Annotated in this window: 48 protein-coding genes, 1 tRNA gene and 1 riboswitch (1 of these 50 running past the window's edge); of the genes, 25 read left to right on the top strand and 24 right to left on the bottom strand. The window is 69.2% G+C overall.

The window, feature by feature from the left end; genetic code table 11:
* Both MFF40_RS21580 and carA read right to left on the bottom strand, forming a co-directional pair.
* Positions 1–344, bottom strand: the 5' portion of a protein-coding gene (locus MFF40_RS21580; protein WP_147854241.1) for a hypothetical protein. Its footprint begins 34 nt before the window's first position; the window shows 344 of its 378 coding nt (coding positions 1–344); it begins with the start codon at positions 342–344; its stop codon lies beyond the left edge, outside the window.
* A gap of 121 nt (positions 345–465) precedes the next feature.
* Positions 466–1,698 carry a glutamine-hydrolyzing carbamoyl-phosphate synthase small subunit gene (carA, locus tag MFF40_RS21575; protein ID WP_147854240.1) on the bottom strand — a complete coding sequence of 411 codons (1,233 nt, stop codon included), beginning with the start codon at positions 1,696–1,698 and terminating at the stop codon, positions 466–468.
* 192 nt (positions 1,699–1,890) lie between these two features.
* Here carA and MFF40_RS21570 point away from each other — a divergent pair, with 192 nt between their 5' ends.
* Positions 1,891–2,352 (top strand): GatB/YqeY domain-containing protein, encoded by a 462-nt coding sequence (locus tag MFF40_RS21570; RefSeq protein ID WP_147854239.1) that lies wholly within the window; start codon positions 1,891–1,893, stop codon positions 2,350–2,352.
* 3 nt (positions 2,353–2,355) lie between these two features.
* Here MFF40_RS21570 and MFF40_RS21565 read toward each other — a convergent pair whose 3' ends face one another.
* On the bottom strand, positions 2,356–2,670 hold the full coding sequence (locus MFF40_RS21565; RefSeq protein ID WP_238262157.1) for a BrnA antitoxin family protein: 315 nt from the start codon (positions 2,668–2,670) through the stop codon (positions 2,356–2,358).
* The gene (locus tag MFF40_RS21560) at positions 2,654–2,911 is read right to left on the bottom strand and encodes a BrnT family toxin (protein WP_238262155.1); all 258 of its coding nucleotides are present in this window, start codon (positions 2,909–2,911) and stop codon (positions 2,654–2,656) included. Before MFF40_RS21560 ends, MFF40_RS21565 begins: the two co-directional genes overlap by 17 nt.
* Before the next feature lie 209 nt (positions 2,912–3,120).
* Between MFF40_RS21560 and dnaG the strand changes: the two genes are divergently transcribed.
* From dnaG to MFF40_RS21545, 3 genes are all read left to right on the top strand, one after another.
* Positions 3,121–5,019, top strand: coding sequence for a DNA primase (gene dnaG, locus MFF40_RS21555; protein WP_238262153.1), 1,899 nt, complete (start codon positions 3,121–3,123; stop codon positions 5,017–5,019).
* 200 nt (positions 5,020–5,219) lie between these two features.
* On the top strand, positions 5,220–7,220 hold the full coding sequence (gene rpoD, locus MFF40_RS21550) for an RNA polymerase sigma factor RpoD (protein WP_147855245.1): 2,001 nt from the start codon (positions 5,220–5,222) through the stop codon (positions 7,218–7,220).
* A gap of 77 nt (positions 7,221–7,297) precedes the next feature.
* On the top strand, positions 7,298–8,557 hold the full coding sequence (locus MFF40_RS21545; RefSeq protein ID WP_147855244.1) for an adenylate/guanylate cyclase domain-containing protein: 1,260 nt from the start codon (positions 7,298–7,300) through the stop codon (positions 8,555–8,557).
* Between the two features lie 164 nt (positions 8,558–8,721).
* Here MFF40_RS21545 and MFF40_RS21540 read toward each other — a convergent pair whose 3' ends face one another.
* Positions 8,722–9,840 carry a glycosyltransferase gene (locus tag MFF40_RS21540; RefSeq protein ID WP_238262151.1) on the bottom strand — a complete coding sequence of 373 codons (1,119 nt, stop codon included), beginning with the start codon at positions 9,838–9,840 and terminating at the stop codon, positions 8,722–8,724.
* Positions 9,841–10,297: 457 nt separating this feature from the next.
* Positions 10,298–10,426: riboswitch (TPP riboswitch) on the top strand.
* Between the two features lie 64 nt (positions 10,427–10,490).
* On the opposite strand from MFF40_RS21540, the gene thiO reads away from it, so the two are divergent.
* The 5 genes from thiO (at position 10,491) to MFF40_RS21515 (ending at position 15,244) form a co-directional block, all read left to right on the top strand.
* Positions 10,491–11,714, top strand: coding sequence for a glycine oxidase ThiO (gene thiO / locus MFF40_RS21535; protein ID WP_238262149.1), 1,224 nt, complete (start codon positions 10,491–10,493; stop codon positions 11,712–11,714).
* Positions 11,711–11,923 (top strand): sulfur carrier protein ThiS, encoded by a 213-nt coding sequence (gene thiS / locus MFF40_RS21530; RefSeq protein WP_147855242.1) that lies wholly within the window; start codon positions 11,711–11,713, stop codon positions 11,921–11,923. Before thiO ends, thiS begins: the two co-directional genes overlap by 4 nt.
* Before the next feature lie 2 nt (positions 11,924–11,925).
* On the top strand, positions 11,926–12,729 hold the full coding sequence (locus tag MFF40_RS21525; protein ID WP_147855241.1) for a thiazole synthase: 804 nt from the start codon (positions 11,926–11,928) through the stop codon (positions 12,727–12,729).
* Positions 12,726–13,361 (top strand): thiamine phosphate synthase, encoded by a 636-nt coding sequence (locus MFF40_RS21520; protein ID WP_147896855.1) that lies wholly within the window; start codon positions 12,726–12,728, stop codon positions 13,359–13,361. The genes MFF40_RS21525 and MFF40_RS21520 overlap by 4 nt, the downstream gene beginning before the upstream one ends.
* A gap of 185 nt (positions 13,362–13,546) precedes the next feature.
* Positions 13,547–15,244, top strand: coding sequence for a peptidase domain-containing ABC transporter (locus MFF40_RS21515; RefSeq protein WP_238262147.1), 1,698 nt, complete (start codon positions 13,547–13,549; stop codon positions 15,242–15,244).
* Between the two features lie 16 nt (positions 15,245–15,260).
* On the opposite strand, the gene MFF40_RS21510 is transcribed toward MFF40_RS21515, so the two are convergent.
* The 6 genes from MFF40_RS21510 to map form a co-directional block, all read right to left on the bottom strand.
* Entirely contained in the window at positions 15,261–16,010 is a 750-nt protein-coding gene (locus MFF40_RS21510; RefSeq protein ID WP_147855650.1) for a proteasome-type protease, read from the bottom strand.
* A 78-nt stretch (positions 16,011–16,088) separates the two neighbouring features.
* Positions 16,089–16,916, bottom strand: coding sequence for a transglutaminase family protein (locus MFF40_RS21505; RefSeq protein WP_147855651.1), 828 nt, complete (start codon positions 16,914–16,916; stop codon positions 16,089–16,091).
* Positions 16,917–17,040: 124 nt separating this feature from the next.
* Complete coding sequence (locus MFF40_RS21500; protein WP_147855652.1) at positions 17,041–17,988, bottom strand: alpha-E domain-containing protein; 948 nt, start codon at positions 17,986–17,988, stop codon at positions 17,041–17,043.
* A 64-nt stretch (positions 17,989–18,052) separates the two neighbouring features.
* The gene (locus tag MFF40_RS21495; RefSeq protein WP_147855653.1) at positions 18,053–19,492 is read right to left on the bottom strand and encodes a circularly permuted type 2 ATP-grasp protein; all 1,440 of its coding nucleotides are present in this window, start codon (positions 19,490–19,492) and stop codon (positions 18,053–18,055) included.
* A gap of 95 nt (positions 19,493–19,587) precedes the next feature.
* Positions 19,588–20,331 (bottom strand): RadC family protein, encoded by a 744-nt coding sequence (gene radC, locus MFF40_RS21490; protein ID WP_147855654.1) that lies wholly within the window; start codon positions 20,329–20,331, stop codon positions 19,588–19,590.
* A gap of 6 nt (positions 20,332–20,337) precedes the next feature.
* Positions 20,338–21,165: a type I methionyl aminopeptidase gene (gene map / locus MFF40_RS21485; protein ID WP_147855655.1), complete on the bottom strand. Its 828-nt coding sequence runs from the start codon at positions 21,163–21,165 to the stop codon at positions 20,338–20,340.
* Positions 21,166–21,379: 214 nt separating this feature from the next.
* Here map and MFF40_RS21480 point away from each other — a divergent pair, with 214 nt between their 5' ends.
* From MFF40_RS21480 to MFF40_RS21445, 8 genes are all read left to right on the top strand, one after another.
* Positions 21,380–21,637, top strand: coding sequence for a zinc-finger domain-containing protein (locus MFF40_RS21480; protein ID WP_147855656.1), 258 nt, complete (start codon positions 21,380–21,382; stop codon positions 21,635–21,637).
* Positions 21,638–21,648: 11 nt separating this feature from the next.
* Positions 21,649–22,848, top strand: a complete 1,200-nt coding sequence (locus tag MFF40_RS21475; protein WP_238262145.1) for an FAD-dependent monooxygenase — start codon at positions 21,649–21,651, stop codon at positions 22,846–22,848.
* A gap of 34 nt (positions 22,849–22,882) precedes the next feature.
* Positions 22,883–22,969: transfer RNA gene (locus MFF40_RS21470), tRNA-Leu, on the top strand.
* 613 nt (positions 22,970–23,582) lie between these two features.
* A complete protein-coding gene (gene rpoN / locus MFF40_RS21465; protein ID WP_147896850.1) occupies positions 23,583–25,154 on the top strand; it encodes an RNA polymerase factor sigma-54 in 1,572 nt (523 codons plus the stop codon).
* A 78-nt stretch (positions 25,155–25,232) separates the two neighbouring features.
* A complete protein-coding gene (gene glmU, locus MFF40_RS21460) occupies positions 25,233–26,609 on the top strand; it encodes a bifunctional UDP-N-acetylglucosamine diphosphorylase/glucosamine-1-phosphate N-acetyltransferase GlmU (protein ID WP_238262143.1) in 1,377 nt (458 codons plus the stop codon).
* Positions 26,610–27,026: 417 nt separating this feature from the next.
* The gene (locus tag MFF40_RS21455) at positions 27,027–27,464 is read left to right on the top strand and encodes a hypothetical protein (RefSeq protein ID WP_238262141.1); all 438 of its coding nucleotides are present in this window, start codon (positions 27,027–27,029) and stop codon (positions 27,462–27,464) included.
* 151 nt (positions 27,465–27,615) lie between these two features.
* Entirely contained in the window at positions 27,616–29,442 is a 1,827-nt protein-coding gene (gene glmS / locus MFF40_RS21450; RefSeq protein WP_147854271.1) for a glutamine--fructose-6-phosphate transaminase (isomerizing), read from the top strand.
* A 24-nt stretch (positions 29,443–29,466) separates the two neighbouring features.
* Positions 29,467–30,618, top strand: a complete 1,152-nt coding sequence (locus MFF40_RS21445) for a M20 family metallopeptidase (RefSeq protein WP_147854270.1) — start codon at positions 29,467–29,469, stop codon at positions 30,616–30,618.
* A gap of 281 nt (positions 30,619–30,899) precedes the next feature.
* Here the strand turns inward: MFF40_RS21445 and MFF40_RS21440 are convergent, their stop codons facing one another.
* Positions 30,900–31,895: an aldo/keto reductase gene (locus MFF40_RS21440; protein ID WP_238262139.1), complete on the bottom strand. Its 996-nt coding sequence runs from the start codon at positions 31,893–31,895 to the stop codon at positions 30,900–30,902.
* A 119-nt stretch (positions 31,896–32,014) separates the two neighbouring features.
* On the opposite strand from MFF40_RS21440, the gene MFF40_RS21435 reads away from it, so the two are divergent.
* Together MFF40_RS21435 and MFF40_RS21430 are read left to right on the top strand one after the other, a co-directional pair.
* Positions 32,015–32,938 carry a LysR family transcriptional regulator gene (locus MFF40_RS21435; protein ID WP_238262137.1) on the top strand — a complete coding sequence of 308 codons (924 nt, stop codon included), beginning with the start codon at positions 32,015–32,017 and terminating at the stop codon, positions 32,936–32,938.
* A gap of 23 nt (positions 32,939–32,961) precedes the next feature.
* Positions 32,962–33,405, top strand: coding sequence for a lasso peptide biosynthesis protein (locus tag MFF40_RS21430; RefSeq protein WP_238262135.1), 444 nt, complete (start codon positions 32,962–32,964; stop codon positions 33,403–33,405).
* A gap of 18 nt (positions 33,406–33,423) precedes the next feature.
* Here the strand turns inward: MFF40_RS21430 and MFF40_RS21425 are convergent, their stop codons facing one another.
* Together MFF40_RS21425 and MFF40_RS21420 are read right to left on the bottom strand one after the other, a co-directional pair.
* The gene (locus tag MFF40_RS21425; protein ID WP_238262133.1) at positions 33,424–34,554 is read right to left on the bottom strand and encodes a serine hydrolase domain-containing protein; all 1,131 of its coding nucleotides are present in this window, start codon (positions 34,552–34,554) and stop codon (positions 33,424–33,426) included.
* Positions 34,555–34,658: 104 nt separating this feature from the next.
* Complete coding sequence (locus MFF40_RS21420; protein ID WP_147896845.1) at positions 34,659–35,447, bottom strand: SDR family NAD(P)-dependent oxidoreductase; 789 nt, start codon at positions 35,445–35,447, stop codon at positions 34,659–34,661.
* A gap of 424 nt (positions 35,448–35,871) precedes the next feature.
* On the opposite strand from MFF40_RS21420, the gene MFF40_RS21415 reads away from it, so the two are divergent.
* Positions 35,872–36,531 (top strand): response regulator, encoded by a 660-nt coding sequence (locus MFF40_RS21415; RefSeq protein WP_147896844.1) that lies wholly within the window; start codon positions 35,872–35,874, stop codon positions 36,529–36,531.
* Positions 36,532–36,652: 121 nt separating this feature from the next.
* On the opposite strand, the gene MFF40_RS21410 is transcribed toward MFF40_RS21415, so the two are convergent.
* Complete coding sequence (locus MFF40_RS21410; RefSeq protein ID WP_147896843.1) at positions 36,653–37,198, bottom strand: TetR/AcrR family transcriptional regulator; 546 nt, start codon at positions 37,196–37,198, stop codon at positions 36,653–36,655.
* Between the two features lie 136 nt (positions 37,199–37,334).
* Between MFF40_RS21410 and MFF40_RS21405 the strand changes: the two genes are divergently transcribed.
* Positions 37,335–37,922 carry a sugar O-acetyltransferase gene (locus MFF40_RS21405; RefSeq protein WP_147896842.1) on the top strand — a complete coding sequence of 196 codons (588 nt, stop codon included), beginning with the start codon at positions 37,335–37,337 and terminating at the stop codon, positions 37,920–37,922.
* 85 nt (positions 37,923–38,007) lie between these two features.
* On the opposite strand, the gene MFF40_RS21400 is transcribed toward MFF40_RS21405, so the two are convergent.
* The 6 genes from MFF40_RS21400 to MFF40_RS21375 form a co-directional block, all read right to left on the bottom strand.
* A complete protein-coding gene (locus MFF40_RS21400; protein ID WP_147896841.1) occupies positions 38,008–39,480 on the bottom strand; it encodes an NAD-dependent succinate-semialdehyde dehydrogenase in 1,473 nt (490 codons plus the stop codon).
* Positions 39,473–41,485 carry an acyl CoA:acetate/3-ketoacid CoA transferase gene (locus tag MFF40_RS21395; protein WP_147855563.1) on the bottom strand — a complete coding sequence of 671 codons (2,013 nt, stop codon included), beginning with the start codon at positions 41,483–41,485 and terminating at the stop codon, positions 39,473–39,475. The genes MFF40_RS21400 and MFF40_RS21395 overlap by 8 nt, the downstream gene beginning before the upstream one ends.
* 699 nt (positions 41,486–42,184) lie before the next feature.
* Positions 42,185–43,255, bottom strand: coding sequence for a class III poly(R)-hydroxyalkanoic acid synthase subunit PhaC (gene phaC / locus MFF40_RS21390; protein WP_147855567.1), 1,071 nt, complete (start codon positions 43,253–43,255; stop codon positions 42,185–42,187).
* Positions 43,256–43,367: 112 nt separating this feature from the next.
* Entirely contained in the window at positions 43,368–44,195 is an 828-nt protein-coding gene (locus MFF40_RS21385) for a poly(R)-hydroxyalkanoic acid synthase subunit PhaE (protein ID WP_147855565.1), read from the bottom strand.
* Between the two features lie 57 nt (positions 44,196–44,252).
* Positions 44,253–45,428, bottom strand: a complete 1,176-nt coding sequence (locus MFF40_RS21380) for an iron-containing alcohol dehydrogenase (protein ID WP_147855566.1) — start codon at positions 45,426–45,428, stop codon at positions 44,253–44,255.
* Positions 45,429–45,471: 43 nt separating this feature from the next.
* The gene (locus MFF40_RS21375) at positions 45,472–47,124 is read right to left on the bottom strand and encodes an acetolactate synthase large subunit (protein WP_238262131.1); all 1,653 of its coding nucleotides are present in this window, start codon (positions 47,122–47,124) and stop codon (positions 45,472–45,474) included.
* Positions 47,125–47,405: 281 nt separating this feature from the next.
* Here MFF40_RS21375 and MFF40_RS21370 point away from each other — a divergent pair, with 281 nt between their 5' ends.
* Positions 47,406–48,896: a DUF2252 domain-containing protein gene (locus tag MFF40_RS21370; RefSeq protein WP_147855957.1), complete on the top strand. Its 1,491-nt coding sequence runs from the start codon at positions 47,406–47,408 to the stop codon at positions 48,894–48,896.
* A 208-nt stretch (positions 48,897–49,104) separates the two neighbouring features.
* Here the strand turns inward: MFF40_RS21370 and MFF40_RS21365 are convergent, their stop codons facing one another.
* Both MFF40_RS21365 and MFF40_RS21360 read right to left on the bottom strand, forming a co-directional pair.
* Positions 49,105–50,043 (bottom strand): LysR family transcriptional regulator, encoded by a 939-nt coding sequence (locus MFF40_RS21365; RefSeq protein ID WP_147896836.1) that lies wholly within the window; start codon positions 50,041–50,043, stop codon positions 49,105–49,107.
* A 52-nt stretch (positions 50,044–50,095) separates the two neighbouring features.
* Positions 50,096–51,739: a GMC oxidoreductase gene (locus MFF40_RS21360; protein ID WP_147855959.1), complete on the bottom strand. Its 1,644-nt coding sequence runs from the start codon at positions 51,737–51,739 to the stop codon at positions 50,096–50,098.
* A gap of 191 nt (positions 51,740–51,930) precedes the next feature.
* On the opposite strand from MFF40_RS21360, the gene MFF40_RS21355 reads away from it, so the two are divergent.
* Genes MFF40_RS21355 through gluQRS form a run of 3 tightly spaced genes read left to right on the top strand, consistent with a single transcriptional unit; the run spans position 51,931 to position 55,162 of the window.
* Positions 51,931–53,967, top strand: coding sequence for an ATP-binding protein (locus tag MFF40_RS21355; RefSeq protein ID WP_238262129.1), 2,037 nt, complete (start codon positions 51,931–51,933; stop codon positions 53,965–53,967).
* Between the two features lie 53 nt (positions 53,968–54,020).
* Complete coding sequence (locus tag MFF40_RS21350) at positions 54,021–54,302, top strand: hypothetical protein (protein WP_147896834.1); 282 nt, start codon at positions 54,021–54,023, stop codon at positions 54,300–54,302.
* Complete coding sequence (gene gluQRS / locus MFF40_RS21345) at positions 54,299–55,162, top strand: tRNA glutamyl-Q(34) synthetase GluQRS (RefSeq protein WP_238262127.1); 864 nt, start codon at positions 54,299–54,301, stop codon at positions 55,160–55,162. The genes MFF40_RS21350 and gluQRS overlap by 4 nt, the downstream gene beginning before the upstream one ends.
* 16 nt (positions 55,163–55,178) lie before the next feature.
* On the opposite strand, the gene MFF40_RS21340 is transcribed toward gluQRS, so the two are convergent.
* Positions 55,179–57,209 (bottom strand): M23 family metallopeptidase, encoded by a 2,031-nt coding sequence (locus tag MFF40_RS21340; protein WP_238262125.1) that lies wholly within the window; start codon positions 57,207–57,209, stop codon positions 55,179–55,181.
* Positions 57,210–57,671: the final 462 nt, after the last annotated feature.

Here is a 57,671-nt window from a genome sequence, read left to right as displayed (position 1 = left end):
TCGATGGACAGATAAAAAATCCCGAAGGCGACCAGGGCGGCGGCGGCGAATTCGAGCGCGACGTTCGAGAGCGTCTGCGCCCGGCGCAGCATCTCGCGGCCGAAATACAAGGACACCCAGGCGAAGGCGAGGACGGCCGGCATCGCGAACAGGTAGGAGACCGTGCTCTCGACCCGGTCGAGGCCGGCGGCCGGATCGATCAGGGCGCGGATGTTGCGCACCCAGGGGGCGTAGAGGGCGGCGTAGAGCGCGGTCGCCCAGGCGAGGCCGGCCGCGACACCGAGATGGAACGTGAACGTCCGGTGCAGGCGGGAGAAGTCGTCGCGCGCCTCGTCGATGGTCATCCGGCAATCCCCCTGACGGAACCGCCATGTGCGGCCCGTCGATGGGTTCTATAGGCCGCCGGAATTCGCGGATTTTGTGACCCCGGCGCGGCCTGAATGGGACCGCGCCGGCGCCGATCGGTCAGGCGTCCTTCGCCGTCTCCGGTGCGCCCGAGCGCATGAGCGCGACGAAGCGCTCGAACAGGTAGTGGCTGTCGCGCGGGCCCGGCGAGGCCTCCGGGTGGTGCTGCACCGAGAAGGCCGGCCGGTCGGTGAGGGTGAGCCCGCAATTCGAGCCGTCGAACAGCGAGACGTGGGTCTCGACCGCGCTGGCCGGCAGGCTCGCGGGATCCACCGCGAAGCCGTGGTTCATCGAGACGATCTCGACGCGGCCGGTGGTCTTGTCCTTGACCGGGTGATTCGCCCCATGATGGCCCTGGCCCATCTTCAGCGTCCGGCCGCCGAGCGCGAGGCCCATGAGCTGGTGGCCCAGGCAGATGCCGAAGGTCGGCACCTTCTCGTCCAGCAGCTTGCGGATCACCGGCACGGCGTAGGCGCCGGTCGCCGCCGGATCGCCGGGGCCGTTGGACAGGAACACACCGTCCGGCTTCAGCGCCAGAATCTCCTCGGCGCTGGTGGTGGCCGGCACCACGGTGACGTCGCAGCCGGCCTGGGCCAGCAGCCGCAGGATGTTGCGCTTCACGCCGTAATCGATCGCCACCACCTTCAGGCCCTCGCCGGGCGCGCGCTTGCCGTAGCCGTCGCCGAGCGCCCAGATGGTCTCCGACCATTCCGAGTTCGCGCGGCTGGTCACCGGCGGCACGAGGTCCAAGCCCTCCATCGGCGCCAGCGCCGCGGCGCGCGCCTTCAGGGCCTCCCGGTCGAACCGGCCTTCGGGATCGTTGGCGATCACGGCGTTGGGCATGCCATGGTCGCGGATGCGGGCGGTGAGCGCCCGGGTGTCGATTCCGGTGATGCCGACGATGCCGCGGGCGTCGAGCCAGCCGTCGAGATGCGACGACGACCGCCAGCTCGACGGCTTGGTCACCGCCGAGGCGATCACGGTGCCGCGCACGCCCGAGGCCGGGGCCGCCTCGAGGCTTTCCAGATCCTCGTCGTTGGTGCCGACATTGCCGATATGCGGGAACGTGAAGGTGACGATCTGCCCGGCATAGGACGGGTCGGTCAGGATCTCCTGGTACCCGGTCATCGCCGTGTTGAAGCAGACCTCGCCGTCGGCGATTCCCGTCCGGCCGATGCCGAAGCCCTCCAGGATGGTCCCGTCCGCCAGCACCAGCAGGGCCGTGGCGACGGGCTCCGCCCAGGGCTCGGGTGCGGCGGGTTTGGAGGCCTGCGCGGCGGCGTCTTGCAGCATCGGGTCGGTCTCGCTTATGTCCGGCCGAAGGCAGGCACCGCGATGCGGTACGCTCGGCTGGCGGCATGATCGTGTGCGGCGCTCTTAGCGAGCGGCCCGCGATGGGGTCAATGTGGCCGTGCGGCCGACGAGGCTCAACACCCGCAAAGTGCAGGCCAGCCCCCCGTTTCTCCCGTCAAAAGGTTCATCGAGATGCTGCGCGCCCGCCTCACCACCGAGATGAAGGAGGCCATGAAGGCCGGCGACAAGGACAAGCTCGCCACCGTGCGGATGATCCAGGCCGCCCTCAAGGACAAGGACATCGAGGCCCGCGGCCTCGGCAAGGAGCCCGCCTCCGACGAGGAGATCCTGTCGCTGCTCCAGAAGATGATCAAGCAGCGCACCGAATCGGCTACGGTCTACGAGCAGGGCGGACGTCCGGAACTCGCCGCCAACGAGCGCTCCGAGATCGCGATCATCGAGGCGTTCCTGCCCAAGCAGATGGACGAGGCCGAGATGAAGGCGGCGGTCGACGCCGCGATCCTCGAGACCGGCGCTGCCGGCCAGAAGGACATGGGTCGGGTCATCGCCGCCCTGAAGGGCACCTTCGCGGGCCGGATGGATTTCGGCAAGGCGAGCGGGCTGGTGAAGGCCGCGCTGGCAGCGAAGGGCTGAGGCTCAGTCGTCGCTCCCTCGGGCGATCCGTGCGGCCATGTAGCTGCGCAGCACCGCGTTGATCCGGCTCTGGTAGCCGGCACCCTCGTGCTTGAAGTAATCGAGCACGTCGGTGTCCAGCCGGATCGAGACGGGAACCTTGCGCGGCGGCATCACGACCTCGGCGCGCGACCAGTCGATGTCGAGAGGCGCAGCATCGGGATCATCCGCCACGGCGGCAGCGATCTCGGCGTCGCCGAGGGTAGCGATTCGGTCCCAGTCCGTCTGGCCGGCCGAGCGATCAGTGTCCGAAGCGCGCCGTTTAGGCTTGTCTCTCATGTCGCCTCGCAGCTCTTGCCGAGATGAACCGCACAACGCCCGCCCGATCGGTCCAAACCACCGCGATGACCGAGTGAGCGACTCGACCCAGGCTCACCTTCCGCGTTTCGCCGTTCCGGATCGTTTCGACCGTCAGATGCGGACCGTCGAAAATGCCGGCGGCATCGCGGAAATCGATGCCGTGCTTTTCGAAGTTCACGACTCGCTTGCGCTCGTCCCGAGCGAACCCGGCGTTCGGCATCATCGTAGCCCAGAATCGAACCGTCGTCGATACGATTGTATATACGTTGCCGCCAGAGGGAAGCGATCCCACTGAGGCAGATCGGTATGATCGAGCGGCGACATTTCTCCCCACAATCCCCGCCCGGCCGAACTGCCGAATGACCGGGCGGGACTCGGACCGCCCCCGCGCGCTATACTCGGCGGTCAGGCAGTCGATCCGCAGGCCCCGTGCGCTATCCGCCCCACATCCTGGAAGAGATCCGCGCCCGGCTGCCGGCCTCCGCCGTTGTCGGGCGGCGGGTGCAGTTGAAGAAGGCCGGCCGCGAGTGGCGCGGCCTGTCGCCGTTCAACGCCGAGAAGACGCCGTCCTTCTACGTCAACGATCAGAAGCAGTTCTATCATTGCTTCTCGTCGTCCAAGCACGGCGACATCTTCACGTTCCTGATGGAAACGGAGGGCTTGAGCTTTCCCGAGGCCGTGGAGCGGCTGGCGAGCGAGGCCGGCGTGAGCCTGCCGGCGCCCACGGAAGATACCCGCGTCGCCGAGAAGCAGCGCGCCGGGGCGATCGAGGTCATGGAGATGGCCGCGCGGTGGTTCGAGGACCGCCTGCGGGCCGGGCCGGGCAGCGAGGCGCGGGCCTATCTCGAACGCCGGGGGCTCAAGGACGAGACGCAGCGAGCCTTCCGGCTCGGCTACGCGCCGAACGAACGCTACGCCCTCCGCGACCACCTGGCCGGGCAGGGGGTCGACAAGGCGCTGATGGTCGAGTTGGGCCTGCTCGCCGGCGGCGAGGATGTCTCGGTCCCGTACGATTATTTCCGCGACCGGGTGATGTTCCCGATCACCGATACCCGCGGCCGGGTGGTCGCCTTCGGGGGGCGGGCACTCTCCAAGGAGGTGCGCGCCAAATACCTGAACTCGCCCGAGACGCCGCTCTTCCACAAGGGCCGGACGCTCTACAACCTCCACGGTGCCCGCAAGGCGGCGCACGAGCGCAGCTCGATCATCGCGGTCGAGGGCTATGTCGACGTCATCGCCATGACGCTGGCCGGCCATCCCGAGACCGTGGCGCCGCTGGGCACCGCGCTCACCGAGGAGCAGCTGGCCCTGCTGTGGCGCCACGCCGACGAGCCGATCCTGTGCTTCGACGGCGACAAGGCCGGGCAGCGGGCGGCGTTCCGGGCGCTCGACATCGCCCTGCCGGCCCTGGAACCCGGCCGTTCGCTGCGGATCGCCCTGCTGCCGGGCGGTCAGGATCCCGACGACCTGCTGCGCTCGGGCGGTCCCGGGGCGATCGACCAGGTGCTGCAGGCCGCGCTGCCGCTGTCCGAGCTGCTCTGGCGCCGCGCGCTCGAATCGGGGCCGGCCGATACGCCCGAGCGCCGGGCCGGGCTGACGCAGACGCTGCGGGCCACCGTCGCCACGATCCGCGACGAGACCGTCAAGCGCTACTACCGCGACGACATCGAGGAGCGGCTGCGCAGCCTGTCGCCCCGGAACGCGCGTTCCGGCGGGCCCGGGCCAGGCCCGAAGGGGCAGGGCCGCCGCTTCGTCCGGCCGGGCGAGCCGGTCTCGCCGCGGATCACCGGCAGCCCCAGCGCCTCGATGACCGCCTCGGCGGGCTTCTCCGGGGCGGCGCCGGTGCGCGAGGCGGTGATCGCCGGCACGCTGCTGGTCCACCCCGAGATGCTCGGCGAGTTCGGCGACGAGGTCTCGGAACTCGACTTCGAGCACCCCGACGCCCGGGCGCTCCTGTCGGTCCTGGTCGCCTGTGCCGCAGAGGATGGACAAACGAACGCGGACCTGTTGCAAAGCCGCATCACACGGGCCGGCCTCGGAGAGGCGGCGGAGCGGATTCTGGCGCTGGCCCGCTCCCGGGACCGGATTACGCTGTCCCCGCACGCCGATCCGCAGCAGCGCGCGGACGCTCTCAGACAGGCGATGATCTTGCACCGGCAGGCTGGCGCGCTACATAGCGAACTTCGCGAAGCACGGCAGGCGTTTGAGGACGATCCGACCGATGCCGGGTGGGCATGGCTCTGCGAAGTCAAGGCGAGGCTGGAGACCGTCATCGCCGCCGAGGCTGAAGCCGACAAGCCGGTGTCGAACGACTCGACCGCCGCATGACGGCCGTGCGATGGCGGTGGCGACGGGCCGAACCCCGCGTTAGTTAACAATCGGTCAAGCCTCGGGCTTGCATACGGAACCCGACGACTCAAGGCGTCCGGAGCAATCCGGGGCCACTCGCAAGTATCGCGGCGCCGACGGCGTGGAGCGGCCTTAGTCAGGCCCCCGCAGCGCACCGCACCCGAAACAATAGGCTGATCATGGCGACGAAGGCAACGGAACGGGACGAGACGGACGCTGCCCCCGAGCAGCAGACCGACGGGCCGCTCCTCGACCTGACGGATGCTTCGGTCAAGCGGATGGTCAAGCTCGCCAAGAAGCGCGGCTACGTGACCTACGAAGAGGTCAACGAGGTCCTGCCCGAGGGCCAGTCCGATCCTGACCAGCTCGAGGACGTGCTCTCGCAGCTGTCCGAGATGGGCATCAACGTGGTCGAGGCCGAGGAGACCGACGAGGCCGCAACCACCGAGAAGACGGCGAACGGTGCCGACGGCGAGGAGGAGGAATCCGAGGGCGGCGAGGTGGCCGAGGTCGCGCCGACGCGCGCCGTCACCGTCGCCACGACCACCAAGGAGCCGACCGACCGCACCGACGATCCGGTGCGGATGTACCTGCGCGAGATGGGCTCGGTGGAGCTCCTGTCCCGCGAGGGCGAGATCGCGATCGCCAAGCGCATCGAGGCCGGCCGCGAGGCGATGATCGCGGGCCTCTGCGAGAGCCCGCTGACCTTCCAGGCGATCATCATCTGGCGGGACGAGCTCGTGGAGGGCAAGGTCCTCCTGCGCGACATCATCGATCTCGAGGCGACCTACGCCGGCCCGGACGGCAAGAACGCGCCGCAGATCGCCGAGGGCGAGAGCGAGGAGAGCGCCGAGGAGGCCGAGCCGCCCGCGCCCCCGGAGGGCGGCGACGACGAGGACGACCTCGAGAACAACGTCTCGCTCGCCGCCATGGAAGCGGAGATCAAGCCGCGGGTCCTCGAGACCTTCGACGCGATCGCCGCGAACTACCGCAAGTTGCGCAAGTTCCAGACCGAGGGCGCCGACCGCAAGGCCGCCGGCGAGAAGAACAGCCCGGCCCAGAACCAGAAGCAGATCGAGCTGAAGGACAGCGTCGTCGCCGACGTGAAGTCGCTGTCGCTCAACAACAACCGCATCGAGGCCCTGGTCGGCCAGCTCTACTCGATCAACAAGCAGCTGATCGGCCACGAGGGCCGGCTGATGCGCTACGCCGAGAGCCACGGCGTCGCCCGGGACGAGTTCCTGCGCCACTACCAGGGCTACGAGCTCGATCCGAACTGGATGGAGCGCGTCGGCACGCTGGGCGGCAAGGGCTGGAAGAACCTGGTCGAGCGCGGCTCGAAGCAGGTGACGGAGCTGCGCGCCCAGATCCTCGACCTCGCCTCCGAGACCGGCCTGGAGATCGGCGAGTACCGCCGCATCGTCAACATGGTCCAGAAGGGCGAGCGCGAGGCCCGGCAGGCCAAGAAGGAGATGATCGAGGCGAACCTGCGCCTCGTGATCTCGATCGCCAAGAAGTACACGAACCGCGGCCTGCAGTTCCTGGACCTGATCCAGGAGGGCAACATCGGCCTGATGAAGGCGGTCGACAAGTTCGAGTACCGCCGCGGCTACAAGTTCTCGACCTACGCCACCTGGTGGATCCGGCAGGCGATCACCCGCTCGATCGCCGACCAGGCCCGCACGATCCGCATCCCGGTGCACATGATCGAGACGATCAACAAGATCGTCCGGACCTCGCGCCAGATGCTGCACGAGATCGGCCGCGAGCCGACTCCGGAGGAGCTGGCCGAGAAGCTGGCGATGCCGCTGGAGAAGGTGCGGAAAGTCCTGAAGATCGCCAAGGAGCCGATCTCCCTCGAGACGCCCATTGGCGACGAGGAGGACAGCCACCTCGGCGACTTCATCGAGGACAAGAACGTCGTCCTGCCGATCGACGCGGCGATCCAGTCGAACCTGCGCGAGACCACGACCCGGGTGCTGGCGTCGTTGACCCCGCGCGAGGAGCGCGTGTTGCGCATGCGCTTCGGCATCGGCATGAACACCGACCACACCCTCGAGGAGGTCGGCCAGCAGTTCTCGGTGACCCGCGAGCGCATCCGGCAGATCGAGGCCAAGGCGCTGCGGAAGCTGAAGCACCCGTCGCGTAGCCGGAAGCTCCGGAGCTTCCTGGACAACTGAGCCCCCGTCGCGGCCTACCGCGGCGCCTCTCCTCCGACCGCGTTGCCAGGCGGCTGCGCGGTCCCCACCTTGGCGCCATGCTCGAACGCCGCCCGCCAACGCCCGGATTGCCGACGGCCTTCGCGGACGGCTCCGAAGCCGACGACGTGCCCTTCGGCGCGCTCCAGCCCTCGGTGGGCATCCGCGACTGGCTGCTGGGCGAGGGCGCGCGGCTGCAGAAGGCCGAGGACATGCTCTCCGGCCTCGCCGAGCGGCTGATCGCCATCGGCGTGCCGGTGGACCGGGCCTCCACGGCGATCGACACCCTGCACTCGGAATATGCCGGCGTCGGCCGGGTCTGGACCCGGGACGGCGGCACCAGCGTGCGGCTGTTCCCGCATGGGGGCCGGTCGCAGGAGGCCTATCTCAACAGCCCGTTCCACACGGTCCACGAGACCGGCGAGTGGCTGATCCTCGACATTGCCGAGACGCCGGACGACGCCTACGCGATCATCCCGGACCTGAAGGCCGGCGGCTACACCCACTACGTCGTGGCGCCGCTGTTCTTCACCAACGGCACCAAGAACGGCATCACCTTTGCCACGAAGGCGCCCGACGGGTTCGGCGAGGACGACATCGCGATCCTCCGCTTCGTCATGCCGGCGCTCGCGGCCGTGGCCGAGATGCGCGTCCTCAACAAGCAGCTCGACCACGTGCTGCGCCTCTATGTCGGCGACGAGCCGCACCGGGCGATCCTGGCCGGCGACATCCGCCGCGGACAGGTGACGCGGATCCGCTCGGCGATCCTGTTCGCCGACATGCGCGACTACACCCGCACCTCGGCCGACATGACCCCCGAGGAGGCGGTCGGGCTGCTCAACGTGTTCTTCGACTGCCTGGTGCCGCCGATCGAGCGCGAAGGCGGCGAGGTCCTGAAGTATCTGGGCGATGGCTTGCTGGCGATCTTCCGGGAATCCGGAGACGACCTGGGCGGCGCCGCCAAGGGGGCGCTCACTGCGGCCCAGAACGCGCTGGCGGCCCTCGACGAGGCCAACGCCCTGCATCAGTTCTCGGTGCCGGTGGCGGCGGGAATCGCGCTCCACCACGGTGAGGCCGCCTACGGCAATGTCGGCTCGGGCTCCCGGCTCGACTTCACGGTCATCGGCCGCGACGTGAACCTCGCCAGCCGGATCGCCCGGCTGAACCGCCAGCTCGGCGAGCCGCTGCTGATGTCGAAGCCGTTCGTGGACTTCCTCTGGGGCGATCCGATCCCGCTCGGCGAGCACGTTCTCGACGGCTTCCGGGAGCCGATGGCGGTGTTCCGCCCGAAGTTCTTGCGGCCGCGCGCGCCGAGCTGAGAGTTTTCGCAAAATTTCACAGGACTGATAAACTCTCCCCATACGTAATAATCACATGATCGCCGTGTAAAACCGCTGTGCTTAACCGTGTGACGCGGATATTTTTCCGACTGCCCCAGCTTTTAGGCTCTCCATAATCGAAAGATCGTGGACCCGTGCTGGAATTACCCCGATCCGGGCACCGACCCGGCCATCTTGACCAGAACTGCGTTCGCCAAGGCTGCGGTCCGGGTGAGAACCTCGTCTGGAACTCCCGGCAGGTCGAGTATTTTCAGGCATGCCGCCGCGCAGGCCTTGTGTTGCGCCGTGTGATACGCGTGAATGGAAAATTCTTCCAGCAATCCAAAATCGTAAATCCAGGGCATTATTGCGATGCCTTCTTTTGGCGCCTTGAGGGACAGTCCAGACTCCGCATACCGGTATCCCGCCGCAAACTTCTCCTTGCGCCTACAGTATTGGCTAGCGCTGTGGCGTGCCTCAGCCCGCGCCGGACAGACGGGAATCATGCGATCGTACAGCTTCAAGACTTTTTCCGCGGGCTCATCCAATTTCTCCATGAGCCAGGCAGCGTTCAATAAACTGATGTATACTTCTTCCTTCCAATACCCAAGGCTGCTTCGCTTCAGATAACAATCCAGCGCCTTGAGATCTTCGCCGACATCGCGATAGGATCGCGCAAGATAGAACGTGTATCGCGCGATCATGAATGGGTCTTTTTCAGCAGCTAAAGCTCTTTCCAGAACCGCCAAATCTCGTCGTTCCGACGACCGATCGCGATGACGTGCTCCATCGTCGCCGCGACGCATGGCAAGGGGCAGCTTGGGTGTTGGCGGGTCCTTTTGACACTCCAGAAATTCATGCACGACGCCTCGATAGCGCCAGTTTTTGTTATTTTTAACCAGTTGTATACGCCAGTATTCTGTATTTTTATCCAAAATCGTCAGCATGTACCCTGCCGCAATGAGCTTCGGCATCGAGAAATCATTGGGAATTATCAATTGATCGTCGGCATCGATGATCAAACTATAGGCGGCGTGCGGGCGCGCTAATTTTAAAGCCTCGGTGCGGTTGAAGGCGAAATCGACCCACGGTCTCTCCACAAGCGTACCGGGCATGTCTGCCATCGCTGCGCGGATGACATCCTGGGTTCCATCCGTCGAGCCGGTATCGACAATGACCCAATGGTCAATAATCGGCCTCACAGAATCAAGACACCTGCGAATAACGTGAGCCTCATTCTTGACGATCATGGAAAGGCAAATTTTTTGACCAAAACTATTCATGCCCATACACTCAAAGAAAATTCCGTTACATCGCCTCTAATCGTGCTGCGCTTTTTGATAGCGCAAACCTCCTCGTCAACCAATCTGACACCCTGCATCAAATTGATGTTTTGATTTTTATTAGGTAAATCGCATCATGAATGACGTAATAATTATGATATATTTTGAGAGATCCGATTATTATCTGTGGGAATTTCGTTGAATATTACTGGTTATAAATCGGAAAAATCAAAAATCTGGGAATCGCTGGCGCGGACATGTCGGCATGCGCGTTCGTGCTGCCGACGCCTTCAATGATCGAGCGTGGCGCATATCGCTCAATCGGCATGCGACGCGATTCAGCGGTAGGCCTTGGACCGGAGATCCGATCGGTTACTGCGCCTCCAGGAATGTTGCATCCCAGACCCCGGCTCACGGTATCGGGCTTGACCCGCGGGGCCCGCGCGACCAGATCTATCGCTGTTCCAGGGAGATCCCCGGCAAGGGGCTGAGAAACCGCTGGCACGTCCACCCGGACCTGCGGCGCGGAAATCCTTTGAACCTGATCCGGCTCATACCGGCGTAGGGATTGGACCGCGGCCGCCTCAATGGCAGGCCACCGCTTCTCACCGAAGCACACGGCCCGATCTTCGCGACGGAAATCCGCGGAGATGACTTTGGCTTTTGACCGCCCCGTTTCACCGATCGGACGCCGCCGCCTCCCGGCCAGCCTCGCCGCGCAGGCCTCGCTGCCGGCGCGTGCCGATGTCGCCATCGTCGGCGGCGGGTTGATCGGCCTGTCGATCGCCTGGCGGCTCGCACGCGCCGGCCGCTCGGTGGTCGTCGTCGAGCGCGACACGATCGGCGCAGGCGCGAGCCTGGCCGCCACCGGCATGCTGGCCCCGGCCGCCGAGCACGAGCCTGGCTCCGATCCGTTGCTGCCGCTCGCCCTCGAATCCCTCCGGCTCTGGCCGGGATTCCGCGACGCCCTCGAAGCCGAGACCGGGCTGCCGATCGATTACCGCGCGGACGGCACCGTGGTGGTCGCCATCGGCCGCGACGAGGTCGAGCGCCTGCGCTTCCGCTACGACCTGCAGCGCCGCTCGGGCCTCGATGCCGCGTGGCTGCCGGGCACCGAGGTGCGGCGGCTGGAGCCGGCCCTGCGCCCCTCCGTCACCGCAGGCGTCCATTGCCCGTCGGATCACCAGGTCGATCCCCGCCTCGTGATGGCGGCGCTGGCCGAGGCCTGCCGGCGTGCCGGCGTGACGCTGGTCGAGGGCACGGCCGTGGCTGGGCTCGACTGGTCCGGCGGCACCGTCACCGGCATCCGGGCCGGCGACGGGTCCGTGACGGCCGATACCGTCGTGCTGGCCTCCGGCGCGTGGAGCGGGGAGGGCGGCCTGCTGCCCGAAACCCTCGCCCTGCCGGTGAGGCCGCTCAAGGGCCAGTCGATGGCGCTGCGCACCACCGCGCGCACCGGTACGCTCAGCCGGATGATCTGGACCGAACAGGTCCACATGGCGCCCAAGAGCGACGGCCAGCTGATCGTCGGCGCCACCGTCGAGGATTGCGGCTTCCGGTCGGGCATCACCGCCGGCGGCCTCTACGCCCTGCTGGAGGGTGCGCGCCGGGTGTTGCCCGGCGTCGAGGAGATGGAGGTCGAGGCCGTGTGGGGCGGCTACCGCCCGACCTCGGACGACGACGCGCCGATCATCGACACGCTGGCGCCGGGCCTCGTCGTCGCCACCGGCCATCACCGCAACGGCTACTTGCTCGCCCCCGTGACCGCCGACGCGGTGGCCGAACTCGTCACACGCGGCGCACTTCCCGAGATCGCCAAGCCGTTCACCCGGGCGCGCTTCCACCGACCCGAACCCAGGAGGGCCTCGGCATGAAGCTTCTGGTGAACGGAGAGATGCGGGATCTCGCGGTCGAAACCATCGCGGCCCTGTTCCAGGCCGAAGCCGACGAGACCGGCATCGAGAGCCCCCAGGGCATCGCCATCGCGCTGAACGGCCGCGTGCTGCGCCGCCGGGACTGGGACGAGACGCCGGTCGCCGAGGGCGACCGGGTCGAGATCGTCCGCGCCATGCAGGGAGGTTGACCATGGACCACACCGTCACGCCACTGCGCCCCGAGACCGAGGCGGACCGCTTCACCATCGCAGGCGTGGAGCTGTCCTCGCGGCTGTTCATCGGCACCGCCGGCTACCCGACGCAGGCGATCATGCGCGACGCGGTCGCGGTGTCGGGGGCCGAGGTCGTCACCGCCTCGATCCGCCGGGTCTCACTCCAGGGCCACGGCTCGGACACCGTGCGGGTCCTCAAGGGCAAGCGCTTCCTGCCCAACACCGCCGGCTGCGAGACCGCCCGCGACGCGATCATGACCGCCGAGCTCGCCCGCGAGGCGCTGGACACCAACTGGATCAAGGTCGAGGTGATCGGCGACCGAGAGACCCTCTATCCCGACGTGGCCGAGCTGATCGAGGCGTGCCGCCACCTGGTGGACGAAGGATTCGTGGTCCTGCCCTATTGCAACGACGATCCGGTCGTCTGCCAGCGCCTCGAGGATCTCGGCTGCGCCGCGATCATGCCGATGGGCTCGCTGATCGGCTCCGGCATGGGGGTCGCCAACCCGGCCAATATCGAGCTGATCTGCCGCCGTGCGCGCGTACCGGTGATCGTCGATGCCGGCATCGGCACCGCCTCGGACGCGGTCATCGCCATGGAACTCGGGGCGGCGGCCTGCCTGATCAACACCGCCATCGCCAAGGCCGACGACCCGGTGCGGATGGCCCGGGCCATGGGCCGCGCGGTCGAGGCCGGGCGCGATGCCTATTGCGCCGGCCGCATCCCCCGCCGCGGCCGGGCCGATCCGTCGAGCCCGCAACTCGGCCTCGTCGGCTCGTGAGACCCCTGCCGTCGCGGCTGCTGGCTGTGACGGACCGGCACGGCCACGCCCGGCCCCTGGCCGACACCGTGCAGGCGGCGCTCGACGGCGGCGTCCGCTGGGTCTGGTTCCGCGACCGCGACCTCGACCCGGAAGCGCGCCGCAGCCTCGGCGCCGGCATCGCCGCGAGGCTCCGCGCGGCGGGCGGGTTCCTGACGGTCGGCGGCGACATCGCCCTGGCCCGGGCGCTCGGGGCGGACGGCGTGCATCTCGGCGGCGGCACCGGGCCGGACTGGGTCTCGGCGGCCCGCGCGGCCCTCGGGCCGGATGCGCTGATCGGGATCTCGGCCCACGCACCCGTGGAGGTCGAGGCGGCCGCCAGGGCCGGCGCCGACTATGTCACCCTGAGCCCCGTCTTCCCCACCGCCAGCAAGCCCGGCTACGGCCCGGCCCTCGGTCCGGAAGGCATCGCAGCGGCCCGTCGCGCCGGCCTGCCGATCGTCGCCCTCGGCGGCGTCACGCCGGAGCGCATCCCCCTCTGCCGGGATGCGGGCGCGGCCGGGGTCGCCGTGATGGGCGCGCTGATGCACGCCGCCGAGCCCGCAGCCGCCGCCCGTCGCATCCTGGCGGCCTGGGAGGGGTGCGAGCCGTAACCCCCGTCGGGCGCAGGCGGACGACACGGCGTCTCCGGGTGGACCGCCGCGGAGCGGTCGCCAGCGCCGCGAATGTATGCCTCACTCCGCGCCCGATTCGGAGCGCGGGGGTGGTGTTGCGGGCAGACCGATCGTCCTTTGGCTGGCGCTGGCTCGGCCGTTCGCTCGCGTTGCGCCGGGGGCAGGTGACCCGGCTTCTGATCGCGATCGCGGCGGGATACGGCGCCGGGCTGGTCTTTCCGGTCGCCACCCAGCGCATCGTCGATGCGATCGTGGCCGGGCAGGCCGACCTGCACCTGCTCGGGCTGGCGTTGCTCGCGCTCCTGTCGATCGCCGCCGAGGTCGGGCTCACCGCGTTCCGGGGGCGCCTGATCATCGCGCTGGCGGTCTTCCTCGACCGCCGGATCTCCCGCCGCGTCTTCGCCCACCTGCTGCGGGTGCGGATCGACGGTGCCGGCTTCAAGTCCGGCGAGGTCCTGAACCACTTCCAGCAGATCACGAAGATCCGGGACTTCGTCCTGCATCAGATCCCGAACACGGTGATCGACGCCGGCGGCGCGCTCGTCGCCTTCGGCTTGGTCCTCTACTACGACGTCGCGGTCGGGGCGGCGCTCGCGGTGGCGGCGCCGCTGATCGTCGTGATCGCCAGCAACCAGATCAGCGGCATCTGGAAATCCGCAAAGGCCTATTACCAGTCGATCAGCGTCCGTGACGGCACCCTGGCGGAGAGCGTCAACGGCCTGGCCACCGTGAAGGCGCTCGCCCTGGAAGCCGGGCGGATGCGGCGCTGGAATACGGTGACGGACAACACGCTTGCCGAACTGAGCGGCGTCATGGACTTGCAGCGGCGCTACGGGCTGCGGTCCCAGGCGGTCTCGCGGGCGATGACGCTGCTGGTCATCGGCGTGGGCTGCTGGCGGATCTATGGCGGCCACCTGACGGTCGGCGAGTTCCTGGCGATCCAGGTGGTCGCGGCCCGCATCACCGGCCCGCTTCTCGGCAGCGCCGACATCCTGCGCATGGCCCAGGAGGTGAACGTCGCGATCCGCGAGATCGGCGGCTTCCTCGGCATGCCCCGCGAGCGGGCCGGCCGCCATCCGCCGCTGCGCCGGATCGGCCCCGGCGGCATCCGCCTCGACGGCGTCTCGTTGACCTATCCGGGGGCGGCGCGGCCGGCGCTGCGGGATCTCACGGCGACCCTACCCGAGCGCGGCATCGTGGCCATCGTCGGACGCAACGGCTCGGGCAAGTCGACCCTGCTGCGCATCCTGCTCGGCCTGCAGCGCGACTATAGCGGCCGGGTCGAGATCGGCGGCGCCGATCTGCGAGACTACGATCCCCGATGGCTGCGCGGCCGGATCGGCACCGTGGATCAGGATACGATGCTGTTCTCCGGCAGCGTGCGCGAAAACCTCGCCGCGCAACGCCCGGATGCGGCGGCCTTCGACGCGGCCCTGGACTTCGCCGGGCTGCGCGGACTCGTCGAGACCCTGCCCGAGGGTCTCGAGACGTCCCTCGGCGAGGGCGGCCGGACCCTGTCGGGCGGCCAGCGCCAGCGCCTGTCGATCGCCCGTGCGGTGATCCGCAACCCGCCGGTGGCGCTCCTCGACGAGCCGACCGCCTTCCTGGACCCGGAAGCCGCCCTCGCGCTGGAGCGCAACCTCACGGCCTGGGGCCGCGAGCGGCTGCTGATCCTCGTCACCCACCATCTCGCCGCGGCGCGCAAGGCCGACCGGATCCTGGTCCTCGACGACGGCCGCCTGCTCGGCGACGGGCGGCACGACGACCTGCTGCGAACCGTGCCGCTCTACGCGGCTTTGTGGGAGGATTACACGCGCGCCGTGGTCAGGAGCGCGGACCGGGCCATCGAGCCGGCCACCTGACCTTTCCGGGCCGGCCCTATTTGGCCGTCGGGCCGTAGGGCGGGCGCGGGATCGCCCGGTGCGCGGCCCGGAGCGCGGCCGACCAGCGCTCGCGCAGGTCGTGGAAATAACCCTCACCGGCCTCGATCCGATGGTTCACCTCGAGGTCGAGGCCGTTGCGGCGGGCGACCGCGATGTCGATCGGCAGGCCGACGCCGAGGTTCGACCGCATGGTCGAATCCATCGAGACGAGGCTCACTTTCAGGGCGTCGTAGAGGTCGCTCTCGAACTTCACCGCCCGGTCGAGGATCGGCTTGCCATATTTGTGCTCGCCGATCTGGAGGAAGGGCGCGTCGGTGCTGCACTCGATGAAGTTGCCGGCCGAGTAGATCAGGAACAGCCGCATGCCCTCGCCGGCGATCTGGCCGCCGAACAGCAGCGAGATCGAGAACCGGATGCTGGCCGCCTCGAACCCGTCCCGCTCGATCGCCCGCACCCGCCGGATGGCGCGCCCGATGAGCTGCGCCGCCTGGAACATCGTGGGCGCCTCGATCAGCTTCTGCGGCGGCTCGCCGTCGTCGCTGGGCACACCCTCCTGAAGCAGGCTCAGGACCGACTGGGTGATCGACAGGTTGCCGGCCGAAGCCAGCATCATCACCCGCTCGCCCGGCACGTTGAAGTGGTGGAGCTTACGGTAGGTCGAGATGTCGTCGAGCCCCGCATTGGTGCGGGTGTCGGCGACCATCACGAGCCCCTCCTCGACGAGGACACCGACGCAATAGGTCATGGATCTCGGGCTCTCGCGGGGTGGGCTTCCGGCTCCCGTCGAGCCGGCGGCCCGTCTTCCAGGGAATCGGGCGCAGAATCAGGATTGTGCGGCGTCCCTGCCTTGCTCGACGCGGAGCTTGACGTCCAGTGTCTCGGTCCCGCCTCCGGTGCGGCTGCCGCGGATCGGCGCCGCGCCCAGGTAGTCCAGCCCGGTGGCGACCCGGATGGTGCCGTCGGACGGGGTGTCCTGGTAGCAGGCGTCGAACGCCACCCAACCCAGATCCGGCACCAACGCCTCGGCCCAGCCGTGCGGCGCCTCGACATCGGCCTGGCCGTCGCCGCGCGCGCGGTACCCCGCGACGTAGCGGGCCGGGATGCCGAGATGGCGGGCGGCGGCGATGAAGACGTGGGTCAAATCCTGGCAGATGCCCTTGCCGGCGGCGAACGCCGTGGCGGCGGGCACGCCGTTGGCGGCCGGCCCCGGCTCGTAGACCACCGTCTGAGGAACGGCGTCGCGCAGGCGGTGCAGGAGCGCGAGCGGCTTGCTGTCGCCGTCGGTGGCGACCCGCTCGGCGAAGACCTGCAGCTCCGCGCTGGTCGTGCAGAGATCCGTGTCCCGCAGGTAGAACTCGTCAGGCAGGCGCTCGACCGTGCCGCGGACCACCCCGTGGGTATCCTCCGTGTCGACCGAGCCGGTGACCCGGATGGTCAGCGCGTCGGCCGGCGCGTCCGGGGTGAACCAGTGGACGATGTTGCCGAATCCATCCTCGCGGGCGGTCAGCCGCCCGTCGATGGAGGTGTCGATCCGCCAGGTGCGGACATATTGCCCGTCATGGTCCCGCGGCGTCAGGCGCATGACCTGGACGAGGCCGCGGGCCGGGTGCTCGTAGGTGTAGATGGTCTCGTGGACCACGCGGATGCGCATGCGCCGGGCCTGTCTGTCTTTCCGATTGCATCAACCCGAACGGGTGGTGCCGGCGTTCGGGCGACGACGATGCTTCGTCATACGCTCGGCGGATCGTCCCGGATCCGACCTCCGGGACGATCCGCTACCCGACCAGATACTGCTTCGCGATGGCTTCGCCCACCTTGTTGTTCTCCGCGATGAACGCCTCGACGAACTCGTGGAGCCCGGAGTTGAACACGCGGTCGATATCCTCGCTGTCGAGCTTGGCCAGCATGTTTCCGGCCAGGCGCTGGCTCGGGCCGCGGCGACCGTAGGCGTCGGCGACGAGATCGAGATACTCGACGATCACGCCGTAGCAATTGGCGAAGGATCGCGGCATCTGCTTGTTCAGCATCAGGAGGTCCGCCACCAGCAGCGGCTTGACGCTCTCGCGATAGACCCAGTGATAGGCGTTGAAGGCCGAGACTTCGCGCAGGATCGTGGTCCACTGGAAGTAGTCGAGGCTGCCGCCGACCGTCTCGTTCTGCGGCAGGAGGATCTGGTACTTCACGTCGAGGATGCGGGCAGTGTTGTCGGCCCGCTCGATCGCCGTGCCGAGGCGGGTGAACCAGAACGCGTCGTTGCGCAGCATGGTGCGGAAGGCCGAGCCGTCGAAGGTCAGCGAGACGGTCTTCACCCAGTCGAGGAAGCGGCTGAACTCGTCGCGGCTGAGTTCCTTGCCGGCGTAGTTGCGCAGCTCCAGCCAGGCGCCGTTGATCGCGTCCCACATCTCGGTGGTGAGCGCGGTGCGCACCGAGCGGGCGTTCTCGCGGGCCGATTCGATGCAGGAGCGGATCGACGAGGGATTGTGCGGGCTGAAGGCCAGGAAGTCGCAGACCGTGTCGGCATTGACGACGCTGTAATGCGGCTTGAACAGGTCCGGGTCGCCCGCCGAGGCGAGGGCGGATTCCCACTCGTTGGTCTCGCCGCCGCCGTAGCTGCTCGGCAGCGAGGCGAGCCGGTGCGCCGCGTCGAGGATGCGCGCGACGAAGTCGGCGCGCTCCACGTAACGCGAGAGCCAGAAGAGGTTGTCGGCAGTCCTGGAGAGCATGGTGTGCGAACTCGGATCGGCTCGGCGGCAGGCGGCGCGTCTGGATGGGTGAGGCGTTGAACCTTTAAGCGTCGAGCACCCAGGTGTCCTTCGTACCACCGCCCTGGCTGGAATTGACGACCAGGGACCCCTCTTTCAGCGCGACGCGGGTCAGCCCCCCGGGCACGATGCGGATCTGGTCCGCGCCGTTGAGCACGAAGGGCCGCAGGTCGACGTGGCGCGGGGCGACTCCGGAGGCCACGAAGGTCGGGCAGGTCGAGAGCGAGAGGGTCGGCTGGGCGATGAAGCCGTCCGGGGCATGCTTGAGCTTCTTGGCGAAATCCTCGATCTCGCGCTTGCTCGCATGCGGCCCGACCAGCATGCCGTAGCCGCCCGAGCCGTTGACCTCCTTCACCACCAGCTCGGACAGGTTGTCCATCACGTAGGCGAAGGACTCCTTCTCGCGGCAGCGATAGGTCGGCACGTTGTGCAGGATCGGCTCCTCGCCGGTGAAGAACTTCACGATCTCCGGCATGTAGCTGTAGACGGCCTTGTCGTCCGAGATGCCGGTGCCGACGGCGTTGGCCAGGGTCACGGAGCCGCGCTCGTACGCGTTCATCAGGCCCGGCACGCCGAGGACCGAATCGGGACGGAACACCAGGGGATCCAGGAAGTCGTCGTCGAGGCGGCGATAGATGACGTCCACCCGGCGCGGCCCCTCGGTGGTGCGCATGTAGACCACGTCGTCCTTGGTGAAGAGGTCGGACGCCTCCACCAGCTCGACGCCGAGCTTGTCGGCCAGGAACGAGTGCTCGTAGAAGGCCGAGTTGTAGCGGCCGGGGGTCAGCAGCACCACCGTCGGGTCGCGCGTGGTGGAGCCCGGTGCGAGGCTGCGCAAGGTCGCCAGCAGGGCGTCCGGGTAGTTCTCGACCGGCGCGACCCGGTGCTTGGAGAACAGGTCTGGGAACAGCCGCAGCATCACCTCCCGGTTCTCCAGCATGTAGGACACGCCGGACGGGATCCGGGCGTTGTCCTCCAGGACGAAGAAGTCCTTCTCGCCGGTGCGGACGATGTCGATGCCGGCCACGTGGACGTACAGGTCGTGCGGTACCCGGAACGAGCGCATCTCCATCCGGTAATGGGCGTTGCGGTAGACGAGGTCGGCCGGGATGATGCCGGCCTTGATGCATTCCTGCGCGCCGTAGACGTCCTTCAGGAACAGGTTGATCGCGGTCACCCGCTGCTTCAGCCCGCGCTCGAGGAAATCCCACTCCGGCTTGGTGATCACCCGCGGGATGATATCGAACGGGATCAGCCGCTCGGTCGATTCGTTGTCGCCGTAGACCGCGAAGGTGATGCCGATCCGGCGGAACAGCAGCTCGGCCTGGCTGCGGCGGGTGTTGAAATGCTCGGGCGGCGTGGTCTCGAGCCAGGTCTTCAGCTTGCCATAGGCGTCGCGGACGGCGGCCGGGTCGGCGGCGCCGTTGCCGATCCCGTTCATCTCGTCGAAGGCCGTCAACGCCATTCCGATTCTCCCTAACGCTCCCGCTCTTGAGGCAAGAGACGCGCCACCCAGCAGGGCTATACGCGCGGGCACCAACGCTCAAGTCGGCCGGAAGATCAGAACAGCTTGAGGCCTTTCAGGCTGGCATGTCCGTTTCGACCCAGGATGATATGGTCGTGCACGACAATCTTCAGTGGTGCCAACACCGACACGATCTCGCGAGTCATCGCCACGTCGGCGTTGGACGGACTGGGATCGCCCGACGGGTGGTTGTGGGCCAGGATGATCGCGGTCGCCGAGAGTTCCAGGGCCCGGCGGGCGACCTCCCGGGGATAGACCGGCGTGTGATCGACCGTGCCGCGGCCCTGGACCTCGTCGGCGATCAAGTGGTTGCGCTTGTCGAGGAACAGGATGCGGAACTCCTCGCGCGCCGCGAACGCCATGGTGGCCCGCAGATACTCGCTCAGCGCGCTCCAGGAATTGAGCAGTTCGCGCTCGCGCAGTGCGCCGCGGGCGAGCCGCCGTCCCGCGGCCTCGATCAGCTTGAGGTCGGCCGCAACCCCGGCGCTCACGCCCTCGACCTCCATCAGACGGGCCGGCTCGGCACTCAGGACCTCGGCGAAGCTGCCGAACCGGGCGACCAGGGCCTTGGCCAGGGGCTTCACGTCCCGCCGGGGGATCGCCCGGAACAAGACAAGCTCCAGCAGCTCGTAGTCCGGCAGCGCCTCGGCCCCGGCCGCCGCGAACTTCTCCCGCAGGCGGTCGCGGTGGCCATGGAAATGCGGCGGTGGCTCCTTAGCATTGGCGACGGGCGCGGCGCTGTCGGGGAACAGCCCGGCCGCTCCGTCGCCCGCCGCCATGGCCGGTCAGGCCGCCGGGTTGACGGGCTGATGCAGCCCCTTCGGCGAGACCGTGAAGATCTCGACGCCGGTCTCGGTCACCGCCACGGTGTGCTCGAACTGGGCCGAGAGCGAGCGGTCCCGGGTCACCGCGGTCCAGCCGTCGCCCAGGACCTTCACGGCCGGGCGGCCGAGATTGATCATCGGCTCGATCGTGAAGAACTGGCCGGGCTTCAGGGGCACGTCGTAGCTGGCCTCGACGTAGTGCAGGATCGTGGGGGCGTCGTGGTAGATCCGCCCCAGCCCGTGGCCGCAGAAGTCGCGCACCACCGAGCAGCGCTCGCTCTCGGCGAACGTCTGGATCGCCCGGCCGATATCGTTGGTCGATCCGCCCGGCTTCACGGCCGCGACGCCGCGCATCAGCGCCTCGTAGGTGATCTCGCACAGACGCTGCGCCTTGCGGGGAACCTCGCCGACATAGGCCATCCGGCTTGAATCGCCGTGCCAGCCATCGAGGATCAGGCAGCAATCCAGGTTGACGATGTCGCCCTCGCGCAGGGGCTTGTCGTTCGGGATGCCGTGGCAGACCACGTGATTGATCGAGGTGCAGATCGACTTCGGATAGCCGCGATAGAGCAGCGAGGCCGGATAGGCGCCGTGATCCATGGCGAAGGTGTAGGCGAGCTTGTCGAGGTCCTCGGTGGTGACGCCGGGCTGGGTCGCCTCCATCAGGACATCCAGGGCCTCGGCCGTCAGGCGCCCGGCCCGGCGCATGCCCTCGAATCCCTCCGGGCCGTGGATCGGCGGCTCCGGCGCCCGACGCGTACCCTGCGCGGTGGCCTGTTCCTGTTGCATCGTCGAGACTTTTTGCGGCGTCGGAGGACGGGTGTCCCTCATATGTACGGCGCGGGGCGCGGCAGGCCAAGCCGCATGCGCGGAACGGCGCGCGGACGCGCGGCGGGGGAGGCTTGCGCGGGCCGCGGGGCTGGCGGCATAAGCGGGATCATGGCGCCCGGGGATGCCCGGGCAGATTCGCCCCGTGGACGGGTCTGAGGCAGGCGAGGGCCGTATGGCAGGCAAGGCGGTACCGCACTTCCACAACGAGCCGGGCGTCCCGGTGGTCGCTGTCGGGGTGAAGGAATTCATGTGCATCGGCGCGCTGCCGCCGTTCGATCACCCGCACGTGTTCCTCGACATGGGCGCCGACACCGAGATCATCTGCCAGTACTGCTCGACGCTCTATCGCTACCGCGCCGGCCTCAAGGCCGAAGAGGCGGATCCGCAGGCCTGCGTCTGGCACGACACGGCCTCGGTCGCCGCGGAGTAGCACACCCCACATTGCCCACGGACAGTCGAACGCCCTTGGAAATCGGGATCGTCGGGGCCGGGATCGGCGGTCTGACCGCCGCCCTGGCGCTGTCGGATGCCGGGCATTCCGTCACGGTGATCGAGCGCCGCACCGGCTTCAGCGAAGTCGGGGCCGGGATACAGATCTCCCCGAACGCCAGCCGGGTGCTGGCCGACCTCGGCCTCTCCGCGGCGCTGCGCAGGGCCGCGAGCGAGCCGCCGGCGGTCGAGGTCCGCGCCCTCGACAGCGGCCGGAGGATCGGCGGCGTCAGCCTCGGCGGGCCGGCGCAGCAGCGCTTCGGTGCGCCCTATTACGTGATCCACCGGGCCGACCTGCAGACGCTGCTGCTCGACGCCCTACGCAGCCGCCCGGCGATCCGCCTGATGATGGGCCGCGCCATCACCGGGCTGGCCGAGACCGATGCCGGCGCAGTCCTGACCGCCGAGAGCAGCAGCGGCGGCACGCAGGCCTTGCCGTTCGACCTCGTCATCGGCGCCGACGGCCTGCGCTCCCGCCTGCGCGGCCATCTCGACGCGGCCCCGATCCGGCCGGGCCGCGCGGCCGCATGGCGCGCCCTGATCCCGAGCGATGCGGTGCCGGAGCCGCTGCAGGGCCCGGCCACCGGCCTGTGGCTCGGCCGCGGCCGGCACGTCGTCCACTATCCGGTGCGGAGCGGACGCTTCCTCAACGTCGTGGCGGTGGTGCCCGAGGCGGTGGGCGACGAGGATTGGGGCCGCCTCGGCGAGCCCGCCGTGCTGCGCGCCCATTTCCGTGGCTGCGCCGGACCGCTGCGCGACCTTCTGGGCCTGCCCGATTCCTGGCTGGTCTGGTCACTCGCCGACCGGACCGTGGCCCGCCCGCTGGCCTCCGGCCGGGTCGCGCTGATCGGGGACGCCGCCCATCCGGTCCTGCCCTACCTGGCGCAGGGCGCGGCCCTCGCGATCGAAGACGCCGCCGTGCTGACGCGCTCGCTCACCGACCACGCGGACGTCCCGGCGGCGCTCGCGGCTTACGCCACGGACCGCACCGCCCGGGTGCGGCGGGTGCAGAAGGCCGCCCGCGCCAACGGCCGGACCTACCACGCCGGCGGCCTCGTGGGCCTCGCCCGCAACGCCGTCATGGCCCGCCTCGGCCCCGACGGCATGCGCGACCGCTACGCCTGGCTGTACAGCTGGACGCCCCCGGCTTGATCGCGTGCCCCGTCGCGGCTACCGAGGGGCCCATGCGGACGTGGCGGAACCGGTAGACGCACGAGACTTAAAATCTTGCGGCCGCAAGGCCGTGCGGGTTCGAGTCCCGCCGTCCGCACCAGATGCTTTTTGCGTCGCAACGCCCCCGACCAGCAGCCTGACAGCGCCCGTCGTCCACACCCATGGTCCCTAGCGCACGTTGCAGCCCTGCGGGCAGCCTCTTGCCGATCCACCGGCTTGCGCCGGTCGCGGGCGCGGCGGAACTCTTCCTCGGCATGCCTCGACCAGTCCAACGTTCTGCGAAGAGCAGTCAGAACGGCGTAAACCGAAAATACCGACATCTAAAATTTCGCAAATTACTTGTTAATCTAAAGCACGATCTTTTAATTAACTGCCAACGTAACCCGTTTCATTCCATAATATCGCGTTTCGGCCGGACTATATCGTCGGACAGTTCTGCGGTAGCCTGAGCGGATGCTCGTACCTGCTCCGGGGCCGCTGCAGACGTGCAGAGCTTCGTTAAAGCTTCGTCGCGAGATTGGAGACCCATCGGATGTGGCTTCGGCACCACGAGCCGGCCCCGAACAGGAACTTGCCAACACCGTTGAGCAGCCACGTACTTTGACGGGCGCTGGAGATCGGTTTAGAGGTGATCGTGCACGAGAAGCAATAACCATGCCGCTGGCAGCGTCGCCCGGCTGGTCGTTCACGCTGAAAGGGCATTGGGGCCGCTGATGAGTTTGGTGCAACGGCTGGAAGTGCGTCAGGGCCAGGCCCTGGTGATGACGCCGCAGCTCCTGCAAGCGATCAAACTCCTGCAACTGTCGCACCTCGATCTCGCCGCCTATGTCGAGACCGAGCTGGAGCGGAACCCCCTGCTGGAACGCGCCGAAGCCGATGGCCCCGCGACCGGTGACGCGGACGCGGCCGGTCCGTCGAGCGAGACCTCGGGCGAGCCGTTCGACGCATCCGACCCCGATTCGTGGCAACCGCCGGAACTCAATCCGAGTCGCGGCGAGATTGACACCGATTTCGACGCACGGCTCGACAACGTCTTCCCCGATGACGCCCCGACGCAGGTCCAGGAATCCTCCGCGGGCGACATGCTCTCGCTGACCCCGCCGCCCTACGGCAGCAGCGGGGGCAGCTTCGATTCCGAGGCGCCGGATTTCGAGGCGGCCCTGACGGCCGAGATTTCCCTGCGCGACCACCTCGTGGGCCAGCTCGAGCTGGCGACCCGGGATCCGGTCGAGCGGCTGATCGGCGGGTTCCTGATCGACGCGGTCGACGAGGCCGGATACCTGCGCGAGACGGTCGAGGGCGTGGCCCAGCGCCTCGGCGCGGACGCCGACACGGTGGCCCGGGTGCTGACCCAGGTCCAGAGCTTCGACCCACCCGGCATCGCCGCCCGGGACCTCGCCGAGTGCCTGGCGATCCAGCTGCGCGAGCGCGACCGGTACGACCCTGCGATGCAGGCCCTGGTCTCCCGCCTCGACCTCGTGGCCAAGCGCGATTTCACCGCCCTGCGCCGCCTGTGCGGCGTGGACGACGAGGATCTCGTCGAGATGCTGGGCGAGATCCGGAGGCTCGATCCGAAGCCCGGCCGCGCCTTCGGCTCCAGCGCCGTCGAGGTGCTGATCCCGGACGTGTTCGTGCGCGCCGCCCCGGACGGGTCCTGGCTGGTCGAGCTCAATGGCGAGGCGCTGCCGCGGGTGCTGGTCAACCAGAGCTACTATGCCCGGGTCGTCCGCGGCGCCTCCGCCGAGGGCGACAAGGCCTTCCTGTCCGAGGCGCTGCAGAACGCCAACTGGCTCACCCGATCGCTGGAACAGCGGGCCCGCACGATCCTGAAGGTCGCCACCGAGATCGTGCGCCAGCAGGACGGGTTCTTCGTCCACGGCGTCACGCATCTGCGCCCGCTGAACCTGAAGACCGTCGCCGAGGCGATCGGCATGCACGAATCGACCGTGTCCCGGGTCACCTCCAACAAGGCGATCGGCACGAGCCGCGGCACCCTGGAGATGAAGTACTTCTTCACCGCGGCGATCCCGGGCGCGGCCGGCATGGCGGCGCATTCCTCGGAAGCGGTGCGCCACCGGATCAAGCAGCTGGTGGACGGCGAGACGCCGGACGACGTGCTCTCCGACGACGCGCTGGTGCAGAAGCTGCGCAGCGAGGGCGTCGACATCGCCCGCCGGACCGTGGCCAAGTACCGGGAATCGCTGCGGATCCCGAGTTCGATCGAGCGCCGCCGCGAGCATTACGCCCACGGCACCGCCCATCACGGGGCGCTGGCGCTGCGCTGAGACTCTGCGGGACGGCCTTGCGCAGCGCCGCCGTCCGGCCCATCGGTCGCGCGCCGAATCACGACGCCCGGACCCGCGATGACTTCGACCGCCCAGCCCCCACGCAGCCTCACCGCCATCGTGCTCGCGGCCGGGAAGGGCACGCGGATGCGCTCGGACCTGCCGAAGGTGCTCCACCGGGTCGCCGGGCGCAGCATGCTGGGCCATGTGCTGGCCGCCGTGCAGGCAGCGGGCGCCGGCCGGATCGCCGTGGTGGCCGAGCCCGGCCGCGATGACGTCGCCGCCGTGATCGCCCGGGAGGCGCCCGGCGCGCAGGTCTTCCCGCAGGCCGAGCGCCTGGGCACCGCTCACGCGGTGCTGGCCGCCCGGGCCGTGCTCGAAGCGCCCGATGACGACGTGGTCATCGCCTTCGGCGACACGCCGCTGATCAGCGCCGAAACCTTTCTGCGCCTTCGCGCGCCCCTGGCGGAGGGTGCAGCGGTCGCCGTGCTCGCGTTCGAGAGCCCGACTCCGACCGGCTACGGCCGGGTGCTCACCGAAGGCAGCCGAGTCCTCGCGATCCGCGAGGAAAAGGATGCGAGCCCGGCCGAGCGGGCCGTGACCCTGTGCAATGCCGGTCTCATGGCCTTGGCAGGACGGCACGCGCTGGCGCTGCTCACGCGCATCGGCAACGACAACGCCGCCGGCGAATACTATCTGCCCGACGCGGTGGCGCTCGCGGCTGCCGAGGGACTCTCGGTGTCGGTCGTCCCCGTGGACGAGGCGGAGGCGCAGGGCGTCAACGACCGCATCCAGCTTGCCGTGGCCGAGGCCGCGATCCAGGTCCGGCTGCGCCGCAGCGCCATGCTGGGCGGCGCTACGCTCGTCGCCCCCGAGACGGTGTTCCTGAGCCACGACACGATCCTCGGACGCGACGTGGTGGTGGAGCCGCACGTGGTGTTCGGGCCGGGCGTCCGGGTCGGGGACGGCTGCACGGTGCGGGCCTTCGCGCACCTCACCGACACCGTCCTCGAAGGTGGCGTTCGCATCGGGCCGTTCGTGCGGCTGCGCGGCCATGCCGTCCTCGAGACGGGCGCGGAACTCGGCAACTTCGTCGAACTCAAGAACGCCCGGATGGGCGCGGGCGCCAAGGCCGCGCACCTCACCTATCTCGGCGACGCGGAGATCGGCGCGAAGGCCAATATCGGCGCCGGCACGATCACCTGCAATTACGACGGCGTTCTCAAGCACCGGACCACGATCGGCGCCGGCGCCTTCATCGGCTCGAATTCGGCGCTCGTCGCCCCGGTCACCATCGGGGAGGGCGCCTACGTGGCCTCCGGCTCGGTGATCACCGACGACGTGCCGGCGGACGCCATGGCGGTCGCCCGCGGCCGACAGACTGTGAAGCCCGGCTGGGCGGCGGAGAAGCGGGCGGCGCTGCTGGCCGAGAAGGCCCGGCGGGGCAAGGCGTGATTAAGCCCCGCTAACTCAGGCCTCGCACAGGACGTACATTTTTGTACGATTTCGGCTGCAGGATGCGTGAGCGCGTGCCATAAGAGGGTACGCAGCAGAGGAATCGCGCGTGACGCGGGATGCTCTCATTCGCGCCCTCCGCCGGTACGCACGTAAACGGGGCCTCACCCTGGAATTGGATCGGGGCAGCGGGAAAGGAAGTCATTATCGAGCTCGGCTGGGCGACGCCGTCACCACAATCCAGAGCGGCGATCTCAGTCCGTTTCACGTCGGCCGGATTTGCCGGCAGCTCGATGTCGATCCGGCCGATCTTTAGTGCCAGCTTGAGGCGCGGGAGCGAGACCGGTGATGGGACGAGGCCGGACATGGGCCGACGCGGCCAGCACGACTTGCCCCCGACGATAAGGAACGCGAACGATGCCGAGCGAGTGGGTCTATCCCGTTGAGCTTCACCGCGAAGGGGGCGAGATCCACGCCTATACGGCGTTTCTACCGGAAGCGATTGCGTCCGGCGCCACGGAATCGGAAGCGCTGACGGAGATGGGCCACGCGCTGACGGCGGCGGTTCGCGGCCGGATCAAAGACGGCATGGACCTGGAGCCTCCCGGCGCGGCGCCATCGGGAGCAGCAAGCCACGCGGTTCCCCTTCCAGCCCGGCTGGCGGCCAAGGCCGCCGTCTACGCGGCCTGGAAGCGCTCCGGCCTCAGCAAGATGGCGTTCGCCGATCGCATCGGCCGCGGGGAGAGCGAGGTACGGCGCATCCTCGATCCCGACCATGGCACGAAGCTCGACCAGATGGAGGAGGCGGCCGTCGCGCTGGGCGGACGGCTCCGCGTCACCTTCGAGGAAGCCTGAGCCACCGAGCCGGCCCAATGTCATCGGGGCTGGCCCTGCGCCATCGCGATCCGGTACAAGGCGCGCTCGGCACCGCGTTGCGCGGGGCGGCCTGGACCTTGCGCGGCGTGCCCGCGCTCAACGGCCGGGCGTTACAGCGAGAGACACGTCCATGTGCGGCATCGTCGGCATCGTCGGGCGCGACGCGGTGGCGGGGCAGGTGATCGAGGCCCTGCGGCGGCTCGAATACCGCGGCTACGATTCCGCCGGCATCGCCACCCTGGAGCACGGGCGCCTGGAGCGGCGCCGCGCCTCGGGCAAGCTGGTCAACCTGGAGGCCCGGCTCGCGCAGGAGCCGCTCACCGGCACGATCGGCATCGGCCACACCCGCTGGGCGACGCACGGCCGGCCCAACGAGACCAACGCCCACCCGCACGCCACCAAGCGTCTCGCCGTCGTCCATAACGGCATCATCGAGAACTTCCGCGAGCTGAAGGCCGAGCTGGAGGCCGACGGCGTCGTGTTCGAGAGCCAGACCGACACCGAGGTCGTGGCCCAGCTGGTCAGTCGCAACATGGACCGGCAGATGAGCCCGGTCGATGCGGTCGCCGCCGCCTTGCCGCGGCTGCGCGGCGCCTTCGCGCTGGCCTTCATCTTCTCCGGCGAAGAGAACCTGCTGATCGGCGCCCGGCACGGCGCGCCGCTCGCGGTCGGCTTCGGCCAGGGCGAGACCTATCTCGGCTCCGACGCCCTGGCGCTCGCCCCGTTCACCGACGCCATCACCTATCTCGACGAGGGCGACTGGGCGATCCTGACTCGGGACAGCGCCGAGATCCGCGACCAGTCCGGCGCCCGCGTCGAGCGCCCGCGCCAGAAGATCGCCACGCAGGCCTACCGGATCGACAAGGGCGAGTACCGCCACTTCATGGCGAAGGAGATCCACGAGCAGCCCGAGGTGGTGGGCCGCACGCTCGCCCACTACGTCGACATGGCCAACGGCCGGGTGATGCTGCCCGAGGCGCTGCCCTTCGACTTCGCCAAGCTCAGCCGCGTCTACATCACCGCCTGCGGCACGGCGTTCTATGCCGGTCTCGTGGCGCGCTACTGGTTCGAGCAGGTGGCGCGCTTACCCGTGGAGATCGACGTCGCCTCCGAGGCCCGCTACCGCGAGGCGCCGCTCGAGAAGGACGGGCTGACGCTCGTCATCTCGCAATCGGGCGAGACTGCCGACACCCTGGCCTCGCTGCGCTACGCCAAGAGCCAGGGCCAGCACACGCTCTGCGTCGTCAACGTGCCGACCTCGACCATCGCGCGGGAATCCTCCGTGGTCATGCCGACGCTCGCCGGCCCCGAGATCGGCGTCGCCTCGACCAAGGCGTTCTCGTGCCAGCTCACCGTGCTGCTGTGCCTGGCCATCGCGGCCGGCCGGGCGCGGGGCACGCTGGACGAGGCCGGGGAGCGCCGGCTGGTGGACGCTCTGATCAAGGCCCCGGGCCTGATGGCCGAGGCGCTGACCCGCGAATCGGAGATCGAGCTTCTGGCCCGGGACGTCGCGAAGGCGCGGGACGTGCTCTATCTCGGCCGCGGCACCAGCTACCCGATGGCGCTGGAGGGCGCGCTGAAGCTGAAGGAGATCAGCTACATCCACGCCGAGGGCTATGCGGCGGGCGAGCTGAAGCACGGGCCGATCGCGCTGATCGACGAGAGCGTGCCGGTGATCGTGATCGCGCCCCACGACGCGGTGTTCGAGAAGACGGTGTCGAACATGCAGGAGGTCGCCGCCCGGGGCGGCCGCATCGTGCTGATCGGCGACGCCAAGGGCGCGGCCGAGCACGGGCTCGACACGATGGCCACCGTGACCATGCCGGACCTCGACGCCACGGTGGCACCGATCGTGTACGCGGTGCCGATCCAGCTGGTGGCCTATCACACCGCGGTGTTCATGGGGAAAGACGTCGACCAGCCCCGGAACCTCGCCAAGTCAGTCACCGTGGAATAGCCGCACCGCCGAGCGAGGACTCCGATGACCGAGAGAGACGCCGCCGCGATCCGCTGGCTCGAAGGGCAGGAGGGCGCCATGCTGGCCCTGCTCGAAGAGCTGGTGAACATCGATTCCGGCTCCTACGACAAGGCCGGGGTCGACGCGGTGGGCGCCCGCATCGCGTTCTTCCTGGCCGAGCACGGCGTCTCGGTCACCACCATCCCAATGGAGGATTACGGCGACGCGCTGAGGGCGCAGGTCGCCGGGTCCGGGGGCGCCAACCGGCCGATCGTGCTGATGGGCCACCGCGACACCGTCTTCCCAAAGGGCGAGGTCGCCCACCGGCCGTTCCGGATCGCGGAGGGCCGCGCCTACGGGCCGGGCGTCGCCGACATGAAGGCCGGGCTGGTGATGAACGCCTTCGTGCTGGCCGCCTTCCACCGGGCCGGCGGCGCACCGGTGCCGCTGGTCGGCCTGTTCACCAGCGACGAGGAGATCGGCTCGCCGGCCTGCCGGCCGATCATCGAGGAAACCGCCCGCGGCGCCCGCGCGGTGCTGAACGCGGAGCCCGGCCGACCGACCGGGAACGTCGTCACCGGCCGCAAGGGCGGCGTGTTCATGCACCTTGAGGTCCACGGCCGGGCTGCCCATTCCGGCGGCAACTACGCCGACGGGCGCAGCGCCATCGGCGAACTCGCCCACAAGATCACCGCGCTCCACGCGATCACCGATCTCGACCGCGGCATCACGGTGAATGTCGGGCTGGTCTCGGGCGGCCAGTCGGTGAACACCGTGGCGCCCCGGGCGACCTGCGAGATCGACCTGCGCTACGTCACCCCGGCGGACCGCGACGCGGCCATGGGCCGGATCGCCGCGATCGTGGCGGGTGCGACCGTGCCGGATACCCGCGCGCAGCTGACCATCAAGGGCGAGTTCCTGCCCCTGGTGCAGGACGAGGCTTCGCGTGCGCTGTTCGAGACCTACGCGCAGGTCAGCGCGCAGCACGGCGTCCGGATCGAGGGCGAGTTCGCCGGCGGCTGCGCCGATTCCGGCTTCACCGCGAGCGTCGGCTGCCCCACGCTGTGTGCGGTCGGGCCAGTCGGCGGCAAGGCGCATTCGCCCGAGGAATATCTGGAGGTGGCGAGCCTCGTCCCGCGGGCGCGGGCCATCGCCGAAACCATCGCGGCGGCTTGAATAGGTATTCGAACGCGTGATCTCGGTCACAGTACGTTGACGAACAACGAGAATCCAAATCTCCTCCTCGTCCTGAGGTGCCGGGCGAGCGCAGATCGCCCGGCCTCGAAAGAGCCCTCCAGCCAGCCAAGCGCCTTCTGGAGGGCTCCTTCGAGGCCCGCTGACGCGGGCTCCTCAGGATGAGGTCGAGGATGGGATTGCCGTCGTCAGTCTCGCTTCGAGCCGTGCCCCTCGTTGTCGGGCTCGGGGCAGCGGTGCGTCATCGCTCTTCCGGCCCGCACTCAGCCCTCGACCAAAGCCAGCGCGGCCTCGGTGTAGCGATTGCCGCTGACCGCCTCCGGGGGCATCGCCGCGTCGATGGCGGCGAGGTCGTCGGCACTGAGCACGATCGCCGCGGCGGCGGCGTTCTCTTCGAGATGGCGGATCTTGCGGGCGCCCGGAATCGGCACGATGCCGTCGCCCCGGTGGAGCACCCAGGCCAGGGCGAGCTGGGCCGGCGTGACGCCCTTGGCGGCCGCCATGGCGGCCAGCGCGTCGATCAGCTTCTCGTTGGCCGCCAGGTTCTCCGCCTCGAAGCGCGGCAGGGTGCGGCGGAAATCGTCGGCTCCGAGGCTGCCCAGGTCCCGGATCGCCCCGGTGAGCAGGCCGCGGCCGAGGGGGCTGTAGGGCACGAAGCCGATGCCCAGCTCGGCGCAGGTCGGCAGCACTGCGGCCTCCGGCTCACGGCTCCACAGGGAATACTCGCTCTGCACTGCGGCGATCGGATGGACCGCGTGGGCGCGCCGGATCGTGGCTGCGCCGGCCTCGGACAGGCCCAGCGCGCGCACCTTACCGGCGCGCACGAGGTCCGCCATCGCGCCGACCGTGTCCTCGATCGGAACGGCGGGATCGACCCGGTGCTGGTAGAACAGGTCGATCACCTCGACGCCGAGGCGCTGCAGCGACGCGTCGCAGACCGCGCGGACATGCTCGGGGCGGCTGTCGACGCCGACGATCCGGTCCCGGCCCTCTCCAGTCTCGGCAATCTTGAAGCCGAACTTGGTGGCGATGACCACCTGGTCGCGCACCGGCGCCAGGGCCTTGCCGACCAGCTTCTCGTTCTCGAACGGCCCGTACATCTCGGCGGTATCGAAGAAGGTGACGCCGAGATCGACCGCCCGGCGCAGCGTGACGACGGCCTCAGCCTCCGGCTGGCCGCCATAGCCGAAGCTCATGCCCATGCAGCCGAGGCCGAGGGCGGAGACGACGAGTTCTGAACCGAGTCGACGCTGTTGCATGGGATTCCCTGTGGGTTCTCTCGTGAGTCGCTTGGCCGAAGCCGTCCCGACTGTGCATCGGTGGCCAAGCCTAGGATAATTCGTGTTCTGCAGCGCAGCCTGTCCTATCCGGCTCAACAGTGAAACGCACCGATCTCCCAGCCCTCGCGATCTTCGCCGCCGTCGCGGCGCGCCGCAGCTTCCGCGGGGCGGCCCGCGACCTCGGGCTCTCCGTCTCGGCGGTGAGCCACGCGATCAACGGGCTCGAGGCCAGCCTTGGGATCCAGATTTTGGCCCGGACCACCCGCAGCGTCGCCCCGACGGAAGCCGGACGACGCCTGCTCGACGGACTCGGACCGGCGCTGGCGGCGATCACCGAGGCGGTCGAGGCCGCCACCGCCTCGCAGCAGCGGCTCTCGGGAACGCTGCGCTTCTCGGTGCCGCACTCGGCCGCCGAGATGCTGCTGCTCCCGCTCGCCGTGGCGTTCACGCGCGCGCATCCCGGCGTGGCGATCGAGGTCTGCGCGCAGGACGACCTGCGCGACATCGTGGCGGAGGGCTTCGATGCCGGCGTCCGGTTCGCGGAGAGCCTGGAGCAGGACATGATCGCAGTCCCGCTCGGCCCCGCTCAGTGCGCGGCGATCGTGGCGGCGCCGTCCTACTTCGCGGACCGGCCGCTTCCGCGCACGCCGCAGGACCTCCACGACCACACCTGCATCAACCGCCGCTTCGCCGGCGGCGCCCTGTTCCGCTGGGACCTCGAGAAGGACGGCGCGGCCGTTGTCGTCTCGGTCTCCGGAAGCCTGATCCTGGACGACATGCGGCTGATCGCGGAGGCGGCGCGGATGGGCGCCGGCCTCGCCTACGTGTTCGAGGCGCAGGTGACGGAGGACCTCGCCTCCGGCCGGCTGGTCCGCGTGCTGGAGGATTGGTGCCCGCGCTTTCCGGGCTTCTTCCTCTACTATCCGAGCCGCCGGCTGATGCGGCCGGTGCTCCGGGCCTTCCTCGATTTCGTCCGGGCCGAGGCCGCGGACGACCGATCACGGGTCCGAACCTTTGCATGAGGTCGAGTTATGAACCAGTTCCGATGATCGAGCTTCATCGGATCGTGCATGCGGCGCGGGTCTACCTCGAATTGCACTGGCCCGGGTGGCATGCGCGATGGGGGCCGCCGCCCCCGGCCTGCGCATCACAGTGGACCTGCGTCCGATCCAGTCTGTTCATTCAAAAAACGCTCGCTCACAACAATATCCCTGCCGTGATCGTCAGCGGTGTTCCGACGTCCAGAGAACGATGCGGCTTCTTTGGCGGGCTGACGTGGAACAGCCATGCTTGGGTGCGTACCAACCAAGCAATCGTCGATGTGACAGCCGATCAATTTGCGGCCGCAGCCGTCATCATCACAGCGATCAGCGACGGTCGCTATCGAGAGGGTATCGGAACGGACGCTCGACTTCCAGTCGGAACATCGCCGATCCGCGCTGTCGATGCTATCTGGCCGACCTGGATCGACGTCATGCGCGGGATCTGACCGTTGCGCCGATACCGTTTAGTCTCGCACCGCTCCGACGAGTCGCGATAGAAAGCCGTCCAGGGCCGCCTTGTCGATCCAGCGCAGCACGGCGACGAGGTCGTGGTCGGGATCGACCCAGATCACGTTGTTGCCGGCCCCGAGCGCGCTGAACGCGGAATCCGGCAGTTCGGGCTTGGCGGACGGGCCGAGATTCAGCCACCACAGGTAGCCGTAATTCGCGAGCGTCGGCGACGGGGTCAGCATCGCGCGGATCCAGCGCTCCGACAGGAGCCGGCGTCCCGCCCAGACGCCGCCGTGAGCGATGAGGAGCCCGAAGCGCGCGTGGTCGTCCGCGCCGATGAACAGGCCGCCGCCCCAGTGGCCGCCTCCGGGCACCGACTGGATCCGGGCGCCGTCGATCTGGGCCCAGGCGTTGTCGTAGCCGTGCCAAGCCCAGTCGTGGGACGCACCGATTGGCTCGAAGATCCGCGTGCGCAGCACCTCCGGCAACGCGCGGCCGAAGCGATGCATCAGGCAGTACGCCAGCAGGTTCACCCGCACGTCGTTGTATTCGTAATGGCTGCCCGGGGCCTGGAGCGCGCGGCGCTCGCCCTTGCGGCTGTTGTCCGCCCCGGGACCGATCTGGCGGAAATGATCGACCTGGTCGGACTTGCCGAACAGCGTGCCCTGCCACTCGCTCGATTGCTGCAGCAGGTGGCGCCAGGTGATCGCGCCGTTCTGCGGACCGTCGAGGAGGGGGTCGGGGACGCTGTCCCGCACGGGCGCATCCACGTCTGGGATCAGCCCGTCATCGTGTGCGAGCCCGGCCAGGACGGCCAGGTAACTCTTCGCGATGGAGAAGGTCATGTCCGGGCGCCGCGTATCGCCCCAGGCGGCCACGCGCCGGCCGCCCTTCAGGATCACGCCGGCCGGGCCGCCCCGCGGCCGCACCCGCCCGACGATGTCGCTCCAAGGCCCGCGCTCGTTCCACTCGACCAAGCCGACATAGCGTCCATCCGGGTAGTAGAGGCTGCGCGGCCAGGGGCTCTCGTTCGCCTCCGCGTAGGCGACCGCCTCGGCCAGGGCGGCGGCATCGAACCCGGCGGCCTCGGGCCTCAGCGTCTCCCAGGTCTGCGTCGGACAATACGGCTCGGTCCTCTGCGTCACGCCCGTTCTCCCGTCGGCACCGGATGGTCATAGCACCGACGGACCGGCACGCATGCGCCGCGCCAGGGCGTTCCCCGGAACGCCCTGGCGATTCACTCCGGATGTCAGTTCGCGGCGCGATAGCGCTCCGCGGGCTGGGTCTGGCCGAGATTCGGGATCATCGCGGTCCGCGCCCGATCGTAGGCGTCCCACTGTTCGGCATCGGGCAGGGGCGGGATCGTCACCGGCTCACGCCGGTCGAAGCCGACCAGGGCGGCGTCGACCAGGGCGCCCGTCTCCATCACGGCCGGCAGGCTGTTCACGTCGATCCCGGCACGATCCCAGATCTCGGTGCGGGTCGCCGCCGGCAGGACCGCCTGGACGTAGACGCCCTTCGGCCCGAGTTCGGCGTGAAGCGCTGCACTGAGATACTGCACGAAGGCTTTCGTGGCGCCGTAGACCGCCATCCCGAATTCCGGGACGAAGCCGACCACCGAACCGATATTGATGATGGCGCCTTCCCCGGCCTCCGCGAAGCGGGGGGCGACCGCGGCCGCGAGGCGCGCCGGGGCGGTGGTATTGAGGGCGATCAGTGCGCCCACTTGCTCGGGATCCTGGCCGACGAAGCTGCCGGTGAGCGCCGCGCCGGCATTGTTCACCAGCACGCCGATCCGGGTATCCGTGCGCAAGCGGGTCTCGACGGCGGCGAGGTCGGCCGGTCGGGTCAGGTCGGCCGCGAGGATATCGATCGCGACGCCGGTTTCCTGGCGCAGGCGCTCGCCGAGCGTCCCCAGGCGGGCGCCGTCCCGCGCGACCAGGACGAGATCGTGGCCGCGGTGGGCGAAGCGGTCGGCGTAGACCGCGCCGATGCCCGACGAGGCACCGGTGATCAGGATGGCAGGCTTGCTGGACATGGGCTCGATCCTCAACTTTTTTACATGACGATCATCATGTATGTCAAACATGACGATGATCATGATTGGGGTCAAGCGAGTCGGGTTCCGCGGGCGTGAGATTGCGCACATGAAGGTCGGCGGTGCGCCGGGGAGCCGGCGCCCTGCTCAGCTTGGCGGACCGAATCGGGGGCCATCCGGCGGGCTACGCTCGGCCGTCGGGCGCCGATGATCCTGGCGCGGTTGCATGCGGACCCGTGCCGCGATCGATCGGGCCGTCCCGCCCGGCCCGACCAAACCGTGCCGGTGAATCCGCACTGCGGTCAGGCCGGATCGGCCGGGGCGGCCTCCTCGACAGCCGCTTGCGCCGGGAGAGCGCATCGATCAGGTTCGCGATGTCCGGTGGGTCCCGCCTGCGGATCTCGCACGAGGAACGGCATCGACCGTGCAACTCCTGATCGTCGACGACCACCCGCTGTTCCGCGACGCCCTGGCGGCCACGATCCGCCTCGTCCATCCGGACGCCGTCCTGCACGAGGCCGACGGGATCGAGGCCGCGTGCGCGGTGCTGGCCGAGAACCGCGGCATCGACCTGACGCTCCTCGACCTATCCATGCGGGGGGTCACCGGCTTCGACGGCCTGATCACGGTCCGAGCCCGCTTCCCGCGCATCCCGATCCTGATCGTGTCGGGCCACGAGGACCCGCGCATCGTCCGCGAGGCCCTGCAGCACGGGGCCGCCGGCTTCGTGCCCAAGGCGATGGACAAGACCACCCTGACCCGGGCGATCACCGAGGTGATGAGCGGCGCGCTGTTCCTGCCCCCCGGCTTCACCGAGGCGAACGGGCCGTCGCCGCATGCCAAGAAGGCCCCCCTGGCCGAGCGCATTGCCCGGCTCACCCCGCAGCAATTGCGGGTGCTGATGATGATCCGGCAGGGCAAGCTGAACAAGCAGATCGCCCACGAGCTTCACGTCGGCGATTCAACCGTGAAGGCCCATGTCTCGGAAATCCTGCGCAAGCTCGAAGTGATCAGCCGGACCCAGATCGTGATCGACACGGCGTCGCTGGATTTCGACCAGATCCACAACACGCATCCGGCCTGACACTGCGCATTCCGCCGTCGGACCAGGCTTCGCGCCGAGGGCCGCCGGGGATGCGCGACGCCGTGAAGCCGCGACGAGCACCTGCGCGTGACGAGACGGCGCCGGGCCCGGAGCATCGTCCTCAGGAGGCGACGCGCTCGACCAGGGCGCGGACATGGGCGCGATCCATCGGCTCCGGATCCACCGAGCGGTGGATCGACAAGCCCTCGATCAGGGCATCCAGCGCCTTGGCCGCGTCGGCCGGGAAATGCTGCCGGAGGGCCGCGCGGCTCTTCTCCATCCAATCCTGCATGACGCGGCGCAGCGGCGGGTTGCGGGCGGCGAAGGCGTAAAGCTCGTAGCTCAGCAGCATGGTCCGCGGGCTCGCCCAGCTGTCGTCCACGATGAGGTCGACCACGGCCTCGCAGGCCTCATGGCGATCCGCGGCCTCGGCAAGCCGCTCGGTGAAGCGCGCCGAGACCGTGTCGGCCAGGAGGGTGAACGCCTCGGTCAACAGTTCGACCAGGCCGGTGAAGTGGTAGGTCATCGAGCCGAGCGGCACGTCGGCCGCCGCCGCGACCCGGCGATGCGTCGTCCCGGCGACGCCGTGCTCGGCGATGACGTCGAGGGTCGCCTGCACGATGCGGGCGCGGCGGTCCGGGTCGTAACGGCGCTGGGACGAGGGCACGCGGGGCTCCTGCACGGGATTCCTGGACGGGTGGCGATTGGCATTCGCGTCCGATGCGTACATATGTACGCATGGCCGAGAGCGCGGGGAAGTGCCCGCTGTTGGGCGCGATGCGGCTGAGCCGGGGAGAATGTCGATGCGGACCGAGCGCGAGAAGATGCTGGCGGGCGAACTCTACGACGCCCTCGATCCCGAACTGGTCGCCGCCCGGGCTCGGGTCCGGGACCTATGCCAACAGCTCAACGCCACGCGCGATGCCGACGAAGATCTGCGCCGGGACCTGTGCAAGCGGATCTTCGGGGTCGGCGGCGAGACGGTATGGATGCAGCCCCCGTTCTTCTGCGACTACGGGTCGAACATCGAACTCGGCGAGCGGGTGTATTTCAACTTCAACTGCGTCGTGCTCGATGTCTGCCGCGTTCGGATCGGCAGCTTCACCCTGTTCGGGCCGGCGGTTCAGATCCTCACGCCCCTGCACCCCACCAACGCAGCCCTGCGCCGGGTCCAGGAATACGGCAGGCCGATCGACATCGGCTCGGATGTCTGGGTCGGCGGCGGCGCCCTGATCCTGCCGGGCGTGACCATAGGCTCCCGCACGGTGATCGGCGCGGGCAGCGTGGTCACCCGCGACGTGCCGGACGGCGTGCTGGCCGCCGGGAATCCATGCCGGGTGATCCGGCCGATCAGCGACGACGAGCGGCACTCCTATGGAACCGCGCCCTGACGGCGGCGCCGGGTCGACCCTGCCCAGCATGTTGTGTTCGATCCCGGGGGCCGGGATCGAACGCGTATCGCGGAGGCCCGCGCCCTCAGGCGCCGAGGCCGCCGACGCAGAGGTACTTGGTGTTCAGGTAATCCTCGATGCCTTGGTAGGAGCCCTCGCGGCCGAGGCCGGATTCCTTCACGCCGCCGAAGGGCGCCACCTCGGTGGTGATGATGCCCTCATTGATCCCGACCATGCCGTATTCCAGCGCCTCGGCGACCCGGAAGGTGCGGCCGAGGTCGCGGGTGTAGAAGTAGCAGGCCAGGCCGAACTCGGTGTCGTTGGCCATGCGGATCGCCTCCGCCTCGTCGCGGAACCGAAACAGCGGCGCCAGCGGCCCGAACGTCTCCTCCCGGGCGACCGCCATGTCGGGGGTCGCGCCGGTGATCACGGTCGGCTCGAAGAACTGACCGCCCAACGCGTGGCGATGCCCGCCCGCGACCACCCGGCCGCCCTTCTCGACGGCGTCGCGGATATGGGCCTCGGTCTTCTCGACCGCGGCCATGTCGATCAGCGGCCCCTGGGCGACGCCCTCCTCGATACCGTTGCCGACCTTCAGGCGGTTGGCGGCCTCGGCCATCTTGTCCGCGAAGGCGTCGTAGATCCCGTCCTGCACCAGGAAGCGGTTGGTGCAGATGCAGGTCTGGCCGGAGTTGCGGTACTTGGCGAGCATCGCGCCGGCCACGGCCCGGTCGAGGTCGGCGTCGTCGAACACGATGAACGGCGCGTTGCCGCCCAACTCCATCGAGACCTTCTTCACCGTGTGGGAAGCCTGCTCCAGCAGCACCTTGCCGACCTCGGTGGAACCGGTGAACGTTATTTTTTTGACGTGTGGGTTGCCGGTCATCTCACCGCCGATGGCCCGGGCCGAGCCGGTGAGGATGCTGACGGTCCCGGCCGGGAAGCCGGCCTTCTCGCACAGCACGCCCCAGGCGAGGCCCGAGAGCGGGGTCTGCGAGGCCGGCTTGATCACGATCGGGCAGCCGGCGGCCAGCGCCGGGGCGATCTTGCGGGCGATCATCGAGGACGGGAAGTTCCACGGGGTGATCGCCGCGACCACGCCCACCGGCTCCTTGGTGACCAGGATCTTGCGGTCGCCCCAGGGGGAGGGGATCACGTCGCCGTAGACGCGCCGCGCCTCCTCGGCGAACCACAGCACGTAGGCCGCCGACATCGCGACCTCGCCGCGGGATTCGGTCAGCGACTTGCCCTGCTCGGCGGTGAGGATCTGCGCCAGATCCTCCTGGTTCTCGGTCACCAGGGCGGCGAGCTTGCGCAGCAGCACGGCGCGCTCGTTGGCGGTCTTGGCGCGCCAGGCCGGATAGACGTCGTGCGCTGCCTGGATCGCCTGGCGGGTCTCCTCGGCGCCGGCATTCGGCACCCGGGCGATCACGGCGCCGGTGGCGGGGTTGGTGACGTCGATGGTGCCGGACCCGGCCTTCGACCATTCCCCGCCGATCAGGCAGGCTTCGACGAGGAGGGTGCGGTCCTTCAGGGTGAGCGTATCGGACTCAGGCATTCAACGGTTCCTTCGGCGGCTGCGGCCTGTCCGGCTGAGACAGGGCCGTCCGCGACTTGAGGGGCACGCTCTGGGCCGTATTCCTCGCCTGCGCCTCGGCTTTTGTCTCGAAGACATGCGGAGCCAGATCGCGGCTCGCCAACGAGGCGCCGAGTTTCAATCGCAAGAACGCGCTGGTCGTGTAGCGCGATGCAGTCTCGTAGTACCGGTTCTCCAGATAAGCGATCGCCGAGAAATAGGCATCGCTCACCGTCGGGTCGATCTCGAACCCATCGTAGTTGGCGATCAGGTGGACCTTGCGACCGATTTCCTGGCAGGCGCGCTCGTATTCGCGGCGCACCAGTTCGACGTCGTCGATAGTCCTGACCTGGAAGCCTTCGAGGTTCGAGAACAGAATGTTGCGTTCCCGGTCGTAGCTGATCCGCTCCGACAGGGAGAGTCCGAGGAGCCATGGCTCCAGCCCCATGACGGCGTCGCGGAACAGCCGCGGATCCATGGGTTTCGGGTCCTGCACGATCGGCGTGAATCCCATCTGCCCGAGGATGTCCCGCGCGATGTCGACCCCGGGGGCGACCTCGGCCAGCTCCATGCCGGCCTTGGTCCGGCGGAACACGCAGCGCTCGGTCACGTAGAGCACCGGCTGGCCACGCTCGGCCGCGTAGGCACCCGAGAAGGTCACCTGCTCCACCGCGGCGATGAATTTTTTCGAGCGTCCCTCGGTGACGATCCGGATGCCGTCGCCCTCGACCACCACCTCCAGCCCGTCGGCCGTGAAGGTGCCGGCGAACACCAGGCTCTTGGCGTTCTGCGAGATGTTGATAAAGCCGCCGGCGCCGGCGAGCCTTTTGCCGAAGCGGCTGACGTTGACGTTGCCCTCGGAATCGCATTGCGCGAGCCCGAGGCAGGCGAGGTCGAGGCCGCCGCCGTCGTAGAAGTCGAATTGCTGGTTCTGGTGCAGCACCGCCGCCGGGTTGAGGGCGGCGCCGAAGTCGAGCCCGCCCTGCGGCAGGCCGCCGATCACCCCGGGCTCGGCGGTGAGCGTCAGGTATTTCAGCACCCGCTCTTCGGCGGCCACCGCCGCGACCCCCTCGGGCATGCCGATGCCGAGATTGACCACGCCGCCCGGGGGCAGCTCGAAGGCGCAGCGCCGGGCGATGACCTTGCGGGCATCGAGCGGGATCGGCGGGATCCGGTCGAGAGGCACCCGTTGGCGGCCCGTGAAGGCGTGGTTGTAAGCGGTGCCGTAGGTCTGGCGGTGGTTCTCCGGCTGGCTCAGCACCACGCAATCGACCAGCACCCCCGGCACCTGCACCTCGCGGGGGGCCAGCGAGCCGGCCTCGGCCAAGCGCTCGACCTGGGCGATGACGAAGCCGCCCGAGTTCTTGGCCGCCATGGCGGCGGCGAGGTTGTCGAGGGTGAGCGCCTCGCGCTCCATGGTGATGTTGCCGGCCGGATCCGCCGTGGTGCCGCGGATCAGCGCGATGTTCACCGGAAAGGCCTTGTAGTGCAGCCAGGACTCGCCGCCGAGCTCGACCACGCTGACCAGATCCTCATGGGTGACGGCGTTGAGCTTGCCGCCTTCGAGCCGCGGATCCACGAAGGTGCGCAGGCCGACCTTGGTGATGTGGCCAGGCGTATGCGCGGCGATCTCCCGGTAGAGATGCGACACGACGCCGAGCGGCAGGTTGTAGGCCTCGATCTCGCCGTCGATCGCCATCTTCGCCAGCTTGGGCACCAGCGCCCAGTGACCGCCGACGACGCGACGCACCAACCCCGGGATCGCCAGCCGGTTGAGGCCGCGCTCCTTGCCGTCGCCGGGCGCGGCGGCGAACATCAGCCCGAGCCCATGCGGGCCCTGGCCGGCCTCGAACCGCCGGGCGAGCGCCAGGATTAGCTCGTCCGGCGTGCCGATGCCGACGAACCCCGAGACCGCGACCATGTCGCCGTCCTGCAGGATGGCGAGCGCCTCGTCGGCGCTGACGATCTTGTTCTTCAGGCTGCCCATGCGGTTATCCTCGGAGCCTGGAATCGGACATCATCGCGATCGGAGCACCGGCCGATCCCACCCATCACCCTCATCCTGAGGTGCCGGGCGATCGCAGATCGCTCGGCCTCGAAGGAGCCCTCCAGAGGCCGCTGCGATCCCTGGAGGGCTCCTTCGAGGGCGACGCTGCGCGCCGCCACCTCAGGATGAGGGAGAGATCCGGATCGGCCGACGGTATTGGCCCGCAATGTGGCGCGGGATCCGCGCGTCCTCCCTCCCCCCTCTGCGGGGGAGGGTGGGCCGGCCGTCAGGCCGGATCGGGAGAGGGGAGCGCCGCTGCCGGAAAAGTCGCAACGGAGTTCATATCCACCACCGTCGCGCTGCCCCTCTTGCGGAACCTCGTCCCGGCTTCCCCTGCTTCGCGGTGTACCCTCCACCACAGAGGCAAAAACGTTCACACATCGGCTCTCATAGGGCGCGACGAGCCCCCTCTCCCGTGCGGGAGAGGGTTGGGGTGAGGGATGCGACCTGTCCGGAAGACCCTGATCCCTCACCCTGTCCCTCTCCCGCACGGGAGAGGGGACCCGCGCTTCATCCGGCGCGCGTATTGCCCCGCCCGACGTGCGAATCCGCGAGCCCGCGGAGGGGGGAGGGGGACAAGCAGCGCGCCTCTCATCCACGAACGTGCACCCGGCAGCTCTCCTGTCGCGGCGCATCACCCTACCCACGCGCACCCAGCCAGTCGGCGATGCCGGAGCCCAGCAACTTCTGCGCCTTGCCGCCGACGAAGACGCCGACATGGCCGCCAGGCAGGCCGAGCTCCGTGTAGTCGTCGGTGCCGATCTTGTCCTTGAGCGCCTGTGACGTCGCCGGCGGGATGATGTGGTCGTCCTGGGCGAAGACGTTCAGCACCGGGCAGGCGATCCGTTTCAGGTCGACCGTGCGGCCGCCGAGCACGAAGGCGCTCTGGACCAGCTTGTTGTCCTGGTAGAGATCCTTGAGCCATTGCTTGGCCGCCTCGCCCGGATGGTCCGGCCGGTCGGCGATCCACTTCTCCATGCGCAGGAAGTTCAGGAACTTCTTCTTGTCGTCGAGGGCGTCGAGCAAGTCGAGATTGTACTTCGTCATGGTCCGCATCGGCGTCATCATCGAGAACACCGAGCCCATGAACGCCCCGGGCAGCGAGCCCTGCGCGTCGATCAGGCGGTCCACGTCTTCCGGCGACAGGGAGCGGGTCCAGACGTTGATGAAGCCGTGGCCGGCCCGGGACTCGCGGGTGTCGGCGTGGAAGTCGATCGGCGTGATGGTCAGCACCATCGCGTTGACGCGCTCCGGGTAGAGCGCCGCGTAGCAGGTCGTGAAGACGCCGCCCTCACAGATCCCGAGCAGGTTGATTCTCTCGCGGCCGGCGGCCTCGCCGATGAAGGCGACACACTCGGCCAGATAGTCGTCGACGTAGTCGTCGATGGTGACGTACCGATCGGCCCGGCCGGGATTGCCCCAATCGACCACGTAGAGGTCGAGGCCGAGATTGAGCAGGTTGCGGACCAGCGAGCGGTCCTCCTGCAGGTCGGCCATCGTGTAGCGGCCGATCAGCCCGTAGACGATCAGCACCGGCGGCAGGCCCTTACTCTCGGCGAGCGGTCGGTAGCGGTAGAGCGAGACCTTGTCCTGGCTCCAGACCAGGTCCTTGGGCGTGGTGGCGATCTGCACGTCGGCGTCGCGCACGTCCGAGAACAGCTTGGCGCCCGCACTGATCCGCCGGCCGAGTTCGGCGACTTCGGCCATCATCTCTGCGGGGTTGAGCGGGAGCGGCGCAGTCGGAGCCTTCGGGGCGGCCCGGTCCGTTCCACCCTTGTCGGCCCTGCCTCCGCCAGCCATGCCCCCGTCACCCATGCCCTCATCAGCCATGCGCGTCCTCCGTTGCCGGCGCGGCGGCGCCGTTGGTCCTGGAGACCCGGGCAGCCTCCCGGCGCTCGCGGCGCAGGGCCCGGACCTCCCGGCGCAGCTCGGTCAGGCTCTTGTGCACGTCGTCGAGCTCGGCCCGGGTCGGCTGCCCGTAGAAATCCGACAGGAAGGCCGAGAGGTCCTGCTGGGCGAGCCGCAGGTCGGTCGAGGCCTTCAGCACCACCCGCTGCGAGGCCAGGAACGCCTCGGAGCGCTGGACCTCCAGCAGAACCGCGTTGGCGGTCTCGGTCCAACGGGTCATCATCTCGCGGGCGGAGCTGAAGCCCTCGCCGCGCTCCGCACGGTCATTGGCCTCCTTGGCGAAGGTGCCGGCCGCCCGGGTCCAGGCATCCAGCATCACCGCCTGGTGTTCGGCCTGCGCCCGCCGCAACGCCGCCCAGGCCGTGAACAACGCGCCGTAGCGCCGCTCGGTCTGCCACAGGTCGGCGAGTTGGGGCCCCTCGGACATCCGCGTCAGAGCCGCGTCGAACTCGGCCGAGCCGCCGAGCCAGGCCTGTGGATCGAAGATCCGCGCCAGCACCGCTCCGGCGGTCGAATCCGGCGCTCCGGCGCCCCCCTGCAGCGATGCGGTCAAAGTCTGCGACAGGGCGGTCGCCGAAGCCCAGGCCTGGGCGAGATGACTCTGCGCCGTGGCGAGGCTGGAGAGATCGGTCTGCGGCGGGGTCGGCCACGAGAAGCCCGGTGCGGCCCCGGGGGCGAAGAAGCCGGCGCCGGCACGGGTCCAGAACTCGCCCATCGCCTTGAACGCGTCGAACTGATCCATGACGGCGCACCTCCTCGCGGTTCTCCGGCCTCCTTGGCGGGCCGGTTGTCGGGCCGTTCAGGCGGCGGGGCGCGCTTCGCCGAGCGCCTCGCTGTAGATCGCGTAGGCGTCGTCGTAGGTGACCTCGCGCGGGTTGTTCACCAGAAGCCGCGTCTGCTTCATCGCGTCGGTAGCCATCCGCTCCAGATCTTTTTGGGCCACGCCGACCTCCGCGAGCGAGGCCGGGACATTGCAGTCGCGGCAGATCGCGTCGAGGCTTTCGACGAAGCGGGCGGCGGCCTCGGCCGGCGGGAGATCGGCCGCCGCCGGATCCAGGATCGGTGCCAGCTCGGCGTAGAGCGCCTCCGCGTGGGACAGGTTGAAGCGCATCACCCCCATCAGCACCAGGGCGTTGGAGAGCCCGTGCGGCACGTGGAAGATCGCGCCGACCGGATAGGCCAGCGCGTGCACCGCCGCCACCGGGGCGTTGGCGAAGGCCATGCCGGCGAGCATCGAACCCAGCAGCATCCCCGAGCGCGCCTCGAGGTTGCGGCCGTCCGAGCAGGCGGTGCGGATGTTGGCCGAGAGCAGGGCCAGGGCCTGCTTGGCGAGCTGATCCGAGATCGGGTTCTTCTTGTTCTTGCTGGTGAACGCCTCGATGGCGTGGACCATGGCGTCGATGCCGGTGGCCGCGGTGACGTGGGCCGGCAGGCCCAGGGTCAACTCGGGATCGAGCACCGCCCAGTCAGGCAGGAGTTTCGGCGCGACGACGCCCTTCTTCTCGGTGGTCGGCGTCGTGACGATCGAGATCGGCGTGACCTCGGAGCCGGTCCCGGCGGTGGTCGGCACCAGGATCAGCGGCAGCCGGTCACCCTTGGCCAAGCCGACGCCGTAGATCGAATCGAGCGGCTCGTCGGACTTCGCCAGGTAGGCCACCAGCTTGGCGGTATCGAGCGCCGAGCCGCCGCCGATCGACAGGACGAGGTCGGTGCCGAGTTCCCGGGCGCGCTTGGCCGCCGCCTCGATCACCGTGGAGGGCGGGTCGGCGACCACGTCCTCGTAGACGTCGATGGCGATGCCGGCCGCCGCCAGCGCAGCCTCGGCGGCCTCGGTCAGGCCGGCCTTGCGCACGCCCTTGTCGGTGACCAGCAGGACGCGCTTGGCCCCGAAGGTGGCGACGATCTCCGGAAGTTTCTTCGAGGCGCCAGCCTCGAACAGCACGTTCGGGGTTGTCTGGAAGGTGAACGGATTCATCGCGCTGTCCTGTTGTCGAGCCGGGATCGAATCGGAGCCTATTCTACTCGGCCGGCTCGAAATCCTTCACCTTTTCGCGCAACTCCTCGACCAGCACGCGGGTGTTCTCCGAATAGTCGATCGGCACCGCGACGAGGTGGACGCCGCCCTCGGCGAAAGCGCGGTCCAGGGTCGGAACGAGGTCGTTGACGGCTTCGACCCGGTGGCCCTTGGCGCCGTAGGCCTGGGCGTAGAGCACGAAATCCGGGTTGCCGAAGGTCATCCCGTAATCGGCGAACTTGTCGACGGCCTGCTTCCAGCGGATCATGCCGTAGGCCGAGTCGTCGAGGATCAGCACGACCAGGTTGAGCTTGAGCCGAACGGCGGTCTCCAACTCCTGGCTGTTCATCATGAAGCCGCCGTCGCCGCACACCGCCATGACGCGGCGGTTCGGGTAGAGCATCGCCGCCATCATGGCGGAGGGCAGCCCCGCGCCCATGGTGGCGAGGGCGTTGTCGAGCAGCAGCGTGTTGGCGACGTAGGTGCGGTAGTTCCGGGCGAACCAGATCTTGTACATGCCGTTGTCGAGGCACACGATCCCGTCCTCCGGGATCACCCGCCGGACGTCGCGCACCAGACGCTGCGGCGTCACCGGGAAGCGGTCCTCGCCCGCCCGGTCGGCGATGTGGTCGAGGATGTGCTCGCGCAGGTGCAGCAGGGCGCCGGCGTTGGGCAGCTTACCCTCCAGCTTGTCGGCGAGCAGCTTCAGGGTCGGCCCGAGGTCGCCGACCACCTCTGCGTCTGGGTAGTAGACCTGCTCGACGTTGGCCGGCATGTAGCCGATGTGCAGCACCTTCTGGTCGGCCTGGCCCATGAAGAAGGGCGGCTTCTCGATCGTGTCGTGGCCGATCGCGATGATCAGGTCGGCCTTGTCGATCGCCTCGTGGACGTAGTCGCGCTCGGACAGCGCCGCGGTGCCCATGTAGAGGCTGGTGCCGCTGGCGACCGTGCCCTTGCCCATCTGAGTGGTGAAGAACGGGATCTGGGTGCGCCGGACGAAGCCGCCGAGGTCGCCGGTGGCGCGCGGGCGGCTGGCGGCGGCGCCCAGCATCACGAGCGGCCGCTTGGCCGCCAGGATCATGGCGGCGGCCCGCTCGATCGCGGTCGGGTGGGCGACCGGGATGTCGATCGGATGCGGCGGCACGACGTAGGCCTCGGCCTGCTCGGCGGCGATGTCCTCGGGCAGTTCCAGCAGCACCGGCCCGGGGCGCTCCTCGGTGGCGACCCGGAAGGCGTCGCGGACGATCGTCGGGATCGAGGAGGCGGAGACGATCTGCCGGGCCATCTTGGTGATCGGCTTCATCGAACTGATCACGTCCACGATCTGGAACTTCGCCTGCCGGGCCGACAGGATGCCCTTCTGACCGGTGATGATGATCATCGGCATCGCGCCGAGATGGGCGTAGGCCGCGCCGGTCGAGAAGTTCAGGGCGCCCGGGCCCAGGGTCGACAGGCACACGCCCGGCCGGCCGGTGAGGCGGCCATGCGTCGCCGCCATGAAGCTCGCCGCCTGCTCGTGGCGGGTCAGCACCAGCTCGATCTTGGAGGTGCGGAGCGACTCGACGACGTCGAGGTTCTCCTCGCCGGGGATGCCGAAGATGCGGTCGACGCCCTCGTTCTCGAGGGCCGCAATGAGTAGATCTGAGCCCTTGGGCATGTGATGTCCCACTGATGCGGCGCCCGACGGCACCGTCCGGCCCGGCCCGATCCGCGCGCCCGATTCACCCTCTGCACGCCGGTGTGATTCGTACGGTTCGGATCGGGACGGACACCCTCCGAATAGGCGACCGGTTAGAGGGCTGGCCTGTAGTGTGGTCAAGGGCCGCCGAGGCTGAAAGGTCACAGAGCGGTGCCAATCCTATCGTGTACGTGGATAAGGCCGTCTGGGACCGACCGAGTACGGTCGAGGTTGTCGCCTACGCGGTTCGGCGGGGGATCATGGACAAGGTGCCAAACGACGAGATGCGCGCCGCGGCGTCGCTTCCGGCCGGCGACGAGCCAGCCGAGGACGTTGTGCTGGCGCCCCTGGCGGACTTCCCGCGGATCGATCTCCGGGCCGGCGTCGAGCCCTGGGACAAGCGCCGGCAGGCCGGCAAGGCGCTGCGCGCGAAGGTCCCGCACCAGGACCACGCGGCCCTGCGCTCGGAGCCGGATCGCCCCGATCCGATCGGCCTGATCGAGGCGGCCCACGAGGGTCGGCAGGCGCATCTGATCCCACTGCGGGTCGCCCGGATGGCGACGAGCCCCTTCGCCTTCCTGCGCGGCGCCGCCCACGTGATGGCCTGGGACCTGTCGCGCGGCCCGCGCAGCGGCATCGACGTGGTCATGAACGGCGACGCCCACATCGACAATTTCGGCCTGTTCGGCACCCCGCAGCGCGACATCGTCCTCGATCTCAACGATTTCGACGAGGTCACGGTCGGCCCGTGGGAATGGGACCTGAAGCGGCTCTGCGCCGGGATCGCGGTCGCCACGGCCGATGCCGGCACACCGGCCGAATCGCGCCGGGCCGCCGTGATGAACGCGGTGTCCGGCTATCAGCGCACGATGCGGCGCCTGGCGCCGCAGGGCTCCCTGGATGTCTGGTATCAGACCACCCGGGCGGACGCGGCTGAACTCGGCGGAATCCGGATGGATCCCGAGGCCCAATCGGTGGTGCGCCGGGCGGTCGAGAAGGCCCGCCGCAAGAACAACCGCAGCCTCCTGGCCCAGATGGCTGAGCGGCGTATCGACGGCGGCTGGCGCTTCCGGACCGACGCGCCGATCCTGACCCCGGTCGACGAGACCACCCGGCAGCAGATCGTCTCGGGGCTGGAGCGCTATGCCGAGACCCTGCCGCGCGAGCGGCGGTTCATGCTCGATCGCTACCAGGTCATCGATGTCGCCCATCGCGTCGTCGGGGTCGGCAGCGTCGGGACGCGGGCCTATGTGGCGCTCCTGTGCGGAAACTCCGACCGCGATGCGCTCTTCCTGCAGGTCAAGGAGGCGGTCCGCCCGGCCCACGGCCCCTACCTGCCGGGGATGCCGGAGCCCTATGCCGGCCACGAGGGCGAGCGGGTCATCTACGGCCAGCGCCTGCTGCAGGCGGTGGGCGATCCGCTGCTCGGCTGGACCACCATCGACGGCCGTCCGTTCTACGTGCGCCAGATGAAGAACCTGAAGGGCGCGATCCCGCTCTCCGACATGTCCGGCCCTTCGCTCATGACCTTCTCGTACGCCTACGGGGCACTCCTCGCCCGGGCCCATGCCCGCACCGGCGACGCCGCGGCGATCGCCGGCTATTGCGGCCGCGGCAAGAACCCGGACCTGCGCGAGGCCTTGGCCGATTGGGCGGCGTCCTATGCCGAGCGCAACGCCGAGGATTTTGACCTGTTTCGCGCGGCGATCGCCGACGGGCGGCTGGAGTCGGCGGACGATCCCTGTTTGTGAGGCGATGTCCGGTCGAGGCGCACGCCTTTCCCGTCATTGCGAGCGCAGCGAAGCAACCCGCGGTAGCACGAGATCCCGAAACCGTGGCGCACCACTGGGCTGCTTCGCTACGCTCGCAATGACGGTGTGGGACGATTGATGAGACCGTGTCCAACGCGTGGGTTGCAGACATCCCCGTCAATCCGACGTCGAGATTGGGAAAGATCTGTCACAGCATCCCGAATTCAGGCGCCTCGTTGGCGAGCCGCACCAATAGGTCGCGCAGCCAGCGATGGGCGGGATCGCGATCGTAGGAGGCGTGCCACAGCATCGACACGGCCACCTCGTCGAGCGCCACCGGCACCGGGCTGACCGCCAGGGAGAGCGCGCTGGCGAAGGAGGTCGCCAGCCTCGCGTGCATGGTGGCGATCACCGGCGCGGCGCGGACCATGAACGGCACCACGAGGAAGCGCGGCGTGGTCACCGCGAGGATGCGCGAGCGCCCCAGCGCCGCCAGCGCGTCGTCCACGACTCCGTGGGCCGTCTCCCGCAACGAGGTCAGGACGTGCGGGAAACGCAGGTAGTCATCGAGCCCGATCGGCGGCTGGATCCCGATCAGGTCGGCGTTGAACAGGACCACGTAGCTGTCGCGATAGAGCAGCCGCTGCTTGTGGTGCAGTTGCCCCTCGGTGAAGAACCCGATGGCGAGATCGACCCGGTCGGCATCCAGCTCGTCCAGGATGCGGGCCCGCTCAACGGAGCGCAGCAGCAGCCGGATCCCCGGCGCGTCCCGGCGCAGCTGCGCGATCAGCCGGGGCCCGAGCAGGACCTCGACGCTGTCGGGCAGGCTCAGCGTGAAGCTGCGCTCGACGGTGGCCGGATCGAACCGCTCCTCCCGGTGGACGAGGGCCTGGACCTGCCGCAGCGTCGCCCGCAGCGGCTCGACGAGCTTCAGCGCCCGCGGCGTCGGCCGCATCCCGTCGGGGGCGCGCGTGAGCAGCTCGTCGTCGAACAGGCGACGCAGCCGGGCGAGGCTCGAACTCATCGCCGACTGGCCGACGCCGATCCGCGCCGCCGCCCGGGTGACGCTGCGCTCGTCGAGCAGCGCGTCGAGGGCGACCAGCAGGTTCAGGTCGATCCGGCTGAGGTCGATATGGTCGATGGCCACGCGCGCTGCGATCGGTTCGAGGTCGGGCGCTCTCCATAGCAGAGCACGGCCGTCACGCCGTCACGGGCTCCCGCGGCTCGGTGTGGTCGAACAGGCGCGGCGGCGCGATCTCGTTCCGGGCGCCCATCCGGTCGACCAGGTGGTCGGCCACCCGCAGGGCGTTGGCGATGATCGTGAGCGTCGGGTTCACCGCGCCGATCGACGGGAAGAAGCTCGCATCGGTGACGTAGAGGTTGTCGAGTTCATGCGCCTTGCAGTTCCGGTCCAGTACGGAGGTAGCGGGGTCGTCCCCGAACCGCAGGGTTCCGGCCTGGTGCGCGGTGCCGCCGATCGGGATGTTCTTGCCCAGGTAGAGCGAGCGGTCGAACAGGTGCGGGTGCATGTCGGTGAAGCTGCAGATCTCCTGCAGCTTGCGCCGCAGCCGCTTGTGCGCCTCCACGTTGGTCTCGGTGAGGTCGAGATGGACCTTGCCATCCTTGTAGTAGACCCGGTTCTGGGCCAGCGGGATGTCCTCCGAGGTCAACCAGAAATCGACGGAGTGCTTCGCGATCCAGTCGAACGGCTTGTTGGGAAACCATTGCAGGAAGCCCGGCAGCCCCTCGCCGTGGATCTGGGCGCCGTCGGACTTGCCGACCATCTGGATGTGGCCCAGCGGGAAGTCCCAGTCGTCCTTCGGGTCCGGGTCGCCGAAATAGAAGTCGTTGAGACCGAGCGTCTTCTGGAAACGGGTCGGGTTCGGCACCTTGGAGATCGCCAGGACCGTCGAGTTGTTGTGGCGCATGTAGTTGCGCCCGACCTGTCCGGAGCCGTTGGCGAGGCCGTCCGGATGTCGGTCGTTGGCAGAACGCAGCAGCAGCAGTGCCGAGGAGAGCGCCCCGCAGGCCACGACGACGAGGTCGGCGGAGGCTTCGAACGGCGCGTCGTCGCGGGTGCCGACAACGCCGGTCACGCTGCGCCCGCTCGGGTCGGTGACGAGCCGCTCGACATAGGTGCGGGTGAGCAGCGTCAGGTTCGGGCAGTCGCGCAAAGCCGGATCGACCACCATGGTCTGCGCGTCGGACTTGCCGTTGGTCGGGCAGGGGAAGCCGTCAAAGGATTCGCACTTGATGCAGGGCGAGGTCGACACCGCGCGCCCGTCCTTCTCCACCAGCCGCACGCCGACCGGCAGGTGGAACGGGTGATGGCCGGCATCCTTCAGGTTGTCGAACAGCTGCTGGATCCGCGGCTCGTGGGACACCGGCGGATGAGCGTAGGGCTTGCGCGACCAGGGCTCGGTCGGATCCTCGCCGCGCTGGCCGTGGACGTGGAACAGCTCCTCGGCGGCCTGGTAATGCGGCTCGAACTCGTCGTAGCCGACGGGCCAGGCGGGGGCGATGCCGTCCTCGTGGCGGATATCCGAAAAGTCCTTTTCCCGGAGCCGGAACAGGACCGAGCCGTAGAATTTCGAATTGCCTCCGACGTAGTAGTGCAGGCCGGGTTGGAAGCTGCCGCCGTCGGATGAGTACCAGGTCTCCTTGGTCTGGTAGTAGCCGTCGACGATCACCGCCTGGCTGTCCCAGTTGCGCGGTTCGCGCAGCAGATAGTCGCCGCGCTCGATCAGGAGAATGCGCTTGCCGGTCTGCGCCAGGCGCCATGCCATCGTCCCGCCGCCGGGGCCGGATCCGACGACGATCACGTCGTAATGCTCACCCGGCATCAATTCTGTCTCCGTCCGGACCGATCGTCCTGGCAGGCAACTCTCGAGCCGGACTTCGGATCGCGCCGCGGCGCGGTTTTGCGGCGCGGCGCTGCGAATGCTGCAACCGGCGGTTAAGCGCTTTTCCCAACGCGACCTTCAGGTTCACCTGCGATCCTGCACCGAGCCGGCCTGAAGCCGGGGAGGCATCCATGGTCGTCAAGGACATCGCGCTCGTGCTGGCGCTGCTCATCGCGGCAGCCCTGGCGCTCGGCCATTGGCGCGCCCGGCGCGCGCGACCGGACGAGACCGAGGCCGAGCGGCTGCACGACCGCATCTGGCGGATCAGCGAGAGCGAGGACCGCTACCGCGCCCTGGTCGCGGCCACCACCGAGGTGATCGTCCAGCGCGACGCCCGCGGCCGCATCACCTACGCCAACGATGCGTACGCCCTGCTCTTCGGCCGCCCCGCCATCGACCTGCTCGGAGCGCAGATCGATCTGGAGATCCTGGAGCGGAACGCCGTCGAGGTCGGGGAGGACGGCGTGCGCCGCATGGAGGCGCAGGTCCGCTCGGTGGACGGGCAGGTGCGCTGGTTCGCCTTCGTGGAGATGCCGGTCGCGCACGGCGACGCGATGCACTGGCTGCGCGCCGGCCGGGACGTGACCGCCCGAGTCGAGGCGCTGCGCAGCCGCGATGCCGCCCTCGAGCGCGCCGAGGCCGCCAGCGTGGCGAAGTCGCGCTTCCTCGCCACCGTCAGCCACGAGATGCGGACGCCCCTGAACGGTATCCTCGGGATGGCCGACCTCGTGCTCGGCACCGCCCTCGACCTGGAGCAGCGGACCTATGTGGAGGCCGTGCGGACCAGCGGACAGGCACTGCTCGGGCTGATCGACGGCGTGCTCGACTTCTCGCGGATCGAGGCCGGGCGCCTCGACCTCGCGGCCGAGCCGTTCGACCTTCCGGCTCTGGCCGAGAGCGTCGTGGAGCTGCTGGCCCCGCGGGCGCAGGACAAGGGCATCGAGATCGCCCTCGACGTCACCGAAGATTTCCCCCGCGCGCTCGTCGGCGATGCGGACCGCGTCCGTCAGATCCTGATCAACCTCGCCGGCAACGCCATCAAGTTCACGGAGCGCGGGGGCGTCGGCGTGAGCCTGACCTTCGTCCGCATGCCGGGCGGGGGAGGGGAGGTGGTCCTGGCCGTTTCCGATACCGGCCCCGGCATCCCGGAGGAACGCTTGCCGGCCCTGTTCGAGGAGTTCGAGCAGGGTGACGGCAGCGCCAGCCGGAGCCACGAGGGCACCGGCCTGGGCCTCGCCATCACCCGCCGCCTGGTCACCGGCATGGACGGACGGATCGAGGCGGATTCGCGGATCGGGCGTGGCTCGACCTTCCAGGTCGTCCTGCCGCTGCCGGAAGCCGAGGCCGAGCGCGCCGACCTGGCCGCGCTGCCGCGGCTCGAAGGACGGCGCTGCCTGATCGTGGCCGACTCGCCCTATCAGGCTCCGTACCTCGCCCGGAGCCTGTCCCGGGCAGGCGCCGCGACGGTGATCGTCGGAACCCTCGAGGATGGCCTCGACGCCCTGTCGGGTGCGGCCTTCGACGCGGTACTAGCCGACCGGGCGCTGGGAGACGCGGCGGTCCGCCAGATCGCCGACGCCGCCCATGCCTGCGGGGTGCGCTGCAGCCTGGTCCTGCTGTCGCCCTTCGACCGCCGCGGCTTCGGGGCGCCGGGCGCCGCGGGCTTCGACGGATACCTGATCAAGCCGGTCCGGGCCCGCTCGCTGTTCGAGCGGCTGCTCGCCCCGCCGCCGACGATCGAATCCACGGCCATTCCGGCCCCGGCCCCGGTGAGGACCGGGACCGGCCAGCGGGTCCTGCTCGCCGAGGACAACCCGATCAACGCCCTGCTGGCGACCCGCGCGCTGGAGCGCCTCGGCGCCGAGGTGGTCCACGCCGTCGACGGCGTCGAGGCGCTCGAGCGGCTGGCAACGGCCGGACCGTTCGATCTCGCGCTGATCGACATCCGTATGCCGCGCCTCGACGGCCACGAGACCGCCCGCTGCATCCGGGCCGCGGAAGCCGCGGGGCAGGGTCCCCGGCTGCACCTCGTCGCCCTCACTGCCAATGCCGGCCGCGAGGACGAGATCGCCGCGCGCGAGGCGGGCTTCGACGGGTTCCTTGCCAAGCCGCTCAATCTGAAGCTGCTTCCGGGCCTGCTGGAGGACCGGACCGCGCGGGCCGCCTGACCGGGCCACGCCCGCGTTGACAGGAGCGCACCGGCCGCGCCAACAGGACGACCATGTCGACAGCGCCCACCACGTCGCCCGCACCGCGTTCCTCGAACGGCGCCCTTGCCGCCTGGGGCGTCGTGATCCTCATGGTCGCCACGGTCCTGCTCGGCGCGCTCTTGCCCACCCGCCACCCGGCGCCGGCACGTTCGGTCGCCGACGACCCCGCCTGCCTGGAATGGACCGACGGCTGCCGGGTCTGCCAGCGGCTGGCGGAGGGGCCGGCTTGCTCGCTTCCGGGTATCGCCTGCCAGACCGGCACCCCGCACTGCCTGCGTCACCGGGACGGGTGAGCACGGGCGCGCCGGTCCTCCGCTTCGCGCCGAGCCCGAACGGACGGCTCCACCTCGGCCACGCCTATTCGGCCCTGCTCAACGCCGACCTCGCCCGGCGGATGGGCGGCCTCTGCCGCCTGCGGATCGAGGACATCGATCCCGTCCGCTCGAAGCCGGAGCTGGTGGAGGCGATCGTCGCCGACCTCGCCTGGCTGGGCCTGACCTTTCCGGAGCCGGTGCGGCACCAATCCCAACACATGGACGCCTACCGGGCGGTGCTCGATGGCCTGATCGACCGGGGCCTGGCCTATCCCTGCTTCTGCTCGCGCGGCCAGATCCGCGCGCAGGCCGCCGCCTTGGAAGGGCACCCGCACGACCCCGACGGCGCACCGCTCTATCCCGGAACCTGCCGCAGACTCGATCCCGCGAGGGTGGCCGGGCGTCTTGCCGGGAACGCGCCGCATACCTGGCGCCTCGACATGGAAGCCGCCCTGCGCATCGCCGGCGACCGGCTGGGCTACACCGCCTTCGACGAAGCCGGCACGCGATGGGTCCAGGCTGCTCCGGCGCGCTGGGGCGATGCCGTGATCGCCCGCCGGGCCGTGCCCACCAGCTATCACCTCGCCGTCGTCCACGACGACGCGCAGGAGGGGATCACCCACGTGGTACGCGGCCAGGACCTGGAAGCGGCCACCGACCTGCACGTCCTGCTGCAGCACCTGCTCGATTTTCCGGTCCCGCGCTACCGCCACCACCGGCTGATCCTGGATCCGGGGGGAGAGAAGCTCGCCAAATCCCGCGCTTCGCAGAGCCTGGCCGACCTCAGGCAGGCGGGGGTGACGCCAGAACAGATCCGGGCGCGGCTCGGGTTCGGATAACGGGCGTCCAGCGCGTTCAGCGCACGGCGGCGTCGCGCTGCGCCAGCGCCGTGGCACTCTTCGATTTCAGCATGGTTGCGTCGATCTGCTCGCGCTGGCGCTTGAACTCGCTCAGCATCCGCCCGTCCAGCTCGCGCCCGCGGGGCACACGGATCTTCATCGGGTCGACGAAGTGGCCGTTGATGATCACCTCGTAATGGAGGTGCGGCCCGGTGGAGAGGCCGGTGGAGCCGAGATAGCCGATGATCTGCCCCTGACGGACCCGGCCCCCTTCCTTCACGCCCCGGCCGAACCGCGACATATGATTGTAGGTCGTGACGTAGCCGTTGACGTGCTGGATCTCGACCCGGTTGCCGTAGCCCGAGGTCATCTCGGCTCGGATCACCACGCCGTTGCCCGCCGCGGCGATCGGAGTCCCGATCGGGTTCGCCCAGTCGACGCCGGTGTGCAGCTTGGCATAGCCGAGGATCGGGTGGCGGCGGTAGCCGAAGCCGGAGCGCATGATCCCGTCCGGGATCGGCTTGCGCAGCAGGAACTTCTTGAGGGATCGCCCCTGGTCGTCGAGGTAATCGATCGTGCCGTCGTCCGGGGATTGGAAGCGGTAGACCTTGCGGGTCTCGCCGCCGAGGGTCAGCGCCGCGTAGAGCAGGTCCGGACGGTCGGCGGACGCGTCGTCGTCGTAGGTGTAGAACACGTCCAGGCCGTCGCCGCTGGCGATGCGGCGCTGGAAGTCGAGGTCGTAGCTGAACACCCGGACGATGTCCTCGACCGTGGCGCGCGGCAGGTCGTGGCGCGCGGCCGTCTCGTAGAGGCTCTGATACAGCCGCGGCCCAGAGCCCGAATCCTCGTCTTCGTCCTCGCCGGCCTCGGCCTGCGGCTGCGACTTGGCGGAGGGGGCGTCCTCGGTCGGGGGTGTCACCGACACGAAGGCGTTGCGGTCGTTGAGGGCGGCGATGCCCTCGATGCCGCTCTCGCCGTACAGCACCACACGGGTGACCTGGCGGGGGTCGCCGGGACGTGGGCCGGGGGCGACCTGCACGCGCATCTGCTGCCCCTCGGTGAGGGCGGCGGTGCGGGTCTTGCCCCCCAGCGCGGCGACGATCGCGCGGATCTGCTCGTCGCCGGCCATGCCGGTGGCCTTCAGGAGGGTCTCGAGGGTGTCGCCCCGCTTGAACGCGACGTCGCGCTCCTCCACGAGCGGCGCCTCGTTCGGTTTGAGCTCGACCTTCGCGACCTTGGTGACGTTCTCGGGGACGACCAGCACCTCGATCGCCTTGAACGGGTTGGCGTCCTTGGCGGCGGCACCCTCGGCGTCGCCGCCGGCGCCCTGCTGGAGCGTACGCGACAGCAGGATCTGCGGGGCGATCGGGATGGCGGCCCGGCGCCCGGCCTCGGCGGCGATGCGGCGCTCCTCCTCGACCTGTGCGGTGACGTCGTCGTCGGTGAGCGCCGGCGCGTTCGGATCGATGGCCGCGTCGGCGAGGTCGCGCTTGACCACCGTCACCTCGGCGCCCGGCGCGTCTGCGGCGGCATCGGGCGCGCGCTCCAGGGGCTCGTCGGAGACGAACTTCATCGGGTCGAACCGCGGCAGGTCGCCGGCATAGACGCCCGTGGTCATCGACAGGGGGGCGGTGATCCGTACGAAGGCCTTGGCCTTGATGATCTCGCGGTCCCCCAGTCGGACGGTCACGGGCGCGCGGAAACTCTGCTTGGCAGAGGCGATCATCAGGTTGCGCACCAGCCGGTCACCCTTGCGGGCGATGTTGGCGCCGCTCTCGCTCGGCTGCGGGCGCGCCATGATGGTGGCCTTCTCGGGGATCGCCGCGAAGGAGACGTCACCCTGGAGGGATACGTGCAGGGCGGCGGCGATCAGGCCGGCACCGGTGAGGCCGGTCAGCGTGCTGGCGCAGAGCCAGCGCAGATTGACCGCGCGCCGGTCGATCTGGGTCGCGTCGGCACCGAGGAGATCGAGGGGGGCCTGGACGCCGCGCCCGACGCCCGGGGCGAGGGCGGCCACGTCGCCGATCTTGAGTCGCTCGCGCTTCACTCGAAGGCCCCGGATAGACGACGGCGCATAGGCCTCCCGCCAGCCTGATGATCCACGGCCGGGCCGATCGCCATGCCGCCCACACCATTCATGTACGGGCCGCTCATTTCGGAGCGTAGCATGTCCAGATTGAGGCGTCGCGCGCTCACAGCGCGGACGGCCAGCCAGCTCCTTCTAAGAGGTTTGGGGCGCCGGGGCAGGGGAGGGGGGTTGGGCCGACGCTCAAAAACTCACGGACCGGTGTTGACGGCCGGGATTGTGCTGCGTATACACCGCTCATCGGCGCCGGCCGCGGAAGTGGCCCGGGCGCTGAGGCATCTTCTGACAGTTCAGCGGGATTGGCCGGCTTAAGAGCCGGGCGATCGCCTGTCTGTCTCTGGTGGGTGGGTCTTCGGGCCTGATCGACCGGTCTTTGACATTGTTGGATTTGAGGAAGGGAGACGCGGACGGCGTTTGTCCTTG

The sequence above is a fragment of the Methylobacterium mesophilicum genome (genome assembly GCF_022179445.1).
In the GTDB taxonomy this organism is placed as follows: domain Bacteria; phylum Pseudomonadota; class Alphaproteobacteria; order Rhizobiales; family Beijerinckiaceae; genus Methylobacterium; species Methylobacterium mesophilicum.
The sequence above is the reverse complement of the archived record's forward strand: the minus strand, read 5'-3'. Positions and strand labels throughout refer to the sequence as shown.

Coding starts and splice junctions, on each gene's coding strand:
- carA (WP_147854240.1), bottom strand. CDS start 1,698: ATGCTGCAAGACGCCGCCGCGCAGGCCTCCAAACCCGCCGCACCCGAG.
- MFF40_RS21570 (WP_147854239.1), top strand. CDS start 1,891: ATGCTGCGCGCCCGCCTCACCACCGAGATGAAGGAGGCCATGAAGGCC.
- MFF40_RS21565 (WP_238262157.1), bottom strand. CDS start 2,670: ATGAGAGACAAGCCTAAACGGCGCGCTTCGGACACTGATCGCTCGGCC.
- MFF40_RS21560 (WP_238262155.1), bottom strand. CDS start 2,911: ATGCCGAACGCCGGGTTCGCTCGGGACGAGCGCAAGCGAGTCGTGAAC.
- rpoD (WP_147855245.1), top strand. CDS start 5,220: ATGGCGACGAAGGCAACGGAACGGGACGAGACGGACGCTGCCCCCGAG.
- MFF40_RS21545 (WP_147855244.1), top strand. CDS start 7,298: ATGCTCGAACGCCGCCCGCCAACGCCCGGATTGCCGACGGCCTTCGCG.
- MFF40_RS21540 (WP_238262151.1), bottom strand. CDS start 9,840: ATGAATAGTTTTGGTCAAAAAATTTGCCTTTCCATGATCGTCAAGAAT.
- thiO (WP_238262149.1), top strand. CDS start 10,491: ATGACTTTGGCTTTTGACCGCCCCGTTTCACCGATCGGACGCCGCCGC.
- thiS (WP_147855242.1), top strand. CDS start 11,711: ATGAAGCTTCTGGTGAACGGAGAGATGCGGGATCTCGCGGTCGAAACC.
- MFF40_RS21525 (WP_147855241.1), top strand. CDS start 11,926: ATGGACCACACCGTCACGCCACTGCGCCCCGAGACCGAGGCGGACCGC.
- MFF40_RS21510 (WP_147855650.1), bottom strand. CDS start 16,010: ATGACCTATTGCGTCGGTGTCCTCGTCGAGGAGGGGCTCGTGATGGTC.
- MFF40_RS21505 (WP_147855651.1), bottom strand. CDS start 16,916: ATGCGCATCCGCGTGGTCCACGAGACCATCTACACCTACGAGCACCCG.
- MFF40_RS21500 (WP_147855652.1), bottom strand. CDS start 17,988: ATGCTCTCCAGGACTGCCGACAACCTCTTCTGGCTCTCGCGTTACGTG.
- MFF40_RS21495 (WP_147855653.1), bottom strand. CDS start 19,492: ATGGCGTTGACGGCCTTCGACGAGATGAACGGGATCGGCAACGGCGCC.
- radC (WP_147855654.1), bottom strand. CDS start 20,331: ATGGCGGCGGGCGACGGAGCGGCCGGGCTGTTCCCCGACAGCGCCGCG.
- map (WP_147855655.1), bottom strand. CDS start 21,165: ATGCAACAGGAACAGGCCACCGCGCAGGGTACGCGTCGGGCGCCGGAG.
- MFF40_RS21480 (WP_147855656.1), top strand. CDS start 21,380: ATGGCAGGCAAGGCGGTACCGCACTTCCACAACGAGCCGGGCGTCCCG.
- rpoN (WP_147896850.1), top strand. CDS start 23,583: ATGAGTTTGGTGCAACGGCTGGAAGTGCGTCAGGGCCAGGCCCTGGTG.
- glmU (WP_238262143.1), top strand. CDS start 25,233: ATGACTTCGACCGCCCAGCCCCCACGCAGCCTCACCGCCATCGTGCTC.
- MFF40_RS21455 (WP_238262141.1), top strand. CDS start 27,027: ATGCCGAGCGAGTGGGTCTATCCCGTTGAGCTTCACCGCGAAGGGGGC.
- glmS (WP_147854271.1), top strand. CDS start 27,616: ATGTGCGGCATCGTCGGCATCGTCGGGCGCGACGCGGTGGCGGGGCAG.
- MFF40_RS21445 (WP_147854270.1), top strand. CDS start 29,467: ATGACCGAGAGAGACGCCGCCGCGATCCGCTGGCTCGAAGGGCAGGAG.
- MFF40_RS21440 (WP_238262139.1), bottom strand. CDS start 31,895: ATGCAACAGCGTCGACTCGGTTCAGAACTCGTCGTCTCCGCCCTCGGC.
- MFF40_RS21430 (WP_238262135.1), top strand. CDS start 32,962: ATGATCGAGCTTCATCGGATCGTGCATGCGGCGCGGGTCTACCTCGAA.
- MFF40_RS21420 (WP_147896845.1), bottom strand. CDS start 35,447: ATGTCCAGCAAGCCTGCCATCCTGATCACCGGTGCCTCGTCGGGCATC.
- MFF40_RS21405 (WP_147896842.1), top strand. CDS start 37,335: ATGCGGACCGAGCGCGAGAAGATGCTGGCGGGCGAACTCTACGACGCC.
- MFF40_RS21400 (WP_147896841.1), bottom strand. CDS start 39,480: ATGCCTGAGTCCGATACGCTCACCCTGAAGGACCGCACCCTCCTCGTC.
- MFF40_RS21395 (WP_147855563.1), bottom strand. CDS start 41,485: ATGGGCAGCCTGAAGAACAAGATCGTCAGCGCCGACGAGGCGCTCGCC.
- phaC (WP_147855567.1), bottom strand. CDS start 43,255: ATGATGGCCGAAGTCGCCGAACTCGGCCGGCGGATCAGTGCGGGCGCC.
- MFF40_RS21385 (WP_147855565.1), bottom strand. CDS start 44,195: ATGGATCAGTTCGACGCGTTCAAGGCGATGGGCGAGTTCTGGACCCGT.
- MFF40_RS21380 (WP_147855566.1), bottom strand. CDS start 45,428: ATGAATCCGTTCACCTTCCAGACAACCCCGAACGTGCTGTTCGAGGCT.
- MFF40_RS21375 (WP_238262131.1), bottom strand. CDS start 47,124: ATGCCCAAGGGCTCAGATCTACTCATTGCGGCCCTCGAGAACGAGGGC.
- MFF40_RS21370 (WP_147855957.1), top strand. CDS start 47,406: ATGGACAAGGTGCCAAACGACGAGATGCGCGCCGCGGCGTCGCTTCCG.
- MFF40_RS21360 (WP_147855959.1), bottom strand. CDS start 51,739: ATGCCGGGTGAGCATTACGACGTGATCGTCGTCGGATCCGGCCCCGGC.
- MFF40_RS21355 (WP_238262129.1), top strand. CDS start 51,931: ATGGTCGTCAAGGACATCGCGCTCGTGCTGGCGCTGCTCATCGCGGCA.
- MFF40_RS21350 (WP_147896834.1), top strand. CDS start 54,021: ATGTCGACAGCGCCCACCACGTCGCCCGCACCGCGTTCCTCGAACGGC.